The 57,671-nt window shown below is 46.6% G+C and carries 44 protein-coding genes (1 of these 44 only partly in view); 29 read left to right on the top strand and 15 right to left on the bottom strand.

All coding sequences use genetic code 11. From position 1 onward, the window contains the following. The first annotated feature begins 115 nt into the window (after positions 1-115). Positions 116-316, top strand: coding sequence for a helix-turn-helix transcriptional regulator (locus tag SPD80_RS04965; RefSeq protein WP_320606237.1), 201 nt, complete (start codon positions 116-118; stop codon positions 314-316). 119 nt (positions 317-435) lie between these two features. Beyond that, positions 436-717 carry a hypothetical protein gene (locus SPD80_RS04960; protein ID WP_320828761.1) on the top strand — a complete coding sequence of 94 codons (282 nt, stop codon included), beginning with the start codon at positions 436-438 and terminating at the stop codon, positions 715-717. 131 nt (positions 718-848) lie between these two features. Here the strand turns inward: SPD80_RS04960 and SPD80_RS04955 are convergent, their stop codons facing one another. From SPD80_RS04955 to SPD80_RS04940, 4 genes are all read right to left on the bottom strand, one after another. Beyond that, positions 849-1,286 (bottom strand): FxLYD domain-containing protein, encoded by a 438-nt coding sequence (locus SPD80_RS04955; protein WP_320606239.1) that lies wholly within the window; start codon positions 1,284-1,286, stop codon positions 849-851. A 196-nt stretch (positions 1,287-1,482) separates the two neighbouring features. Continuing rightward, entirely contained in the window at positions 1,483-3,234 is a 1,752-nt protein-coding gene (locus SPD80_RS04950; protein ID WP_320828760.1) for an FAD-dependent oxidoreductase, read from the bottom strand. A gap of 167 nt (positions 3,235-3,401) precedes the next feature. Beyond that, the gene (gene ahpC, locus SPD80_RS04945; protein ID WP_320606241.1) at positions 3,402-3,965 is read right to left on the bottom strand and encodes an alkyl hydroperoxide reductase subunit C; all 564 of its coding nucleotides are present in this window, start codon (positions 3,963-3,965) and stop codon (positions 3,402-3,404) included. A gap of 141 nt (positions 3,966-4,106) precedes the next feature. Further along, positions 4,107-5,153, bottom strand: a complete 1,047-nt coding sequence (locus tag SPD80_RS04940) for an FAD-dependent oxidoreductase (protein WP_320828758.1) — start codon at positions 5,151-5,153, stop codon at positions 4,107-4,109. 392 nt (positions 5,154-5,545) lie between these two features. Between SPD80_RS04940 and SPD80_RS04935 the strand changes: the two genes are divergently transcribed. The 5 genes from SPD80_RS04935 (at position 5,546) to SPD80_RS04920 (ending at position 10,918) form a co-directional block, all read left to right on the top strand. After that, positions 5,546-6,337 carry an Ltp family lipoprotein gene (locus SPD80_RS04935; RefSeq protein ID WP_320828756.1) on the top strand — a complete coding sequence of 264 codons (792 nt, stop codon included), beginning with the start codon at positions 5,546-5,548 and terminating at the stop codon, positions 6,335-6,337. Positions 6,338-6,650: 313 nt separating this feature from the next. Next, positions 6,651-9,569 carry a CRISPR-associated helicase Cas3' gene (gene cas3 / locus SPD80_RS07430; RefSeq protein WP_414429696.1) on the top strand — a complete coding sequence of 973 codons (2,919 nt, stop codon included), beginning with the start codon at positions 6,651-6,653 and terminating at the stop codon, positions 9,567-9,569. A 254-nt stretch (positions 9,570-9,823) separates the two neighbouring features. Beyond that, positions 9,824-10,264 (top strand): type II toxin-antitoxin system HicB family antitoxin, encoded by a 441-nt coding sequence (locus tag SPD80_RS04930; RefSeq protein WP_320828754.1) that lies wholly within the window; start codon positions 9,824-9,826, stop codon positions 10,262-10,264. A gap of 1 nt (position 10,265) precedes the next feature. Further along, positions 10,266-10,700 carry a hypothetical protein gene (locus SPD80_RS04925; RefSeq protein ID WP_320828753.1) on the top strand — a complete coding sequence of 145 codons (435 nt, stop codon included), beginning with the start codon at positions 10,266-10,268 and terminating at the stop codon, positions 10,698-10,700. Between the two features lie 2 nt (positions 10,701-10,702). Further along, on the top strand, positions 10,703-10,918 hold the full coding sequence (locus SPD80_RS04920; protein WP_320828752.1) for a hypothetical protein: 216 nt from the start codon (positions 10,703-10,705) through the stop codon (positions 10,916-10,918). Between the two features lie 397 nt (positions 10,919-11,315). Here SPD80_RS04920 and SPD80_RS04915 read toward each other — a convergent pair whose 3' ends face one another. After that, complete coding sequence (locus SPD80_RS04915; RefSeq protein ID WP_320828751.1) at positions 11,316-11,993, bottom strand: hypothetical protein; 678 nt, start codon at positions 11,991-11,993, stop codon at positions 11,316-11,318. A 206-nt stretch (positions 11,994-12,199) separates the two neighbouring features. Here SPD80_RS04915 and SPD80_RS04910 point away from each other — a divergent pair, with 206 nt between their 5' ends. Then, positions 12,200-13,309, top strand: a complete 1,110-nt coding sequence (locus tag SPD80_RS04910; protein WP_320828750.1) for a Fic family protein — start codon at positions 12,200-12,202, stop codon at positions 13,307-13,309. Positions 13,310-14,601: 1,292 nt separating this feature from the next. Here SPD80_RS04910 and SPD80_RS04905 read toward each other — a convergent pair. Then, entirely contained in the window at positions 14,602-14,871 is a 270-nt protein-coding gene (locus SPD80_RS04905; RefSeq protein ID WP_320828749.1) for a hypothetical protein, read from the bottom strand. Positions 14,872-15,241: 370 nt separating this feature from the next. Between SPD80_RS04905 and SPD80_RS04900 the strand changes: the two genes are divergently transcribed. From SPD80_RS04900 to SPD80_RS04880, 5 genes are all read left to right on the top strand, one after another. Further along, positions 15,242-15,424 (top strand): hypothetical protein, encoded by a 183-nt coding sequence (locus tag SPD80_RS04900; RefSeq protein ID WP_320828747.1) that lies wholly within the window; start codon positions 15,242-15,244, stop codon positions 15,422-15,424. Positions 15,425-15,438: 14 nt separating this feature from the next. Further along, entirely contained in the window at positions 15,439-16,107 is a 669-nt protein-coding gene (locus tag SPD80_RS04895; protein ID WP_320828745.1) for a hypothetical protein, read from the top strand. Positions 16,108-16,289: 182 nt separating this feature from the next. Beyond that, positions 16,290-17,045 (top strand): SDR family NAD(P)-dependent oxidoreductase, encoded by a 756-nt coding sequence (locus SPD80_RS04890; protein ID WP_320606250.1) that lies wholly within the window; start codon positions 16,290-16,292, stop codon positions 17,043-17,045. A 10-nt stretch (positions 17,046-17,055) separates the two neighbouring features. Then, positions 17,056-18,042, top strand: coding sequence for a 2-keto-3-deoxygluconate permease (locus SPD80_RS04885; protein ID WP_320828744.1), 987 nt, complete (start codon positions 17,056-17,058; stop codon positions 18,040-18,042). A 184-nt stretch (positions 18,043-18,226) separates the two neighbouring features. After that, a complete protein-coding gene (locus tag SPD80_RS04880; RefSeq protein ID WP_320828743.1) occupies positions 18,227-18,481 on the top strand; it encodes a DUF3955 domain-containing protein in 255 nt (84 codons plus the stop codon). Here SPD80_RS04880 and SPD80_RS04875 read toward each other — a convergent pair. Next, positions 18,465-20,948, bottom strand: coding sequence for a DUF2339 domain-containing protein (locus tag SPD80_RS04875; RefSeq protein ID WP_320828741.1), 2,484 nt, complete (start codon positions 20,946-20,948; stop codon positions 18,465-18,467). The genes SPD80_RS04880 and SPD80_RS04875 overlap by 17 nt on opposite strands. Positions 20,949-21,371: 423 nt before the next feature. Here SPD80_RS04875 and SPD80_RS04870 point away from each other — a divergent pair, with 423 nt between their 5' ends. Next, on the top strand, positions 21,372-21,842 hold the full coding sequence (locus SPD80_RS04870; RefSeq protein ID WP_320604290.1) for a hypothetical protein: 471 nt from the start codon (positions 21,372-21,374) through the stop codon (positions 21,840-21,842). Positions 21,843-21,920: 78 nt separating this feature from the next. On the opposite strand, the gene SPD80_RS04865 is transcribed toward SPD80_RS04870, so the two are convergent. Then, positions 21,921-23,543 (bottom strand): flotillin family protein, encoded by a 1,623-nt coding sequence (locus SPD80_RS04865; RefSeq protein WP_320604292.1) that lies wholly within the window; start codon positions 23,541-23,543, stop codon positions 21,921-21,923. Positions 23,544-23,852: 309 nt separating this feature from the next. On the opposite strand from SPD80_RS04865, the gene SPD80_RS04860 reads away from it, so the two are divergent. Further along, positions 23,853-28,625, top strand: a complete 4,773-nt coding sequence (locus SPD80_RS04860; RefSeq protein WP_320828740.1) for a S8 family serine peptidase — start codon at positions 23,853-23,855, stop codon at positions 28,623-28,625. 190 nt (positions 28,626-28,815) lie between these two features. On the opposite strand, the gene SPD80_RS04855 is transcribed toward SPD80_RS04860, so the two are convergent. The 4 genes from SPD80_RS04855 to SPD80_RS04840 form a co-directional block, all read right to left on the bottom strand. After that, positions 28,816-31,794 (bottom strand): ABC transporter permease, encoded by a 2,979-nt coding sequence (locus tag SPD80_RS04855; RefSeq protein WP_320828738.1) that lies wholly within the window; start codon positions 31,792-31,794, stop codon positions 28,816-28,818. 12 nt (positions 31,795-31,806) lie between these two features. Beyond that, positions 31,807-32,502, bottom strand: a complete 696-nt coding sequence (locus SPD80_RS04850; RefSeq protein ID WP_320828736.1) for an ABC transporter ATP-binding protein — start codon at positions 32,500-32,502, stop codon at positions 31,807-31,809. A 204-nt stretch (positions 32,503-32,706) separates the two neighbouring features. Continuing rightward, positions 32,707-33,756: a HAMP domain-containing sensor histidine kinase gene (locus tag SPD80_RS04845; protein ID WP_320828735.1), complete on the bottom strand. Its 1,050-nt coding sequence runs from the start codon at positions 33,754-33,756 to the stop codon at positions 32,707-32,709. Then, positions 33,747-34,475, bottom strand: coding sequence for a response regulator transcription factor (locus SPD80_RS04840; RefSeq protein ID WP_320604935.1), 729 nt, complete (start codon positions 34,473-34,475; stop codon positions 33,747-33,749). The genes SPD80_RS04845 and SPD80_RS04840 overlap by 10 nt, the downstream gene beginning before the upstream one ends. A 316-nt stretch (positions 34,476-34,791) precedes the next feature. On the opposite strand from SPD80_RS04840, the gene nifJ reads away from it, so the two are divergent. The 4 genes from nifJ (at position 34,792) to SPD80_RS04820 (ending at position 41,660) form a co-directional block, all read left to right on the top strand. After that, complete coding sequence (gene nifJ / locus SPD80_RS04835; protein ID WP_320604937.1) at positions 34,792-38,331, top strand: pyruvate:ferredoxin (flavodoxin) oxidoreductase; 3,540 nt, start codon at positions 34,792-34,794, stop codon at positions 38,329-38,331. Between the two features lie 181 nt (positions 38,332-38,512). Next, the gene (locus SPD80_RS04830) at positions 38,513-38,953 is read left to right on the top strand and encodes a hypothetical protein (RefSeq protein WP_320604939.1); all 441 of its coding nucleotides are present in this window, start codon (positions 38,513-38,515) and stop codon (positions 38,951-38,953) included. Between the two features lie 191 nt (positions 38,954-39,144). Next, complete coding sequence (locus SPD80_RS04825) at positions 39,145-40,200, top strand: ABC transporter substrate-binding protein (RefSeq protein ID WP_320828732.1); 1,056 nt, start codon at positions 39,145-39,147, stop codon at positions 40,198-40,200. A gap of 11 nt (positions 40,201-40,211) precedes the next feature. Continuing rightward, the gene (locus SPD80_RS04820; RefSeq protein WP_320828731.1) at positions 40,212-41,660 is read left to right on the top strand and encodes an ATP-binding cassette domain-containing protein; all 1,449 of its coding nucleotides are present in this window, start codon (positions 40,212-40,214) and stop codon (positions 41,658-41,660) included. Here the strand turns inward: SPD80_RS04820 and SPD80_RS04815 are convergent. From SPD80_RS04815 to SPD80_RS04805, 3 genes are read right to left on the bottom strand one after another with little or no spacing between them, the layout of a single operon-like run. Next, positions 41,653-43,821, bottom strand: coding sequence for a HelD family protein (locus SPD80_RS04815; protein WP_320828730.1), 2,169 nt, complete (start codon positions 43,819-43,821; stop codon positions 41,653-41,655). The genes SPD80_RS04820 and SPD80_RS04815 overlap by 8 nt on opposite strands. Positions 43,822-43,854: 33 nt before the next feature. Further along, complete coding sequence (yihA, locus tag SPD80_RS04810) at positions 43,855-44,445, bottom strand: ribosome biogenesis GTP-binding protein YihA/YsxC (RefSeq protein ID WP_320828729.1); 591 nt, start codon at positions 44,443-44,445, stop codon at positions 43,855-43,857. A 54-nt stretch (positions 44,446-44,499) separates the two neighbouring features. Next, positions 44,500-47,649, bottom strand: coding sequence for a glucose PTS transporter subunit IIA (locus tag SPD80_RS04805; RefSeq protein ID WP_320828728.1), 3,150 nt, complete (start codon positions 47,647-47,649; stop codon positions 44,500-44,502). Positions 47,650-47,777: 128 nt separating this feature from the next. Between SPD80_RS04805 and SPD80_RS04800 the strand changes: the two genes are divergently transcribed. The 10 genes from SPD80_RS04800 to SPD80_RS04755 form a co-directional block, all read left to right on the top strand. Beyond that, entirely contained in the window at positions 47,778-48,263 is a 486-nt protein-coding gene (locus SPD80_RS04800) for an S-ribosylhomocysteine lyase (RefSeq protein ID WP_320605986.1), read from the top strand. Positions 48,264-48,382: 119 nt separating this feature from the next. Next, positions 48,383-48,625, top strand: a complete 243-nt coding sequence (locus tag SPD80_RS04795) for a glutaredoxin family protein (RefSeq protein ID WP_320605987.1) — start codon at positions 48,383-48,385, stop codon at positions 48,623-48,625. Positions 48,626-48,707: 82 nt separating this feature from the next. Then, a complete protein-coding gene (locus SPD80_RS04790) occupies positions 48,708-49,892 on the top strand; it encodes a hypothetical protein (protein WP_320828726.1) in 1,185 nt (394 codons plus the stop codon). Positions 49,893-49,979: 87 nt separating this feature from the next. After that, complete coding sequence (locus SPD80_RS04785; RefSeq protein WP_320828724.1) at positions 49,980-51,563, top strand: VWA-like domain-containing protein; 1,584 nt, start codon at positions 49,980-49,982, stop codon at positions 51,561-51,563. A gap of 20 nt (positions 51,564-51,583) precedes the next feature. Next, positions 51,584-53,146, top strand: a complete 1,563-nt coding sequence (locus SPD80_RS04780; protein WP_320828723.1) for a MoxR family ATPase — start codon at positions 51,584-51,586, stop codon at positions 53,144-53,146. A gap of 45 nt (positions 53,147-53,191) precedes the next feature. After that, positions 53,192-54,745 (top strand): C69 family dipeptidase, encoded by a 1,554-nt coding sequence (locus SPD80_RS04775; RefSeq protein WP_320828722.1) that lies wholly within the window; start codon positions 53,192-53,194, stop codon positions 54,743-54,745. Between the two features lie 43 nt (positions 54,746-54,788). Continuing rightward, positions 54,789-55,841 carry a S66 peptidase family protein gene (locus SPD80_RS04770; protein ID WP_320828721.1) on the top strand — a complete coding sequence of 351 codons (1,053 nt, stop codon included), beginning with the start codon at positions 54,789-54,791 and terminating at the stop codon, positions 55,839-55,841. Between the two features lie 21 nt (positions 55,842-55,862). Then, entirely contained in the window at positions 55,863-56,927 is a 1,065-nt protein-coding gene (gene mnmA, locus SPD80_RS04765) for a tRNA 2-thiouridine(34) synthase MnmA (protein WP_320828720.1), read from the top strand. Continuing rightward, positions 56,914-57,336: a 6-carboxytetrahydropterin synthase gene (locus SPD80_RS04760; protein WP_320828719.1), complete on the top strand. Its 423-nt coding sequence runs from the start codon at positions 56,914-56,916 to the stop codon at positions 57,334-57,336. Before mnmA ends, SPD80_RS04760 begins: the two co-directional genes overlap by 14 nt. A 58-nt stretch (positions 57,337-57,394) precedes the next feature. Then, a protein-coding gene (locus SPD80_RS04755; protein ID WP_320828718.1) for a glycoside hydrolase family 5 protein crosses the window boundary here: on the top strand, positions 57,395-57,671 show its 5' portion. The gene runs 767 nt beyond the window's last position; only the first 277 of its 1,044 coding nucleotides appear in the window; the start codon lies at positions 57,395-57,397; its stop codon lies beyond the right edge, outside the window.

Raw genomic sequence — 57,671 nt, 5'->3', positions numbered from 1 at the left:
AAATACAACAAAAAGTGTAAAGGACGCTTTACGCTTAGCGATGTCGCATAGTGTCAAAAAGTTATAGAGGTGTGTTTGCGGCACTTCTCGATAGATGTATAACCAGGGAGGCGTAGTGGAAAACAGAATCGTTTCTCTAAGACAAAAACATGGACTGACGCAGCAGAGTTTGGCTCAAAAAGTTCAAGTAACCAGGCAGACAATTATTTCGCTGGAAAAAGGCAAATATGACCCGTCCATTGGGCTCGCACACAAGATTGCACAAGTGTTTGGGCTGCATATTGAAGATGTGTTCATCTTTAGGGAGGACAACTAATAAATATTGAAAAGAAGGTTTTTGCTGTTGTCTTTTTACTTATTGCAGGCGTGGTGTTGGTAAGTGTTTCCAGTTTTGTGGTTCACGATAGCGCGCTCTTTGGCGCAGGCGTTGCATTCATGGCTATTGGATGTATCCGCGTGTATCAGTTGTTTCGGTACAAAACAGATGCTGATTATGCTGCCGAGCAAGACATCACCAATCACGATGAGCGCAATTTGGCCTTATTGGAACGTGCTCAATCTAAGACATTTGTCATTATGACAGTAGGGTTAGCCGTAAGTATTATCCCCATGAATTTGCTAGGGCAGGTACTTATTTCACAGGTTATCTCAGTCATTGTCTTGCTGCTACTTGCCACCTATATAGTGGTCTATTGGGTTATTTATAAGAACAATTAGTGAGAAGTTCACGAAGTACATAACGTGCAAGCAGTAACTATATAAGTGATAGCTATATATTCGGTAACTTGGTTCATAAAAACAGCTGCTCCAATGAGAGGAGCAGCTGTTAAAAGGTATTTACAAGAAAACTAGAAGCCGGTTACTTCACCAAGTTCATAGTGGTCAACTTGGCTAGGCTCAACGCCAAGTCCGGTTGCTTCATACTTCCAGGTGCCACCCGCCTTAAGGTTATTTGTATTGGCAAATGCAGTTCCAAGTTGATTGCCGTCCTTATCATACAGAACATAGCTAATTTGGATATACCCTACTTGTGCATCAGTATTATTAGTGAGGATGCCGCTAATTTTATATGAGTAGTTATCAGATGTAACTGACTCATCGCTAATGCTGTATTTTTCTTTCTTTTCTGTTTGTGCTTGCGTAGTAGCTGCGGGTTCGGAAGAAGCACTTCCAGAATCGGAAGATTTCTTACCTTGTCCACCAGCAATTGCGCCAATGGCGATTACGACTACTACGGCAATGATAATAAACTTAAGCTTGCCGCCCTTTTTCTTTTCATCTGCCATGATTTTCCCTTTCACATAAAGATGAATAACGCCTGTAACCACGTTAAAAAATATAGGGGGGGGGTATTCAAGGGAAAATACTTAAAAATCGGTCAGCGGATTAACAATTGCATAAAGAAAAGTTTCAGTCAGTTTCGGCCAGTGCAAAAGATTGATGGCTCGTGTTGTTATAGGTAACGAGCCATCAATTAAGCAGTTATTTAATGAGGGCAAGCATCTCGTCAATGGTTTTTCGACCAAACTCGACCTTCTCACCATCGTTAATGATGATGCACGGCACGCTCATGACGTTATAGCGATTCTTGAGCTCAGGGAAATGCCCCGCGTCATATACATGTGCCGTCACGTTGGGATTAAGCGACGCAATGCGTTGAGCTGCGGTAACGGTATCTGGGCACATGGTGCAGGTGAGCGATGTGAGCACCTGGATTTTTGTAGATGCCGCCAGCTCTTGGATTGCTAAACGCGTAGCATCGGGTAAGGGTTGGCCAGGGCCACTTACGTTATAGATTCCCAGCACAAATGGGGTAAACTCATGCCCGCCTGGCACGCCATGAAAGGCAAGGCCAGAATCTGTGCCTTCGGCGGTGCAAATACGAACGCAGGGTGTATCGGTGTCATGATGAGTAGAATCAGTATGGGTGCTTGGGCTCGTGTGGGGGCTTGTTGTGCCTTGAGTGGACATGCGCTCTACACTGATTTTATCGCTCAAAGATGCGAGCTCAGAGCAGTAAGCCTCAAGCTCCGCAGAGATTGGCCTATCATCAAGTTCAAGTTTGAGCACTACGGGATTTTCCATGCGTGCAAATACAGCATTGAGCTGGGCTATCATATCTGCCGAGAAAAGCGTGGAGCTTGTGTTGGATGCCGTGGGAGCTGTGGCTACATGGGGTTTCTCGGTAGCTGAAGTCTGCGGCTGATTGGCAGCCTGGGCGGGATGTTGGGGAATAATACCCGTCTTGTGTTGCATGGCAGCCAAGTGGTGCTCCATGTGGGTAGCGGCACTTGCTGCTTCACCAACGGCAGTGGTTATCTGGCGCAGGTCTTTTACGCATACGTCGCCAGCGGCAAAAATACCTGGTGCAGAAGTCTGGCATTGCTTGTTAGTGATGATGTTGCCCTGTTGGTCAAGCTCCACAATGTCTTTAATAAGGCCAGTTGCAGGGGTATAGCCAGCTAAAACAAACACTCCAAAGGTATCACCTTCTGGAGCATGATAGTGCGTGAGTTCACCTGTTTTCATATTACGATAGGTAAGCGCGCGTGGCATGGAATTACCGGTAAGCTCTACGACTTCTGTATTGGTATGAATGGTAATGTTTTTGTTGGCGCGCGCTGCCTGAGTTGAGGCTTCTGCGCAGGTAAAGTCATCGGTAATCATGAGGATGTGGACATGCTTGGCATATTTGGTTAAGAAAACGCTTTCCTCGGCTGCGGCAAATCCACCACCTATGACAAAGACATCCTTGCCGGTAAAGAATTCGCCATCGCAGGTGGCGCAATAGGCAACGCCATGCCCCTTAAACTGAGATTCACCAGGAAAGCCAATTTCACGTGGCTTGCTTCCAAGGGCCAGCAGGATGCCAAAGCAAGAAAAATCACCAGCGGTGGTGTGAACAACCTTAATATCATCGTCTACGGTAAAGCCAGTTGCCTGAGCTAGCTTGAGTTCTGCACCAAAGGCCTCTGCTTGTTCACGCATGGTTTTAGTGAGTGCACGCCCTGAGGTGCGGGCAATGCCTGGGTAGTTTACCACCTCTTCTGTGATGTTAATCTGGCCGCCAAACTCGTCTTTCTCTATAACTAATACTCGGTAGCGAGCTCGCGCCAGATAGATAGCTGCGGTAAGACCAGCAACGCCTCCGCCTACAATAATGGCGTCATACATGTTGTGTTTGTCCAAAGTGGCGTCTGTGGCAGCTGCCGCGGACGCAGGGGATTGTGTCATGGAGCCTCCTCTATGAAGACAAGTAACGACGAGAAGAACTGCTCGGAAAGCTAGCTTAGAAGAACTAAGAAAAACCCGGCGCTATAAGCACCGGGCCAAGAGCAATCCTCCCGGATGGGGGAAGTAAACAAAGTAATAGAGCGTTGCGCCCAAGCGAGCGCTTCAGCTTATAGCATACCTACGAGGTCGAGGCTGGGCTTGAGGGTTTTATCGCCAGGCTGCCACTTAGCGGGGCATACTTGGTCACCATGCTCGGCGACAAACTTTGCAGCCTGAACAAGGCGCAGCAGCTCTTTGGCGTTACGACCAATACCGCCAGCGGTTACCTCATATACCTGGATGCGGCCCTCAGGGTCTACGATAAAGGCACCGCGCTCTGCCAGGCCGTCATTCTCGATAAGAACCTCAAAGTCCTGGGCTAATACGTGAGCAGGATCGGCCAACATGGGGTAGGTGACCTTGGCAATGCGCTCGGACTCTTCATGCCAAGCCTTGTGTACAAAGTGAGTGTCACAAGACACGGAGTAGACCTCGCAGCCTTCTGCCTTAAAATCAGCGTAGATTTCTGCTAAGTCTTCCAGCTCGGTGGGGCAAACAAAGGTGAAGTCAGCAGGGTAGAAGAAGAACAAAGACCATTTGCCCAAAACATCAGCCTTGGTTACCGTTTTAAAATCATTGTTTACGAATGCCTGAACAGAGAAGTCACTAATTTCTTTACCGATAAGAGACATACATACCTCCTTGGATGCGCTGCACACGTATGTGCGATGCGCTTGGGACAGTAGATATATTTAAGTTACCCCATTCTTACTCTTATTGATACAAAGAAAGTAACATTTTTAGTTAAACTCCACTAACTATTTAAAAGTGGGTTAGGCGTAGCGCTCCCGCAATGCTTTGAGGTGGTGTTCCATATCTGTTGCAGCGTGAGCAGCTTCACCTACCGCAGTGGCAACTTGGCGAAGCTCTTTAATACACACGTCACCTGCTGCGTAGACACCCTCAACAGAAGTGCGACAGTTATGGTCCGTTATAATGGATCCGCGTTCATTGAGCTCTACAACGCCTTTAACCAAATTGGTATCTGGGGTATAGCCTGCCAAAATAAACACGCCAAAAGTATCACCAGTTGGGGCAAGGTACTCTTTGCGCTCGCCTGTTTTAGTATTGCGCGTAAGCAGACGACGTGGCACTGAATCACCTGTTACTTCGAGCACTTCCGTGTTGGGATGGATAGAAATCTTTTTGTGTGCACGGGTTTTCTCGGTAGCTGCTGCCGCGCAGGTGAAGTCATCGGTAATCATGAGGATGTGAACATGCTTGGCAAATTGAGCCAAATAGACGCTTTCCTCGGCCGCGGCAAATCCGCCACCAATTACAAAGATATCCTTGTCTTTAAATGATGCTCCATCGCAGGTAGCGCAGTATGTTACGCCGCAGCCTTTATACTTGACCGCACCAGGAAAGCCAATGGAGCGGGGTGCGCATCCAATAGTAAGAAGGACTCCATAGCAGGTAAAGGTGCCCGCGGTAGTGTGGACGGTTTTGATGTCTTTGCTTACCTCAATGCTGGTGGCTTCTGCAATGAGTAGTGTGGCACCAAAGGATTCTGCTTGTTTTTGCATGGCGCGGGTGAGTTCTCGGCCGCTTGTGCGCTCGATGCCGGGGTAGTTAATAACCTCTTCTGTGATGTTAATCTGGCCGCCAAACTCGTTTTTCTCGACAAGGAGCACGCGATAACGCGAGCGAGCAAGATAAATAGCAGCGGTAAGTCCGGCAGGGCCTCCGCCAATGATGATTGCATCAAAAAAGCTATCGTCGTTCTTGTTGTTGGTGTTTGCGGGGGTATTGGTGCTTGCGGGAGTGTTTGTGCAGGCGGTAGTACAGTCTGTAGCGCAGGCGGCAGTACGAGTGGACATAAAAAGCTCCTTTGTAAAGCTACGCAATGGTGTGTACATAGGATGCGATAACAAGGTGTGATAACAACTTGGTAGTGCCATCGTTCTATGTATTTTTGTAAACAACCTTTTTGCTGTCTTTTAAGCAGGAGCGTAAGTCAATACTTGGAACTTCAAATAATCTTTATAGTATTTGCGCTGTGCGGTAGAAATCTGCGGGTGAACGCACAATATATGCGACTAAATTGGGCTTTTAGATAACTGTCCCAATATATGGACATCTGGCGCAGCAATAAGTCATATGCTTTCCTCACGATGTAAAACATATCGTATAACGCAAGGTCATTTCAGTTGTAAAGGCAGTAGCTAAGTAGGTAATACAGCTGGCTCTACATTGAAGTAAGGAGAAAAACATGTCAGAAGACAAGAACGTGGTTACCAATGCGCCTCAGGCACCAGAGAAAACAACCGTTGTTGCCAGTATTGGAGGTACAGGAATGCCCAGCAAGAATCCTTTTTGGAAGAAAAAATGGTTTAAGATTACTGCGATTGTGTTTGTGCTGCTTTGCATAATTGGTAGCTGTAGCGGCAATAAAAAGCAATCAGATTCCTCACACGCTTCATCTACAACTGCATCCGCGCCGGCGGTTACGCAAGAAGAAAAAGATAAGACAGCTACAAGTGAAGAGATTTCTAAACTGCAGGCAAATTATGACCAATACATCAATGCAGATCAAAATTGGCTTGCTAGCTATACGCCAGAAAGTGTTGCAAAGCTTACTGCCGCGCTGGACAATGCAAAGAAGGTTTTGGATAACACCTCTGCTACAAGTAAAGAGGTTAACAAAGCTTCAGATGATATTCTCAATGCCGTAAAGAACCTCAAGGAACCTGAGGCGCCCGCGGAGCATAAGGCTGCTCTTAAGAAAGCACAAACCTATAGCGACCGTATGTATATGTCCAAGCAGGGCATTTATGAGCAGCTAACGTCTGAGTACGGCGAGGGTTTTGAGCCAGAAGCAGCTCAATATGCTATCGACCACGTTAAGGCGGACTGGAATAATAACGCACTCCAAAAAGCCAAGACGTATCGTGACCGTATGTCCATGTCTAAGAACAACATTTATGAGCAATTAACCTCGCAATATGGCGAGAAGTTCACGGCAGATGAAGCTCAGTATGCAATAGACCATTTGGATGACTAGTTTTATGTGGAGTAAGGCATGCAGCGTTTAGATTTTCTCGATAGATTTTCTCGACCGAAGTATGAACCTGCTGCCTTACTCGTTTGATAAGTACCTAGCTCTGGCTATCTTTTTGTCTACCAAAATATTGGTATTTTTTAACTCAATGCATCAAAAAGGTGCATTTATAGAATAAGACAAACCGCTGGTCGATTTGAAAGGTAGCATAAATAGGGCTAATAACTACCCTAAAGCAAAGGGGACCCGAAGGCCCCTTATCATGTTACCTATTACAAGGTATCAAAAAAGGTAGATATGATTAAGGTGTGAGTATATGAGGGCAACCAGAATATCGTTATCACCAGAAGCTCGTATTTTATGGGCAAAAACTGACATGAGCAATGATGAGCAGCGTGGTTATTGGTTGCCACTCTATGTCCATATGGTAGATTCCGCCAATACCGCGCAGTATCTTTGGCGTGATTGGTTACCTACTTCAGAAAAACGCGTTATAGCTAGCGCTGTAGGTGGAGATGAAGCTATAGCTGAAGCTCTTTTAGTATGGCTTGCTGGAATTCATGACATTGGAAAAGCTACACCTAATTTTCAGTGTAAAGTGCCTGAGCGTGCAGAAAGCGTTTTGACTGCTGGTCTAGTTCTTCCATCTCCCTATAGGATGGGTAGTAAAAATGAATCTCATGCCTTTATGGGTGAAGCGGTTTTGGATATATGGCTAAAAAACCGTGGCTGGAACTTTCCAAGTACATATTCTTGCATTGTAGGTGGCCATCATGGTATGCCTCCTTCATCTGATGATGCCATTGATGAGTTGAGTAATGCTTCTATTCCGAGTGAAGTTCTTGGAAATGATAGTTGGAAATTTGCGCAAACAGAGCTTCTTAATTGGATGTTTGATTTTTCTGGCTTATCTCGATATGAAGACAATCTGAAAGAGAATGGATTATTACAGCCAGCTGAAGTATTGCTTACGGCATTAGTTATTATGGCAGACTGGATTGCTTCGAATATAGATTTTTTTCCACTTACCAATGGTTATGAAAGCGCAGATAATTTGAAGCTGCGTGCAGATGAAGCATGGGAAAAACTTAGATTGCCCAAAGCTTGGAATGGCTTGTGTTCCCTATGTAATAGTCCTGACGCGTTTAACCAATTCTTTCATGAACGTTTTATGGGCTTTCCAAAGCATGCTTATCTGAGACCGGCACAGATGGCGGCACTTGAAGCAGCGGAGCAGATGGAGGAACCGAGCCTTCTTATTATTGAAGCACCTATGGGTAACGGAAAAACGGAAGCATCTTTACTTTGTGCGGAGGTGCTTGCAGGTAAGTTTGGTAGTGGAGGCGTTGCATATTTATTGCCAACTATGGCGACGTCAAATGCTATGTTTGCTCGAGTTAAGGACTGGTTGGATACTGTTATTGCAACATTTGATGCTCCTACTCAATCAATGCAGCTACTGCACAGTAAAGCTGCATTGAACTTAGATTTTTCACAACTTAAAACTTGGCATTCAAGTTCAATGGGAGATGTCTATGAACATATTATTTTAGATGGAGAAGGAGTGATTGCTCATCAATGGTTTGGCGGTCGTAAACGAGGTCTGCTTGCTTCTTTTGTGGTGGGTACTGTGGACCAGCTCCTTATGGCTGCACTTAAAACTAAACACGTTCAACTTAGACATCTTGGTCTTGCGGGTAAAGTTGTTATCATTGATGAGGTGCATGCATACGACACCTATATGAGCACCTATCTTAATCGCGTGCTTTCTTGGTTGGGTGCCTATGGTGTCCCCGTTATTTTACTTTCTGCAACACTGCCACCTGCAAGACGCAAAGCTCTTATGAAGGCATACTGTGGGCGTGATAACAACAGGACACGGCGCTCTCATCAGCTTGAGATTCCAGGTGCTCCACGATTGTCAAACGGTAAACCAGCTTATCCAGTCATATCTGCTCTGTCCCGGAACTCAAGCGTAAGTCCTCTCTTTAAACCTTGCACTATTAAAGAAGATGGAATGAATGTTGCTGTTGAATTTGTCTCAGACAGTGATAGCGCACTTGTTGCAAAGTTATCTAGCTTACTTGTAAATGGTGGCTGTGCCTGCATATTGCGCGATACTGTAAAACGTGCACAGACAACGTATCGTATGTTACAAGAACATCTTGATGATACCTTGCATGGCACGGAATTAAAGCTTGTTCATTCTCGTTTTGTGGCTGCTGATCGTCTGAAAAATGATGCAGAGTTATTGGATTTGTTAGGGAAAGACAGAACAAAACGTCCAGAAAAGCTTATTGTCGTGGGCACACAAGTCATGGAGCAATCGCTGGATATTGATTTCGACGTAATGTTTAGTGATATTGCTCCTATTGACTTACTGCTACAACGTATGGGTCGTTTGCATCGTCATGAACATGGAGAAAAATCAAAAGATCGGCCAGCTCAACTGCGTACAGCACGCTGTTTCATTACTGGCGTTAATGATTGGAAGGATAGTCCTCTTACCTTTGCTAAGGGAGTTGATTCGGTGTATCCGCAAGCATTGCTTATGCGAACAATCATTGCATTGCGTGGTATGGAAGATGCAAAGTCTAGAATAAATGTTAATTTGCCCCATGATATTGCAAGTCTTGTTGAGTGTGTCTATGCGATTGAATCTGATTCTTCAGAAGAACTTAATATTCCATCTGAGTGGATGTCACAATATTATGATGAAGAGGTAAAGCTTAAGAAGAAGCAAGATAAATCCGCCGCACGTGCTCATACGTGGCTTATTGACAATCCAAAAATAAAACGACCAATGAACCTCATAGGGTGGCTCAATGAATCGCTGTCCATCACTGATGAAGCAGTTGGCCGCGCAACAGTACGTGATTCACAAGAATCAATGGAAGTCATTATGGTGCAGGAGCAAAAAGGTAAGTATTATGTGCTACCTTGGATTGATAGTACAGTCTATTCAGATAGGGAATCTCAGTCACTCGGAGATGGAGAAGAGATTCCTGATGATGAAGTCGCTAGGCTTGCAGCAACATGCACAGTGAGTTTACCTCCTCAGCTAACTTATCCAAACATAGTAAAAGATGTAATGTATGCTCTTGAAAAAACTTGGCCTGTTCGGGGCTGGCAGCAATCTCGCTGGCTCAATGTTCCCCGCACACGCGGGGATGATCCCAACCAGGCTAAAAACATCGCCCAGAATGGACCAGGTTCCCCGCCCACGCGGGGATGATCCCGGCATCTGTAGTACGCTCCAGCTTTTTAGTTTATGTTCCCCGCACACGCGGGGATGATCCCAGTCAGCTGCCATTCCTTACGCATAATACTCCATGTTCCCCGCACACGCGGGGATGATCCCTGTTACAGTCCCCGGCAGTCTCGGGAAGCATTTAGCCCGAGGGACATATGCAAGTATATGTAAATCAGTTGGTTGGTAGGCAAGGCGGGGGATAAGCCCCCGCCACCTCTATGTGGATTGGAGAGCGTATGACATATGTTTATGAGGCTATTCTTGAGCGTGTAGATGGTAGCTGGGTTGGCTGCGTGCCTGTATTTCCGTCTAATTGTGGTGTATCTAGCGGCGGAGACAATATCAAGGAAGCTGTTGAGAATATTGCGGCTGCGCTGCGGTTTGTTATTGCAGATTATATAGAGCAAGGCAAGAAGTTACCGCGAGCAGTGTTTAGTAATCCTCCTCAGGTAGTGCTGTGTGTTGAAGTTGATAACTTATTCGTTGAGAGCACCAAGTGCCTAACTGTTACACAAGCAGCAGAAGAGTTGGGCGTATCACGAGGACGTATTAGCCAGCTTATCGACAGCGGCGCACTTGATGGCACTATTGTTGGTGGTAAGCGCATGATTACCATTGCAAGCGTAAATGAGCGTAAGAAGAACCCCCCTGCAGCTCATAGACCACGAAAGGCATAGCATGGACGATATTTATAATGAGAAGCGCGTCGAGGTAGGCATTACTGCAATGCTCGATGCTGCACAAACTAAGGGGCTTAATCTGCTCGAGCTAAAGCAGGCAGCAGAGTCTATCGCTAAAGTAATGTTCCCCGCACACGCGGGGATAATCCTGACTTACGATGTTTCAGTAATATGGACTGACAGCCCCACTGCTATGGGCGGCATATCAGACATTATCAATGGTGCAACAAATGGGACTTGCTGTGAAGATAAGTACGGTTTTCCTGTTCATAGAAAGAGCTACTGGAAACGTTCTGGTGAAGCTAAACTTTCAACAGAAACATTTGCACACTTCTATGAAACAACAATGAGCAATCCCGAAGTACTAGAGACCTTGAAAAGGTATCTACCTAAATCGTATGATGTGTTTAAGGAAATCTTAAAGGAGGTGTAATCATGGAGTGCATAGATTGGAGGGGTCTTTCGCGTGGTGAGAATGCAGAGGTGAGCAGTAAATTTTGGGAAATGTTCCCTGATTGTGACTGGGGGACAGAAGGTTGCGGGATTACACCGAAAGAAGCTATTGAGCTAATGAAAAAGAGCATAGTAGCTGGACATGACTATCTCAGCGAATCATTTCCCGATTATCCTCCTGATGTTTTCTATGATTAGCCTATGAAATGTTCCCCGCACACGTGGGGATGATTCCTATCATTTACTATCATGAGCTATCATTTACTAATGTTCCCCGCACACGCGGGGATGATTCCTCGCTGCGCACTTGCTCTTTTGCTCGCTCTAGTCGCTCTTTCAAAATCTCATCAAGGCGCTCTTGGGTCGTGATTGGTTCCTTCAGATCCATAACTATTCCTTTCGGTAGATTTCCGCCCGCTCGGGCGTTAACGAGTGGCATTGCCCTTGCCACGAGGTGTGTGCCACATTTCCGCTGTGGCTTGCGTACATGAAAAAAGCCGCAGGCATGCGGCTTAAATCAACAACATATGTGGTATACTGTCATTAAAGAGTGGGAAGCCGGCGTACAACTGCGCACATTGCACCCGCTCTTTATTTATGTAATATTTAGCAACTTACCCGTCTTGGTAAGACACGCAATTTTGTAATTTACTCCCAGCTCTTCTGATACACTCCTTATTGCCTTAATAAGGTCATCATCTGAAAAGTTAGATTCTGTGTTGTCTATTATCATTCTTTTAACCTCTATTTTTCTTTCATTCGTTTTCCCTACGTAATTTTTTACTGCTCCGTATGCGTTATTGGAGTCTCTGGGTGTTTTAATTTCAATTCCATTGCTAAAATCGGGCAGACCAACCCTGCGCGCAACTCCATCCGTTTTAACCGTCTTGTAGTCAACTTGAAAATCTGGTTTGATACCAACTTTAGCTAGCCTATGCGCAGTCCTACCCTCCCATGGATTGTTTACCGTTACCGAATGTTTAATGCTCTCACTTGCGTAGGTCGCTTCTGGCACTCTACCACTGTTAAGCCAGCGAAAATCTCTTGTTTCAACCTCTGTAATAATCTTGTTGAGATTCTCATGTGTTGACTGCAACCCTAAAGTCTCTGTGCACATACACCAGCGCTTATACATCGCATCAGGATCGTAGCCTTCGATAACGGTTTTTTCAGTCCCTGAAACGATAATGCAATCACACCCGATATGAAACTTATGTCCATCACCGCCAGCAGATTTTTTGGTATGGTAGACAAATCCACTAGTTGATAGCATGAAGCAAAAGCCGATGTTCCCCGCACACGCGGGGATTTTTATGCAATTTTGTCCTATAACCCTAAACTTACACCGAGTATTTTTATAAAGGGAAGAATCTCGTAAATTTTGTAAGATAAAAACAGCTGACCATGTCTTACAGAACTGTAACTACTGTAAAATGAAGAAAAATTGTATATGAATATCCAGCAGGAAGAATAACAAAAATGAGCGTCCATTACCATTATGGTGAATTCCCGCCTCGTAATTTGGATTGGGAAGTACTAACAACACCATTAGCATGCGCATCAGATGCCCTTGCCCGATATGACAGCTTTCTAAGCATTATTCCCAACTCCGAGGTGCTTGTTTCTCCTCTTATGGTTCAAGAAGCTGTTTCCTCATCAAAAATTGAAGGAACTAGAGCTACCGCAAACGATGTATTGATGTATGAAGCTGGAGACGAAAATTTTAATCCTGCTATGCATGATGATATCCGCGAGGTGGTTAATTATCGCATTGCCGTAAACGCTGCAAAAAAATTAATGGATGAAATTCCATTAAGTGGTCGCGTTATTAAATTTGCTCATAGTTTACTCTTAAAAAATGTAAGAGTACGTTTTAAATCTCCTGGGATGTATCGTAAAGAACCAAATTGGATTGGTACAAGGGAAAGTAAGATTGAAAATGCGCGTTTTGTACCAATTCATCCTGATAAATTAGAAGACGCAATGGCGACTTGGGAAGAATTCGTTAATGAGAGTACAATTCATCCACTTTTAAAAATTTCAATTGCCCATGCTGAATTTGAATCCATTCATCCATTCTTAGATGGAAATGGTCGTATTGGTCGTATGATTATTCCGCTAATGCTTTGTTCGAATGGAATCCTTACGTATCCGAGCTTCTATCTAAGCGAATTCTTTGAACATAGGGATGAAGAATATCAAGACAGGCTTCTGGCTGTTTCTAGAGATAATGATTGGACTGGTTGGTGTAATTTCTTTTTAAGTGCAATTGAAACTCAGGCAAGGAAGAATACACGCAAAGCTAACCAAATATTTCAATTACGGGAACAAGTAATAAGCGATTTGTTTAATAAAACAAAATCTGCAAACGTTAGCGTTGTTGTAAATGCTTTATTTGAAAAACCAATTTTTTCTTCATCTGATATTACCCATACAGAGGGTATTAACCCCAAAACAGCTCGTAGGCTCCTTGACGTGCTTAAAGGTCTTGGATATATCATTGAGATTAAGCGGCCAAGTGGAAGACGGGCTGCCATCTACTATTTTCCGAAGCTTTTTGAGATTACCGAAGGGCAATATACTTTGTAGTCCATTTGTGTCCTACAAAGTATATTGTGGGACACAATTACAATTTTTGTCTCACAAATTTTATTGTGGGACAAAAATGGGAGACAAAATAAAATCAATGCTCACATGACAGCCGTTTAGGTAGGTATAATTATAAGAAATTATCGGAATAGCTCATCACGTGATTCAGTACGCTGAAAGACGATACTGGCTTTATTTGAACGTTATGCTAACAGCCAGTCCTCAATATTGACAATATGACACTCACAACTACCAGGCTAGTTACCCTTAAGGGTATGCATGGTATGTCTGTGCCTAAGCTTTCTTAAAGTTCATGTTACTGTTTGCCAATGTAGACACAACATTCCGGATGCTTTGTAAGCTTTCCTCATTGGGATTACCATAGAAGAGATGGAGCGGTAACGGTTTTCTTGGACAATTTGGCGATAAAAAGTTCTCGTTACTGACGAAAGGTCAAACCTGAAATTCTCAATAATTTCAAGCAACTTCTTTTTGTTGTCTCATTAACTCTTATATTAATTGATGTTACGTTATCACTTCTACTTTGTAAGCCATTTATATACTGCTGTCTTATAAATAGACTGTCAATTTGGCGTAGCTATAATTAGAAGCTCTATTGTAATTTTGCTAATTCTTCTAGTTGCTTTTGCAGCTTCTTCTCTTCATGTTTAGCAATAAAATGATGAATAATCAGAGCTAAAATAGTTAGAAGGATTAACGGCCAAAAAAGGTAAATAGTTATGCAAAGCAGTATAAGCAAAGTCGACATTGTTGCATCTCCTGAAACCGTCTTATTACATAACTCTTTTGTAAGTATCACGGTCATAGTGACGTGTTAATTAGCCAGTATACGAGCTTAATGTAACTGTGGATTCAGTACTGTAGTTGCATGACTGCATGTCTTATCTTGATGAATAGTGCACGAATTTCACTGGTTATAAAGAAGTTATTAACTATGTGCAAATCAAAAACAAACAAACCCCAGTTCCAATAGTTGGATTATAGGCTCGTCTGTTTAAAATCCTTTATAACGTTACATTAATCATATGTCAAAAGCATTTGATAACTAAAATGTATTACTCTCCACGCTTCTTAGCTAAGAAAAGAGAGCCGGCTCTAATCCCAATACTGTGATAAAAGGCAGCTCTCTGTAAGAGCAATATAACACAAAATCAGATGTTGTATGTCAGAGACATAAGTTCCCGGGATTGGGCATAGCGACTGTATTGCCCTCGCACCTCTTGTCTAAAAGACACTCCCAGCTCAATATACATTGCCAAACGTACCACCTGTTAGCTAAAAAGGTGTACCAATCCATCTAAGGTGAAGAGGGCAATAAAAACCATCCCTATAATTTCAGCGATAATTTCGGCTTTTGTGAGTGTTTTTCTTTCCTTTTTAAACTGCACTACATTAACAATGACTGCCAGCGTTCCTGCCAAAATTTGGAATATGGGCACATTGACGTTAAAATAAAACGCCGAGGCTGCGTATCCAATAATGCAAGCAGCAAAAAGAATATCCAGAGCTAGAGTGGCAACTTTGTTAGTAGAGGAATTCATAAGTAAACACCTATCCTTATGACTTACATGAAGTAAGTCTTTTCTTACTTTATAGCGCAATTATATAATCAACTTTTTAAAACAACGTCATAAACTAAGACAAATGGCTAATTTTATGCGGCAAAAGGAATATAGCAAAAGAGCGCCTGACACAGGGCTCACATCTTACATGGCAAGTGTATTCAAACTAGTTTGGCCAAGCTTCTCGTACAAGCGCTTGAATAAACCTTGATACAATGCTAAAAAATATTTTTAGCTAGTTGATTTTCGCTTGAGCATTGATATCCAAGTACTTGGGTATGGTATCTATACAAAGATGACCTTAAAGTATAAATACACCTTAACGGTTTTGTAGATACGAGGTGCTGATATGTATAAGTTTTTGGCAGTCGTTGGCCTTATTTTGGGAGCCTGGCAAGGCTTTGTTAACCCTCAGCTTGGCGTTGTAGCGGGAGCATTTGCTGGTCTTATTCTCGCGCCCGTCGGCTGGTTCCTTATAAAGGTTGTTTTAATTAGCTGCGTCATCGACTTTTTTCTCTCACTATTTGATTGAGAAGGGACTCTAGCATGTCTCGTTGTACAGAAAGGCCCGTATCGGTGAGCGCATATAAAAAGACTGCTCCCATAAGCCTTGCTTTGCTCATTATCTTTGGCATTATTGTTGGGCTCTATATTGCCAACAAGCCTCAAAAGCAGTCTCGCACAGCTACTGCCACAGCTCCTGCCGTCCTTCAAACTGACGAGAAAAACCCTCAAGCCATAAGCATACCCATCAAAGTTACAGCTCAAAATTGGAATGAGAAGTCTACCCCTGTTATCTTGCACCTCAAGGGCACAGATGGAAATGCCAAGGGCAGTGATGTTTACCATGCCGCCACGTATGAAGAGGTTGCTTCTGGTAAAGCCGCAGTACTGCTTGTAGATGGTAGCTATGACATTAGCGTTATTTCTCCCATTAATGCAGATGGTTCTTTGTATGATACAGCCCTTTTAACGGCTAAAATAATGCTCAAACGCACCCAGAATCCTCAGGATACTAAAGCGTATACCACCATCAATCTAGGTGAACTTCCTAAAATTGAGGCAAATAACGTAACCAAGGAGCAGCTGCAGCGCATCGTGGCTGATGTTACAACTGCTGTTGCCAATGGCGATGACTCTCTTAAAGGCAAAGCTGGCGAGAAGATCTTGTCAGATGTCCAAACTAACGCAGCAGCCAACTCAAGTGGCCGCTAGCACAAGCTATCACAGCCGTTAATCCGAGTCATCAAACAGCTTATTTTTATAAATCTAACTATTTTCTTATATAAATGCATAAATAACGTGAAAAATACAATTAAAAACACGATTATTTTATGTGAGCGCTATCATACAACCGTTTATTTTTGTTAGCTCTCGATATTTTGGAGGAGAAGAGCATGGCATTCGATTTTACAGACAAACTGGTACTTGTCACCGGTGGTAATTCTGGCATTGGTGCAGAGATTTCCAAGGGCGTTGTTGCTGGCGGCGGGCATGTTGTAGTGTGCTCGTTTGACAAAGAGGAAGTGGGTCAGAAATTTGTCAATGATCTTGGCGAGGGCAACTACTTCTACTTTATGGACATTTCTGATGCTGATGCCGTAAAGAAGACCGTTGCGCGCATCCTAGAGGAGTGCGGCGACGTTAACGTCCTTATCAACTGCGCCGGTCGTGTAAGCACCGTTCCTTTTGCAGAGGTAGATGACGAGGAGTGGGCAAAGACCATCAACACCAATCTTACGGGTACTTACAACCTCACCCACGCTTTGTGGCAGCACTTCATTGACCGTGGTGGCGCACGTATTGTAAACGTTTCCTCTGTTGCAGGTAAAATTGGTGGCGGCCTGCTTGGTACGGTTGCGTATGCTGCTTCCAAGGCTGGCGTTAACGGCTTTACCAAGGCCATTGCCAAGGAGGGCGGCAAGTATGGTATTTCTTGTAATGCCGTATGCCCCTCTTTTACCATTACGGGTATGACCACCGCACTCTCTAATGATCCCGAGAAGTACAACAAGGTTATTAGCATCATTCCTTTGGGTCGTCCTGCTCAGCCATCTGAGCCTGCTCAGATGATTTTGTTCTTTGCATCCGACGCTGCAAGCTTCGTCAATGGTGAAATTGGCGATTGCGACGGCGGCATTGTAATGGACTAGGTGGAGCTTCATGGCAGAAAAAGAACCACTTTCCATCCAGCATCCCTTTAAAGCTCTGGGTCACATTCCAGGCGCAAATATCCTCGTACCCTTACTGCTTGGCGTTACGATGAATACATTTTTCCCAGATGTATTCCCTACACTGGGTAGTTTTACCTTGGCTATGACCAATAAGGGTACCGCCGCGCTTGTGGGTGCTTTTATGCTTTGCGTGGGTGCAACTATTTCATTTAAAAGTGCTCCTAAGGCAGCTCTTCGTGGTGCCATCATTATTATCTCCAAGGTAATTTTCTGCGTTGCATTAGGCCTTGCCGTACTGTTTTTGCTTCATGACAACTTCTTTGGCCTGTCTGCAATGGTTATTCTTGCAGCGTGTTCTGGCGCAAATAATGCCATGTACTCCGGTCTTATGGCAGATTACGGCAATGAGTATGAGCAGGGTGCTGTTGCCATTACTACGCTGGTAGTTGGTCCTCCAGTAACCATGATTACCCTTGGTGCAGCTGGTCAGGCTCCTTTGGGCTGGTCATTACTGGGGGCTGTTTTACCAATTATTATTGGTATTGTGCTGGGCAACTTCTTCCCAAGCATGAAAAAAATGCTTACCACAGCGCTTCCTGCAATCATTGTTATGACCTTCTTTGCAATGGGCTGCGGCATGAAGTTTGATGCCCTTATCGCTGCTGGTCCATCTGGTATTTTGCTGGGTGTTATTTGCTCGTGCCTTGGCGGTCTTATTAACTTCTTTGTTGATCGAGCAACAGGCGGTACAGGTGTTGCAGGTGTTGGTATTTCCAGCTGTGCTGGGGCAAATGCTCTTACACCTGCTGCTATGGCTGAAGTGAGCCCTGCTGTATATGGTGGTGCAGTTCTTGCAACCGCAAATGCACAGGTTGCTGCCTGTGTTATTGTGACGGCAATTCTTACGCCGCTCATTACCGGGTATGTTGCCGAGCATGTTGCCAAGAAACAAGAGGCTATGCCTACAACTGTGTAACTACTCAGGGCACAAATGCGATGTATGACCTGTGCATCACATGATAGGTAGCACATAAGTGAACCAACGACGCTGTGTTCAACGGCGCCCGTTGGTTCGCTTTTTGTTAAGCTTGTTTCACGCATGCGGTATTTGTAAGCGTGCCGCCGAACCTAACTAGTCCTAGTGTAACGAGGATGTCTCTATGAACCCCACAACAAAGCAGCCAATTCAAACCAATAAGAAAGCAAGAAACGCAACACGTACCACGCCCATCTTCATAATAGGTGTTGGTTTGGTATGCATAGGCATGCTGCTTTTAGTCATTAAAGGCATGTCCGTTGAGTATATTGATGCACATGGAATCTTGCACGAGAACTTCTTTTTAATACCCATTGGATTTGCGTGCATATTTTTTGGCTTGCTTACTCTTATATACAACTTTATGACTCGACGTTGACGTTTTTATCGACATCGGTATTCTCGGCTGTGGGGGTATTCTTAATCTGAGGGATAGGAGCAAGCTTCTTTGCGGCATAGTTGTACAAGAAACTTATCGCAAAGCATAAAATACCACCAATGATAAATGCAACAACGCGTGAGATGGTAGAGCCATCGCCAAAGTCAAAAAGCACCATCTTGAGTACGCAAAGCATCATTACAATCAAGCCATAAAGGCGCATTGGTCGGAAGTTCAATTTAAAGCCTATGACTATGCAAATAAACGCGCAGGTCATATAAACCAAACTTGCCGCATAACCAAGTTCCCCCAGAATGCCCAAGCGGTTTAAAATTGCTGGGCACAAAAGTGTAAATAAAATTGCCCATACAACCTGGACCGGTGCGGAGGCATAGGTGGGATGCTGTGCATATTCCCATACGCGAGCCACAATGAGAGCAAGTATCAGCGCAGCATATACAAGGCATAGGGTAGTGACAAATACATTTCTTGCAGGGATAGGCACATCAGTAGTTCCCGAGATGTGGTTTATAAAGTTCAAGAGAAGTACAACCTCATTAACTTGTGCTGCCACAATCCAACCACGGGAACAAATGGACTTCTCTTGCGCCTGCAAGAAAGACATGCCCGTACATGCTGTGCGAGGAAGACCTGGGAAGAACACAAATAGCCCCATGAGTTGGGCTAATCTAAAAAGTGCCACGTGTTCAGCGGGAAGATCCGCAGCAAAAGGAATGACTGCCATAGACAGTTCAAAGAACACTAGTATGCTCAGCAACACGGGGACTCGTTGTGCTTCAGCATTAACACCGTAGCCATAACGGCTCCACCATATAAGCGGAGCACTTGTGGCCACCAAAAGAGCAAGAGCCCCAGCTACGCCATATGATGAAATAGGCTGCAGGTAGCCCCAGCACAGCAAATAGAGTGCCTCAATACCTAAAATTATGTGGCCAGCAACGGCGTAGGCCTTATCATGTTGCACATGCGAAAGGGCATACAGTGCAAGAGTTACAAATAGCAAGCCAGAAATTTGAGGAACGTAGGGTACCCAGATAAAGTGGGGAGCGTTTATGAGCAAGAAAATTGCTGCAACATATGATGCGGCGATAACCGATATTTTGCCTAAAGCTGCATCAAAACGCTGTTTTCTAACGGAATAGACAATAATTCCTGCATGAAGTATCAGTATAAGAATACATACACCAATGGTGGCATCTGCTCCCCAGTGAAGAGTTTCTCGTATAACGTGATTGAAAAGAGAATTATCTGATGTTCTAAAGTTTGGATGCGTCAAATAAAGGAAAAGGTTTGGAAGAACCTTATACACATTAATAAACAGTGCATAGAGCCATAAAAACTCTCCTACTACATGAGCTGCCATACTCATAGTGTGTTGAGAAGACCTTTGATCTTGCATCAACGCTTTTCTGAGCAGGAAAAGAATGAACGACGCAGTAGCAAATTGGATAAAGAATATCAGAGTAATGTACATGTTAGAAAGTTTTGAGTAAAACCCCGTAGCATAATCGGGAATAACAAGCCAGAGTAGGCTCGAGGAGTAGAGGTTATCCGCAGTAAAATGCTGCCACAGATAATGGCTTGCTACCAAGGTTAGAAAGAGTGATACAAGCAATCCTGCGCTGTATGCTTTTCTCATGCTCATGAGGCTTCCGCCTACAACAATAAGACAAGCAAGCAGCTGATACACCATAACAATAAAGATGCTGGTGTCATTAAAACCAAAGGTATAAGCAAAACATACCGAGATAACCATGCCTACGTGAGCTACAACTGCCAGCACTATGGAATCAAAACGTTTTACTAAATACATGCATGAGGCAGCCCATAGCAAAAGCAGCGCTAGAACGCCAAGGTCATCAAGGTATCCAAAATAAAGGCGTGTTATAAGGAATGAAATAAAGAATCCGCCTGCCCCTGTTCCCAACAGAATTGATGAGAGCATGGGTCTTACGGTTGGCAGGGTAATCCATTCTGTCTCAAAAGGAATTGTATCAGCGGATAGTTGGCGTTTTGCAACGATAAAGCCAACAGTCAAAAATGCGGCACTCAAAAGGTACATAAGGGCACAACGGATGATGTCGCCCAAATAGGGAGCAACAAGTATGCCAAGGAGTATCAGGCCGATAAAAACTAGCCCAGCAGCAACAAAACCAAAGATATTCTGGCCTACCAATTTCTCAAGGGATGAGGAATCCGTGTTAAGAGAAGGCTCAAAGTCAGAGGGCACCTCCGATGTAGACGCTGATACAGACGTGGGCACAGGTACTGGCATCTGAGCAGTTGGCCTTGCAGGTGCCGCAGGTGTTGTAGGCAGAGCGCTGTCTTGGCTGGAGGTGTAAGCTGCTGCTCCAGTGGGCATGGGAGGTGCACCCATTGGGCGGGGTGGCGCAGCAGGTGCTTGCGTGGGTGCAGTAAGCGTTTGCGATGGTTTAATTGGGGGCATAACCACAGCCTTGGCATCAGATGAAGGCAACGGTTGTTCTTCTGGTATATACCTGTGCAGTTTGGAATCAAGCTGCTGTACTCTTTTTTTCAGCTTAGAGATAGAAACAGCGCTGTAGATTATAAATCCTATGAGCAACAGCTCAAAAAAAGAAGGAAACAGACCAAACAACATTGCTATGCCACCTTTACAAGTAGGCCTTAAGACGTCTGCGGCTAACAATACGTGCTAGAACACGTATTGTTACGACACTATATTTTACTGTATTTTGATGAGCTCTCCCATGTGCTTGCTAGGTGCGTCGTAACGCCTTACAACTGTGTTTAATCTGAAAGTAAGCAAAATATAACGGGAGTTGCCAGTGATGCATTGTTGTAACAGAATTATATATAAGCACAATACAAACGATTTAAAGGTTGGCTCATGAAGCTTGAACAGATAAAAAAGAGTTTCATCTATCGCTATGTGGTGTATCGCATGCACCAGCATGAAAAGAAAAGCGTTTCTTTGCGAGCTGTATCAAATCAAGAAAAAGAAGAGCTCTATGAACGCGTAAGCAGGCAGGTAATACGAGCAGTATTGCTGTTTGCTCCACTGTATTTTGTTGGCATCTTTCTTTTTTCTCATTACATGTGGTTAATTTCAGACAGCAATAATTTTGCAGCATGGTTTTGTAACACAGTCTTTTTTGCTAATGTCATTATTCAGGGAAGTTGGGGTTATACTTGGGCAGATAAACGCGGGATTGTCCTACAAGTTGTTTGGCAGTTACTGCCAGTAATTGTTATGCTCGGTATACCCTTGGTTGTATTTCTCGTTTGTGTTGCTGAGCTGCTTATGAGGCGTGCCCTTAAGGAGCATAAGAAGAACAGCAAAGATAATGAGACAGACTAAACTATTACAAGGGTCTAGCTTTTGGCTAGACCCTTGCTGTGTTTGATTCTTATGATGTGGCACGCACTGCCGTTTGAGTTATGAGTTCTTATCGGTAGGAGTGCCGCTTGCGTTGCCTTGTGCGCTAGAGGTATGGGATGCAGAGGTGTCTGTATCTACTTGTGCGTTATCTACCTGTGTGTCCACCTTTGACGTGTTGCTTTCACCAACGATTTTCTCGACAGCATTGGCAAGGGTCTTTTGGCTGGCAGCATCTGCGTTGATGGTAAAGTGCTTGTTGACTTTGGCATCGTAGGTCTCGGCGCGCATAACGTCACTCAAATCCACGCCTGTTACGCTTTTGACCATGTCAAACGCTGCTTTAATGGACTGTGGTGCAATTGCCGAGATACTCGATGTAGGAGCACCTGCCCCGTCAGAGCTATCAGCGCCGGTACCAGCTGTGCCACCAGTTGCAGAGTAGATATTGATGGAGTCGATGCCCTCAATGGGTTTAGCGGCAGCGGCAATGATATCGGGCAGGACGTTAATAATCTGCTGGGCAAGTGCTGCCTGGCCATATTTCTTAAGAGCCTCGGCTTTCTTGTCCATAGCTTCTGCTTCTGCAATGCCCTTGGCGCGCGCTGCCTCTGCCTCTGCTTCACCGCGAGCCTTAATGCCTTCAGCTTGTTTACGAGCAGCGTACAACTCTGCTTCGGACTGCTTTTGCTTGGTTACTAAATCTGCTTGGGCTTTTTGCTCCGCTGCATAGCGTTCAGCATCTGCTTGTTTACGGATGGATGCAGCAAGCTCTTGCTCCTTAACTGCAACTTCCTTCATCTTGAGCTCTGCTTCGCGATCTGCCTTGGCAATTTCGGCGTTTACTTGTTCGGTATTGATGGCCTTTTGCTGGCGTTGAGCCTCAATAGACATGGCGGCGTCTGCTTTGGCGGTTTCCGTGTCTGCTTCTGCCTTGAGTGCAGCTTGTTTAAGCGCAAGCGCATTGTTTTGTTCGGCAATGGCAGTCTCGGACACAATGCGTGCATCATTGGCAACCTTATTGGCATTTGCCTGTGCAACAGCAATTTCCTTCTCGGCATTAGCACGAGAGATTTCTGCCTCTTTACGGATGCTTACCGTGTTAGCAATACCAAGGTTTTCAATAACACCAAGGCCATCGTCATCGATATTCTGAATGTTAAACGAGACAATTTCCAATCCCATGTTGCTCATATCGGTGGAGGCGTTGTCTTGCACCAGTGCAGCAAAGGCTTTGCGATCATTCATAATCTCGGTGAGCTTCATGCCACCAATAATCTCACGCAGGTTGCCTTCCAGCACGCTACTTACCATGACATTAATGTATTCAGAATCGCGATTCAGGAAGTTCTCGGCAGCCTTTGCCAATCCGTCATCTGTGTTGGAAATCTTAATGACTGCCACCGAGTCTACCATTATATTGATGTAGTCCTTGGTGGGAATGGTCTTGGTGGTATTTACGTCCACCGACAGCATTTTGAGCGATAGCTTGTCCAAACGCTCAAAAAAGGGAATGCGGATGCCAGCCTTACCAATTAAATAGCGAGGCTTCTTACTACTGCCAGAAATAATATATACCTGGTCAGGCGGCGCTTTTATATATCCTTGAGAGAGAATTACAATGAGAATAATAATTGCCGCAACAACGGGGAGAGCGGGCCCCCAAAACATAAGGTCTGCCATTACCAACTCACCTTTTCTTTAAGCAAACCAATAACGACATTACAAATTATATTCTAGGTATATCTTGGGGGATATGAGTTAGTGTTCACCACGATTCTGTCATAGATGACTGTTCAAGAAAGACAAAGTTACCATCGTCTAACTTTGATACTATACATATGTTAACTACGGCTAACTTTATGTAACTCACAGGTTATACGTGATGCACAGGTCATACGTGATGTATATGCGTGCAAATCTCCTGCTCCACCTTGCACCACACATGAAGTAGCCGTATCCATAGGTTCATTGTTAGACGATTGGAGAAACATGCTGCCAAGTTCGCTTGGAAGCTCAAAGCATCGCATGCGCATGATGTGCGCAGCTGTGGCGAGCTTTTTGTTTGCCCTAACACTATGCATGATGCCCTCAACGAGGGCATATGCTGCTATACCAAGTACGGTTGTTCAAAACCAAAACGCGCAACAAGCAACGGTGCCAGAGGGAATGGCAACGTATGTTGTAACGCTTAAGCAAGCGGCGCCAGGTGTTGCTAGTGGTCAAACGCCCGATCAATACATTGCATCCCTGCAACAGCATGCACAGCGCACGCAGGCTGACCTCAAGGCATTTCTTGATAGTAAACAAACAGCGGGAGCGGTGCACTCCTATACGTCGTTTTATATTATCAACAGCATAAGCGTGGTAACCACATCCGACGTAGCGAATCAGTTGCGCGCTCGCCCAGATGTTGCTCAGGTTATTGTGAGCGGAGAAGTGCATACGCAAAAGCCTGTAGATGGCAAGACTACTAAGCCGAGTTTGCGCTCTCACTTCTCTTTGTTTGATATGTTTAACGCTCAGGCCTATGTACCTTGGAATCTTAAAACCATCATGGCAGATAGAGCTCAGCAAGAAGGTATGGATGGTGCTGGTGTTGTAGTTGGAATTATTGACTCTGGTGTAGATGCAACACATCCTGCCATTAAGCACGCATGGCGTGGTAATACGCCGGGCATGGAGGCTACCAGCTGGTTTGATGCAACTAATCCCTCTGACCGCAGCTCACTTCCAACGGATGCAACGGGTCATGGTACGCACGTGGCGGGCACCATTTTGGGAACCGACCCTCAAAATAAATCGTTGCTGGGTGTAGCTCCTAAGGCTCAGTGGATTGCGGCTAAAGTCTTTGATGCAGATGGTGAAACGACGCTTGATAGACTTATTGCAGCAGGTGAATGGATGATGGCGCCCACGGATGAAAAGGGCACCACCCATCCTGAACTTCGTCCTCAGATTATTAACAGCTCATGGGGCGGTAAGTCAGAAAATGAGTTTTACCGCGACATCCTTAAGAAATGGCGTGCGGTTGGCATTTTGCCGGTTTTCTCGGCAGGCAATACGAGCAGCTCAAATGCTGGTGGCGAGGGTTCCATTGGAACGCCGGCAAGCTATCCCGAGGCATTTGCAGTTGGTGCGCTTCGCAAAGATAACAAGGTTGCTCAGTTCTCTTTACGGGGACCTTCTGCCTATGAAGGGGATATCAAGCCTGATGTAAGCGCGCCTGGCGTTAATATTTTGTCTTCGATTCCCAACAACTTGTATGCCTTGCGTTCTGGCACTTCTATGGCAAGCCCGCATGTTGCTGGTGTTGCTGCTTTGGTATACCAGGCAAATCCTCAGCTTACGCCAGACCAAGTAGAGCAAATTATTACCTCAACGGCAACGCCGCTCAATGATGCAGAAAATGTAACCAAGCCCAATCATGCGTACGGTCATGGCAAGGTTAATGCCTACAATGCTATAAAAGCAGCTCAAAAAGCTAAAAACAATCCCTCAGCAGATGTAACAAAAAATGGGTTTGCCACGCTCAATGGCAAGATCTTGGCTCCTGGTCAAGATGAATCTGCACCTACTATTAAGCACTCTACGCTCAAGAGCATGTTTAACTCTGCCAACTTTGACGTGCAGGCTCAGGTGTCTGACGATAATGGCGTCCAGAGTGTAACGCTGTACCTTGCTAAGCAGGGTTCAAACCAGTATACCGAGCACGTTATGAAGCTCATAAAGGGAACCAAGAAAGAGGGCGTATATTCGGTAACGCTTAAGCCATCTGATCTTGCTGCTACAGGCAGTACTATGGACTACTATATTGCTGCTGTAGATGTAACCAATAAATCTAGTAAAACAACTGCTGCTTCTTGCGTTGTTAAAGATGGCATTGGTATTGGCTATAAGAATAACTTTGAGGAAGAAGTAGATGGTTTTGAGTTTGGTGGCAAGACGCCTTTGTGGGAGTGGGGTATACCTCAATCTGGCCCCAAGTCTGCGGCTTCTGGCTCTAAACTGGTAGCAACTAAGCTTGATGGTACGTATAAAGGCCTTAAAGATGCCCTGCTCATTACTCCAGTTATTGACTTGAGTAAGGAATCGCGTTCTGCCGTGTTGAACTTTAAACACTGGTATGACCTTGGTGTTGGTGATTACGCGTTTAACGATACTGCTGAGGTATGGGTAGGCGAGCTCCAAAACGAAGGGACGGATGCCGAGAAGTACAACTATAAGAATGTGCAGTTATATAAGTATTCTTCTCATAACAAGTGGAAAGATGAGTATATTGATCTTTCTGCCTACAAAGGCAAGAAGATAGTTGTGATGTTTGCTTTGCGCCATGGTGGCGGGTTTAGCGAGCGGACGGAAGCTGGCTGGTACATTGATGATTTGGCCATTGAAGCAGCATCCAATGAGTTGCCTGCAACGCCTGCGAGCAATGTGGACATCAAGGTAAGGAATAACTATCGCGTATCTTATGAGTTTGATCCTTTAGACAATCCTAAAATTACGCAGTACAACTTGTATCGTTCTTCTTCTCCAACAGGGGATTTTGTAAAGGTTAGCTCTATTGATAAGCGCACAGCCGGTACCTATACGGCTCGGCTTTTTGATGAACCTGTGCCACAAGAGGGTACCTACTATTACTGTGCAACTGCACAGATTGGCGAGCGTGAAAGCGCAAAGTCCGAGGTTAAGTCGGTAACGTTTACTAAGGGTACTAGGGTTTTGAGCTATACCTTCGAGAAAGGCAATGAAGGGTGGACATCTCCAGCGGATGCAAAAGGCGCTGCTTGGACACATGGTACGCCAGATAGCCCCAACCCCTTCCCTGATTCTAAGGTAGGCTCCATGCCTTCACCTGACCAGGCAAAAGGCAAGAATCCTAACAGCCCCCATGTATGGGCTACCGAGCTTAATACCTTCCGCAAAGCCAATGCAACCTACATGCTTGTCTCGCCAACTATGGATTTGTCCAAGCTCACAAGCGCTCGTGTGTATATGCAAATGTGGTACAACACAACGGGTCGTAAGGGTGTTGATGAGTGGAGCGTCTACGATGATGACCGCGGCAAGATTTTAATCAGTGCAGATAATGGGAATAGCTGGGAAGACCTCTTTAGCCTTGATAATACAACGGTTGAAGGAAAGAACATCAACGGGCGTAATCGCCTCAAGAGTTTTTGGTTCCTTGATGGCTTTGATATTCCTCAAAAGTATTTGACTAGCACGTTTAAGATGAAGTTTGAGCTTTCTACAGGCTCTGAACTTGATGGTCCTACTGCAGGTGGCTGGTACATTGATGATGTGTCTATCTTTGATACTGCTGCCAAAAATAAGATTACTCCTCATGCAACAGCTGCAACACAAGATGCTGGCGATGACGTGTCTTCTGCACCAGCAGTTCCCGAAGCCGCACATGAGACGCATACCGCTTTGGCGCTTACTTCTACCTCAGGGACGTTTGCTCCTACGCAAAAGCCTCTTGTTCCAGTGGAGGGCACGGTTACGCTCAAAGAACTGGGTATAAAGGTAGCCAGTGAGCCTGGTAGTGGTTGGTATAGCTTGCGCGCTCCTGCGGGGACCTATACGGCAGTGGTAGAAGCAAACGGATATAGCACCAAGGAAGTTCCCGTTACGCTTACGGAAGACACGACCACGGTACGAGATGTTGTGCTGTCTGATGTGAAGCTTGCCTCCGTTTCTCTTACGGTAACCGATAGTTCCAACAAGCCTATCCCTACTGCGCAGGTCAAGCTGTATCGTGACCATGTTGGTGATGCGTCATATGCAGCAACTGTTGCGCAATCCACCACAATAGAGAAGGTCTATCCTGGCAGCTATAGCGTGGTGGTTTCTGCTCGGGGGTATCAGACTGCTACGCAAACCATTACGGTAGCAGAAGGTCAAAAGTTGCAACTTGAGCCTATTAAACTGGCTTTGCTCGATACGTCTGGAGATAACGCTCAAACACGGACCCTATCATACGATGACGGTACTGCTGAGTCGTACCTTACGGATGTAAAGGATGGTAAGAGTCTTGGCGTGCTTGTTTCTAACAACCAGCCGCTCGAGATTAAGTCCGTTCGTATGTACCTTGCGCCTCAGGATACTGCTGCTCCAAATACTCAAAAGTTTAAGGTCAGCATTTACGATAAAAACCAGCCCGATGGATATCCTGGCAAGGTATTGTTTGGCCCTTACGAGGTAACGGCACAGCCAACACAGGGTTGGAATGAAGTTGTATTGCCAGAATCCGTACAGGTAAGCGGTGACTTTGTCATTGCGTACACCCAAGTAGGGGATGAGAAGCACGGCCCTCGCATGTGCGTTGATGAAACCACGCCTGGTCTTGGCCATTCCTACCGTATGTCCAATGGCGCTTGGTACGATCCGGACGAGAAGGGCTCGTATATGATGCGTGCGGTGGTTGCGCCCGTAGTAGCTTTGCCTGTGCCAGACAACAAGCCTGCGCCCGATACGCCGCCTGCACCTGACAATCCCTCTACACCCGATACGCCTCTAAATCCAGATGCGCAACAGCCTTCTGGTACCGGCAATGGTGGTGCTGTCGAGAAACCCAATGGAACGGTGGGTGGCAACCAGACAGCTCAGTCTGGCGTTACCGGTTTACATAAAAAGGCTTCAACGGCATTGCCAAATACGGCAGATAGCCATTCCAGGCAAGCCATGCTTGGAGTAGCACTCGTGGCAGCACTAGCGCTTGGAAGCGCCTTTGTAGCGCGCAAAGGCCCATACAAGCAAAAGTAACGCCAACAAAGACCAACAAAGCTCTCGAGAAGTTTGCGCTTCTCGAGAGCTTTTTGTTATCTATGCGTTGCGTCGTGTCATTATTAATTTTAATAATGACACGACGGATTAGAGACTTATGAGCCTAAGCCTGTGATGCGCACACAGCGTGCATCATACTGAACCACCCTTCAAAAGGGTGGTTCATGATTTAGATAACTTCGTTGCGCAAAACTTCCACTACATTGGTAGAACGTGTCTTGCGTAGTGCATATATCACACTCAGAATCAAGACCACAACCACGCAAATAGATGCGTCAAGCAAAGAGGAAAGCGGCAGCTTAAATGTTGTAAAACTGGTGCCCATGGAGGAAAGGTCGGCTGTTGTGAGAACAAACTTCCAAAAGAGCCAAAACGCACCAATAGAAATTACGGCTCCTACAGCAAGTCCACGCAACGCATAACTCAGACATTCGCAAAATACCATGCGATTAAATTGCTTCTCGTCCATACCAATAGAACGTAGGACTGCAAATTCACGCGTGCGTAGCATCATGGAGTTGCAGAGTGTGTTAAATACGTTTGCAATGGCAATAAGAACCATAATGCCGGTAAAGAGCAGTAAAAAGAGCAGCATAGTTTGGGTAACCAGTTGGTTATTGCGACGGTACGTACTAAAATCAAAAATCTCATAGCTGCCCTCATAGACGTCGTTATTTAGCCCCGCTGCATTCAATGCGTCAGTGAGCGCTTCTGTTGCTTTGGCAGAGTTTTGTGCCGTGTAATACACATATATTATGGGGTTTTTGAACTCATTGCTCGAGGCCATGATCTTTTGAGCAAGCTCTGGCGCCATGTACATAACAAGATTGCTGCTGGACTCCTGAGCTAGGTAGGGAGCCTCAGATTTGAGATTCTTAACGTGGGCGATGCTGGTTATCGAATGCTTGGTAATCTTGTCTCCCAAAGAGTCAAGTGGTACATAGTTGGGTTCAGCGGTGGCATGAGCGTCGGCAGAGCTGGGTTCAGTGGCAGTAGAGTTTGTTGCTTGCGCTTGGTCTGTTCCATCTTTGCCAGCAGAGGGCTGCTCATCAGGGTAGAGAGGTACAACAATTTGGCCGGCAGCATTAAGCAATAGATAGAGGCTATTGTCGCTAGACCACGTGTACAGATGCATGTTGTTCAATGCGTTAAACGGTTCAAGTAGTTGTCTTTTCTCGTCAATTGTCGTAACAAGGCTATTAAGAACCAGTGCACCCTGTGCCTTGTCTACGGTGTATTTTTGAGCGAGCTTATCCCAGGTAGCTTGGCTGGGAACATGTACAGAAAGAGCACTTACAAACGTGTTGCTGTCTTTGTTGTAATAGCTGTAGTCAGAAGGCGGGATATCGGTATACGAAGTGCTGGTTAGGTATGCGCGCATGGCGTCTGTGAGTGAGCTTGCGTCCATAGAAGCGGGCACTTGGAAAGTGAGGTCGCTTTCTTGGCGCGTAAGGCCAGCGATGGTGCTATCAATACGTTCAAGAGTTTTGGCAGACTCTAAGGCACTTTGTTTCTTGTTGGAATAGAGATTAATTACAAGGTCTGCGTCAGAATAGCTATTTTGCGCTTCAATAAGCGGCAACAGCGTGCGTATAAAACTACCAGTAATAACAATAAGAGTTACGCTTATGGCAAGAGAGACCACAATAGTAGTTCCACGTGAGCTGGAACGTGAGAGATTGCGGGAGCTGAGCGTGCCGGCAACACCAGCAAAGCGCGCATAAAGAGAGCGTGTCTTGGATGTGATTTTGCGGGTCAGACGCCTATTCATCTTAATGTCGGCTGTTTGACGAATGGCGCTCATAGGAGACTGCATACCTGCTCGCAGTGCTGGGACAGCAGCGCCAATCAAAAGTACCGCCAATTCAAAGACAACGGTAAGTGCTAAAGCAAAACCACTTACACTCAACGTTACGGTCTCGCTGCCACTGGAATTAAGCAGTACAGCAAAACCCTGTTTTGCCACTTGTAAGGTGACTGCAACACCGCAAATACCAGCTGCAATGCCCAGTGGGATGCCAATGATGCCAATAAGCAAAGACTCTACGTACACACAGCGGCGCATTTGCTTTTTGGAGGCGCCCAATGAAGACAACAAGCCAAACTGACGCGTGCGTTCTGCAACAGAAATGGCAAATGAGTTATAAATCAACACGATTGATGCCACACTAATAATGCCTGCTAGGAAGAGGCCAAAGTTCCAGAGTGCATCCCAGTTTACCGAGCGCCCGCGCAAGGCCTGATACCTCATCAAATTAGTGTGAAAAATCGTGCGTGTTATGTCGGCAGTGTCTGTATGCGCATCATGGCTTGTACCATCAGCGGCATCGTCAGCGGAGTCGGTATTGGTGGTGCCCAGCGTGCTTTCTACAAAGCTAGTCAGTTCATCTTGTGTTGAGAAACCCGTCAGCTCAAACCATGCCATACCACGACCTTTTGTGGTGTAATTGGCAGAATTAGAGGAAGCAAGGGCTACGAGCTGGTTATCTGAAGCAATCAGTGAGTTACCGTAAAAAGGAATTGCCGTCTCATAAAAGCCGCTTACGGTGTAGCTGTGGATTTGTGTGTTGGTGGCTGTATCGCCAGCTGTATTATCAGCGTTGGACGTGCTATCTGAGAGGTTTACATGAATGGTGCTGCCTACGGTGATTTTCTCGTCAGACCAAAGATTGGCATCGGTAAAGTGGACGTCGCGATAGCGCTCGGGGAGTGCCAGCTCGTTGGTTTGGGTGGGGTAGGCTCCTGTTTTGATGGCCGGTGTAATGGTGAGGCTGTTTGCGGCATCTGCTGTGCCTTTGAGTTGCTGCGGAAGGGTGCGGATCTGGAATGTCCCATTATCGGAGCGGGTGTAGGCATCACCAGAAAGTTGTGTTGTTCCTAACACCGTAGAGGTTGCTGCAGCCTTGGTGTGCTCATTTGCTACGAGCGTGTCAACCTTTTTGGGGTCCACATGTTGTGCCATAGCACTCCATGAGCCCTCGGTGGCAATAGTGCGCTTGAGCATGGCTGCGTGAATGCTGGTTACTGTGGTAAATACTGCACAAATGAGTGCCGTTGACAGCAACACACCAATGATGGAAACTGCCGTACGGGTTTTATTGGCGCTCAGCGAGCGCTTGGTAAAATTAAGCAAAATAGAGTTCTTCATGGGTATCACCACCTACAAAGAACGAGGGGCATTGCGGCGCTCGTCAGAAACAATGCGTCCGTCTTCAATGGCGATCACGCGTGAGGCCATAAGAGCTACATCCTCATCATGCGTAATAACAATGAGCGTCTGCTTAAGATTTTTATTGCTTGCTCGAAGAAGCTGCATAATCTCGGCAGAGTTTTTGCTATCTAAGTTACCGGTGGGTTCGTCTGCCAACACAATAGCTGGTTCATTCATAAGGGCGCGACCAATGGCAACACGTTGTTGCTGGCCACCAGAGAGTTGATTGGGCAGATGGTTTTCATACCCGTTCAGGTTAAGGGCATAGAGGAGGGTTTTAAGCCGCTCGTCATTTACGGTGCGACCATCCAAACGTACCGGCAAGGTCATGTTTTCTTGTGCGGTTAGTACGGGAATCAGATTGTAAAACTGATACACCAAGCCTACTTCACGACGACGGAAGATGGCCAACTGCTCGTCATTACGGGCATAAATATTCTCGCCATTAAGGCGTACCGTACCTGAAGTGGGGCGATCAACACCGCCTAGCAAATGCATTAACGTTGATTTGCCCGAACCTGAGCTGCCAATAATGGCAACAAACTCGCCGCGCTCAACCTCAAAACTGACGTCATTGAGTGCGGTGGTTTGAGCTTGGCCAGTTCCATATACCTTGCTTAAATGCTCAACCATAAGAAAGCTCATTATGCCTCCCTCGACAGGTGGATTGTCACGTTCTATCCTGCCAAACCAGCCTGTCAATTCTGTGACAGTTAGATGACAGTTTTGTCATTGTGCTGTGCTTGCTGGAGCTTAGCTTGTTGGAGCTCGGCAGTTTGAGCGTTCAGTCTGCTGTTTAAGGAAGCGCGCACGCAAAGCACGCATGTGCTCCATAGCCCAAGGAGCTAACTAGACTGTGGCTTTGTAAAAGGCAATCTCAAAGCAGGCGCCGATAACCTGGCCGTTTGCGTCCTTTTTGTTGAGCGCGCGAATGCGGCCACCCTGAGCATAAATCAGAGCCTGCGCCAAAGAAAGCCCAATGCCAACTCCTGTGGGATTAACAGGTGAACTTGCTGTATCCACCAAAGAGGTTCCGCGATAAAAGCGTTCAAAAATGTGGGGGAGCTCTTGCTCATTAAAACCACTGCCTGTATCGGTAATAACAATGCGGCAGGCTAAGGTATCTTCGCTGGCATGTACGGTAATGGTGCCACCAGCAGGCGTGTGTTCAAGGCAATTCTTAAGTACATTTTGCAAGGCTTCACAAGACCAAGCTGAGTCACCTTTAAAACTGATGTGCGCATCAATCTGTTGGTCTACCGTAATATCCGCCAAATCAAGCGTAACTTCTAGCGGTCGCAGTGCATCACATATAAGCCCCGCTACCTGCACCTCTTTTTGTTCTAGATGAATGGTTCCAGCATCAATGCGCGCCAAGCGAAGCAAGGTTTCTATGAGCCAGCACATGCGGTCGATGAGGCGCTCGCCATGGCGTAAGCGGCGCACTACCTCGGGGTCTGTTGTGTGTTTACGAATAAGTTCCAGTTCTAAACCCAAGCTTGTCATGGGTGTACGCAGCTGATGGCTAATGTCTGCAAGGGAGTCTGCCAAAGACCGCTGCTCGGCCTTGAGCTGGGTATTTAAGCTTACAAGCTTGCCAAAGGTCTTATCAATTTGGTTGGCGAGAAGTGCTAACTCACCTTCATGCATGTCTGCAAAGGAAAGAGGAGTATCTGCATGTAATGCATCATCTATGCGCTGAGTAAGTTTGGCAATCTGTTTGGTGCGCCAGAGTATACATCCCATATGCACGCAAATAAGCACCAGTGCCATAACGCCTACAATAACTGCGCTTTTCTCGTTAGCTACAGTGGTGGTAATACCCGTGCAAAGCAATCCAACAAGCAATAAACATGCCAGCTCTACACGTACATGCTTGTTATACAGTATTAGTTCCATGCTTCAGCTGCCTTATATCCGCGTCCGCGCACCGTTACAATAATGCGAGGTTCTACGGGGTCATCTTCCAATTTTTGACGCAGTCGCTTGATATATACAGAAATCGTATTGTCGCCCACGTATGCACCTGCATCATCCCAAAGCGCCTCACGCAATGCGTCGCGTGTTATTAATGTTCCTGGATGTGCTGCTAGCACCAAGAGCAGGCGATACTCAATGGCAGAAAGATCAATTTCTACACCCGCTTTGGTGACGCGTGCACGTATGACATCAATAACTATGTCACCCGTTTTAAGCAGTGACTCTGCCGCAGGGCGTTGCCTGCGCAAAATTGCAGCGATGCGCGCCATGAGCTCGCGTGGCCTAAACGGCTTTGCAATGTAGTCATCGGCTCCCATTGAGAAACCCGTCACAGTGTTAAATTCATCACCTGATGCAGTCAAAAACACGACCGGCAGGTTGGGTTGGGCAGCCTTAATGGCGGAGCAGGCGGCAAATCCATTGCCTTGTGCCAGGCTGATGTCCATGAGCACAATGTCAAATGGTGCAGCCTCATTGGGTTTGTCGGTGGTGTTGTGTGCGTGTGAAGCGGTAGCGTATGCAATTGCTGCATCTTGTGTGTCGCAGCACACCACGGCTGCACCTTCGCTTGCTAACAGCTCAGAAAGCGAGCGCACAATGTCCGTATCATCTTCTACTAATAAAATCCGCGCTTTCATAGCATGCCCTTCTCGATATCTCCTATGCATACTTTATCCGAACTTGTGAATAAGCTTGTGAATGAGTCGGTGTACGTATGGGTATAGGGACAGCGTTATCCAAAGTATTAAGTAAATCCCACTTAACTTTGGGAAATTATCGAAAAAATAAGTCAGTCTATGCAGAAGTTTCTTTTTTGGAACTCGCGCGCATGGAGTATTATGGGAAGAACATGACTGTGCCCTCCTAGGAGGAAAGGTCGGCCATCGTTCATTGTATGGTGCTTTATTCATGCCGCTTGTACGAGAGCGGTTCGCTGTGTTCGAAGGAGAGGAAATGGCGAGAAAATTTAAATCCATGGACGGCAATGAGGCCGCTGCATGGGTGTCGTACGCCTTTACGGAAGTTGCAGGTATTTATCCTATTACGCCCTCAAGTCCTATGGCAGATCATGTAGATCAATGGGCAGCTCGCGGGCTTAAGAATGTCTTTGGTACGCCTGTTAAGGTTGTAGAAATGGAGTCTGAGGGCGGCGCGTCTGGTACCGTTCACGGCTCTTTGGGCGCAGGTGCTCTTACCACCACCTATACCGCCTCTCAGGGCTTGCTCCTTATGATTCCTAATATGTATAAGATTGCTGCAGAGGGTCTTCCTGCTGTATTTCATGTAAGTGCTCGTACCGTAGCTACGCATGCACTTAACATTTTTGGCGATCATTCCGATGTTATGGCTGCTCGTCAAACTGGTTTTGCCATGCTTGCAGAGGGTAATGTGCAGGAAGTAATGGATCTTTCTCCTGTTGCACACCTGTCCGCTATTTCTGGCAAGGTGCCTTTTGTAAACTTCTTTGACGGTTTCCGTACATCTCATGAGATTCAGAAGGTTGCTACCTGGGACTTTGATGATTTAGCAACCATGCTTGACCGCGATGCAGTTCAGGCCTTCCGTGACCATGCTCTTAATCCAGAGCATCCTGCGGCTCGCGGCTCCCATGAAAACGGTGACATCTTCTTCCAGCACCGTGAGGCCTGCAACACCACCTATAACGAGCTTCCCGCTATTGTTCAGGGTTATATGGACAAGGTTAACCAAAAGCTTGGCACTAACTACCACCTGTTTGATTACTACGGCGCTGCAGATGCAGATCGTGTAGTAGTTTGCATGGGTTCTTTCTGCGACACGTTGGAAGAGGTTATTGACTACCTCAACGCTTCTGGCGAGAAGGTCGGTCTAGTAAAGGTACGTCTCTATCGTCCGTGGTCAGTAAAGGACTTTATTGCAGCGCTCCCTGCCACTGTTAAGAAGATTGCAGTTTTGGACCGTACCAAGGAGCCTGGCTCTATTGGTGAACCTCTGTATCAGGATGTTGTGTCTGCTCTGTATGAGGCCGGCAAGTCTGAGCTTACCGTTGTGGGCGGCCGTTATGGTCTGGGCTCTAAGGATGAGCCACCTGCAGCGGCCTTCTCTGTATACGAGGAGCTCAAGAAGGATGCACCTATGCGCGAGTTTACGCTCGGCATTGTGGATGACGTTACTAATCTGTCCTTGCCCATGGATCCTGATGCACCCAACACGGCAGCTCAGGGCACTATTGAGTGCAAGTTCTGGGGTCTTGGTGGTGACGGCACGGTTGGTGCAAACAAGAACTCCATTAAGATTATTGGTGACCACACGGACAAATACGTTCAGGCCTACTTCCAGTATGACTCCAAGAAGACGGGTGGCGTAACCATTTCTCACCTGCGTTTTGGTGACGCTCCTATTCGTTCTCCTTATTATGTAACTAAGGCAGACTTTGTTGCTTGCCATAACCCCAGCTACGTCATAAAGGGCTTCAAGATGGTTCGTGACGTCAAGCCTGGTGGTGCTTTCCTCCTTAATTGCCAGTGGAGCGATGAGGAGTTTAACAAGCATTTCCCTGCAAACGCTAAGCGCTATGTTGCCAAGAACAACATTTCCATCTACCTCATTGATGCAATTGACCTTGCCGAGAAGGTAGGTATGGGTAAGCGCACCAATACGGTATTGCAGTCTGCTTTCTTTGCTCTGGCAAACGTTTTGCCTGCATCTGAGGCTTTGCAGTACATGAAGGATGCTGCCGAGAAGAGCTATGCCAAGAAAGGCCAAGCTATTGTAGAGGCTAACTGGAAAGCTATTGATGCTGGCGCCACTGCATTCCGTAAGTTTGAGGTTCCTGCAGATTGGGCAGATGCAACGGATGAGCCAAGCTACCTCACCCTTGAGGGCCGCGAGGCCATTGTTAAGCAGGTAAAGGAACTGTTGACCCCCATCAATCTTATGGATGGCGACTCCTTGCCTGTATCCGCCTTTGCTCATAATGCAGATGGCCAGTGGGAGCTTGGTGCTTCCCAGTACGAGAAGCGCGGCATTGCCGTATCTGTTCCTCATTGGGACGAGAGTAAGTGCATCCAATGTAATCAGTGTGCCTATGTATGCCCCCATGCAACCATTCGTCCCTTTGCTATGACTGCAGAAGAGGCAGCTGCCGCTCCTGAGGCTACCCGCATGCTCGACCTCAAGATGCCTAAGGATACGGGCTACAAGTTTGGTATTACCGTGAGCCCTCTGGATTGTATGGGCTGCCACAACTGCGCAAACATCTGCCCTGCAAGTGCCTTAACCATGGTTCCTCAGGAGGACGAGCTCGATCAACAGCCCGTTTGGGATTACGTCTATAGCAAGGTAACGCAAAAGGACGAGCTGTTCTCTTCCAAGAACGTCAAGTCTTCTCAGTTCCACAAGCCTTTGCTTGAGTTCTCTGGCTCTTGCGCAGGTTGTGCAGAGACCAGCTATGCTCGTTTGGTAACGCAGCTGTTTGGTGACCGTATGTATATTTCCAATGCTACCGGCTGCTCTTCTATTTGGGGCAATCCTGCAGCTACCTCACCCTTTACTGTTACGGCATGCGGTCACGGTCCTGCATGGAACAACTCTTTGTTTGAGGACAACGCAGAGCATGGCATGGGCTTTGAGGTAGGTTACGAGTCTCAGCAAAACCGTTTGGTTGCTGCAACTCAGGCGTTGCTTGAGTCTGGTAACGTGTCTGACGAGTTTGTAGAAGCTGCTACTGCCTGGTTGGAGAACCGTAACGATAATGGTCGTTCACAGGATGTATCTGCAGCGTATATTGCTGCTCTTGAGGCTGATGGCTCCGATGCTGCTCAGGCAATCTTGGCAGATAAATCCTTCCTTTCTAAGAAATCCTTCTGGATCTTTGGCGGCGACGGTTGGGCTTATGATATTGGCTTTGGTGGCTTAGACCACGTATTGGCATCTGGCCGTAACATCAACGTGTTTGTCTTTGATACCGAGGTGTACTCCAATACCGGTGGCCAGGCCTCTAAGGCATCTAACTTTGGTCAAGTTGCACAGTTTGCAGCTGCTGGTAAGGATGTAAAGAAGAAGTCTTTGGCAGAGATTGCCATGAGTTATGGCTATGTATACGTAGCTCAGGTAGCAATGGGTGCCAACCAGTCTCAGACCCTCAAGGCAATTGCCGAGGCAGAGGCCTATGATGGACCTTCTCTGATTATTGGCTACAGCCCCTGTGAGATGCACTCCATCAAGAAGGGTGGTATGCAGCACGCACAGGAAGAGATGAAGAAGGCTGTTGAATGCGGCTATTGGAATCTTTTCCGCTTTAACCCTGAGGCCGAGAAGGGCAAGAAGTTTAGTTTGGACTCCAAGGCACCTAAGGATGGCTATCGCGACTTCCTTATGAATGAGGCACGTTATGCTCGTCTTACCACTGAGTTCCCCGAGCGCGCAGAAGAGCTCTTTGCTCGCAATGAGCAGGCAGCTATGGAGCGCTACGAGCACCTGCTCAAACTTAAGGACTTGTACGCTGAGCTGTAAGGTGTAACTTACACAGAAAAGTGCTTGCTAAGAGCCAAAAGACCTGGTCTTTTGGCTCTTTTTAATGAATAAACACGCTACTAGATTTTTAAATAAAATAGTGATACATTTTTGCTAAGTTCTATCATAAGTTCAGTTTTACAGATAGAGTGTGACTCTTAACAAATGAAGGGTCGGTAACATGAAGACACGAATCTTGAAGATATCTGTTGCTGTGCTCGGTGTACTTGTTTTAGTGGGAACTATCTTTTTATGGGGAGCCTCACGAGAAGTAAACTTCTTAAAAGAGGGATCTGTCAAAGGGTTTAATCTCACTGGTGTATATAGAGATCATAAGAGCAGCCTGAGTAGTCTTTCCTTTCATGCAGAAAACAACAACCGTTGGCAGGTAGTTGAAACTGAAGGAACCATTATTAATGGGACGTTCAAAACAACAGACGATCCGAATATGTTTTCTCTCATCGATAAGGATGGAAATGAGTATGGTGTTGTGCGTTTAGCATATGTCTCATCTAAAGAAGATGACGGACGTTTATATCTCACAAATAAGTCCGGCACAATACTGTTCGATAAAATAACTAATCTTCCAGGGTTTGTAGTAGATGCAACAACAACGTCATAAGGTATGCGAGCAAAAAAGACCCTGTTACAGTAGCGTATCCCCTTAACAGTTCAAGCCATAACCATCCACAGTGTGGGTGGTTATGGCTTATCTAGTGCCTTTTACCGGATTTGTTGTTGTGTTTGGCATGCAGCTAATAGAATGAGAGAGGTAAACACATCGCTCATATATTCTTATTAAAGGGGAATGGTATGAAAAAGCTGGTTACTCGCCGTGAAGCATTGGGTCTTTTGGGAGCAGGTTCCCTTCTTACACTGGCTGCATGCTCTTTTGCACCAAAAAAAGATGAGCCTACTCCTACCACGCAACAAACTTCAAGTGCGGTAACAGTGCGCGTTGCTGCCCTTAAAGGCCCCACTGCTATTGGGCTTCTGCCCATGATGAAGGATACCTCTGGTATTCCTACTGCAGATGCTGCCACTACACCACAAAAAGCTGATGGCATTACCTATTCGTATACCATTTCTGGTGCGCCTGATCAGGTGCTTCCCCTTGTTATTAAAGGGGATACAGACATTGCACTGGTACCTTCTAATGCTGCAGCAGTGCTTTATAACAAAACAAAGGCTGCTGTACAGGTCATAGACATCAACACGCTGGGCGTGCTGTCCATTGTTACAGCAGATACATCTGTTGCGCAGTTTGCAGACCTCAAAGGACGTACCGTATACATGGCTGGCCAAGGCGCAAGTCCTGAGTACACCTTCCGTTACTTGCTAAAGCAAGCTGGACTTACAGATAAGGTTACTTTGGAGTTTAAGAGTGAGCACGCCGAATGTGTGGCGCTTCTTTCATCTAATCCCCAGGCTGTGGCAATTCTTCCTCAACCTTTTACCACTGCTGCTATGGCCAAGAATACCAACCTTAAAGCTCCCGTTGCGCTGGTTGATGTTTGGAATGAGTATGCAAAGGGCTCTGGTAGCCAATTTGTTACTGGTGTGACCGTTGTTCGCAAAGAGTTTGCTCGGCAATATCCCGATGCTATCGTAGATTTTCTAAGCCGTCATGAGCGCTCGGTTCGTGCTGTTAATGAGAATCCTACTTCTGCTGCTCAGCTTGTTGTTGAGGCAGATATTGTCCCTAACGAGAAAATCGCTGAGGCTGCAATTCCTCAGTGTAATATTGTAAGTCTGACAGGTGATGCCATGAAGAAGGCACTTTCTGGCTATTTGAGTGTGCTTAACGAGTTTGACCCAGCTTCTGTGGGTGGCAAACTTCCCGATGATGATTTTTACTACCGTGTTTAGCTAGCAACGTCATGAGGAGTTTTAAACAATTCATTGCATCTCATCGTGCCTTAGGCAAGGTGGCAGTACGCATTGGTGCTGTTAGTGTGTGGCTTGTAGTCTGGTTACTCATTGCCCGGGTAATTAATAATGAACTTATTTTGGTAAGTCCCTTTGTTGCGCTTGAGCGCTTGAGCCAGATTGTTTGCTCTGCCGTATTTATACAGGCAGTGGGTTTCTCGTTTGCGCGTATTGCATTTGGTTTTAGTGCGGGATTTGTTGCTGCATTTGTAGTGGGCATTGCAGCTGCGAGCTCAGGTGTATGTAAAACCATACTTGAGCCTGCTGTTTCTGCACTTAAAAGCACGCCCATTGTGTGCATTATTGTGCTGCTGCTTATGTGGGTAGGGTCAAAGAGTGTTTCTGTCCTTGCCGTATTCCTTGTTGTGTTTCCGGCTATTTATCTTGCAGTGCTACAGGGTGTAGAAAGCTCTTCAGATAGCTTACGTCGTCTGCTTACCGTGTTTGGGGTTACTCCCACTCGTCAGTTTTTGGCCGATGGGTATCAGCAAGTATTGCCGTATATGCTTGCTGCAAGTAAACATGCGTGCGGCATGGCTTGGAAAGCCGGTGTTGCAGCAGAGCTTATTGGAACGCCCGCAGGTTCTATGGGTTCTTTTATCTACCAAGCAAAATTACTGTTTGAGGTAAGCGATGTATGTGCGTGGACTATTGCCGTGGTAGCGCTGTCTTGGTTGAGCGAGAAGTGCTTTGTATGGCTGCTTACACAGTCTGGTTTGTGGGCACTAAAACGTTCCTTCCCGCGCTCTGTTATATCGAGCGTGGGCGCGCATACGAGTGTTCAACCATCTGTATCTACTAATATAAGAGAGCTTGTACGTTTTTGTGATGCAACGTTGGGGCATGACTTACAGTACACAGCTACCGCTTTCAATTTTGTTTTAAACAGAGGGGAGCGTGTAGTTATTTGTGATGGCTCAGGCGCAGGCAAGACTACGCTTATCAATACAATTGCGGGTCTTATCCCACTCATAAAAGGTCAGCGCTCCATTGCTCCTCAAACAACGTTTTCGCTCATGGGCCAACAAACCGTGTTGGTGGAAGCACTGTCTGCTGTGCAGAACATTCAGCTGGTATGTGGTGCTTACAGATCAGAATCAGAGATTCGTGCAGCGTTGCGTGAACTACTGATACAAGATGAACCTGAAGCTATAGTGGATGTGCCTGTTTGCCAGTTGTCAGGTGGTCAGCGTCGCCGTGTGGAGTTGGCGCGTGCCCTCTTGCATGATTCACAGGTGGTGCTGCTAGATGAGCCGTTCTCGTCATTGGATGCAAAAACTCACAAACGTGCAGCACAATTTGTCCTAGAGCACCTAAACGGCCGTGCTTTACTGGTGGCTTCTCATGACACCAAAGAGGCGCAGTTGTTGGATGCAACTGCGCACAAACTGTTTACGTAAGCACTTCCTTGAGCGCGGGGCTGAGTGCGGGACTGAGTGTGCCTTGGGATAAAATTGTTACTTGGTGCATGGCGCGGCTAATAGCGGTGTATAAACGACGACGCGATAGTTCCGAGTTGTCATACTCCGCTTCTTGAGCATCGGGGATAATGACCTCATCAAACTCCAGGCCCTTTGCTAGAGTTAAGTCAATAAGAATAACGCCCTTATGAGGAAGCGGCTTACCGTCATGTACGCACACAACGTTATCAGGTAATTGTTTAGCAAGCCAAGAAGCTCGATCTTTATGAGCACAAATGATTGCTGTTAAGCCTTCGTGCTCATGAGCTTGGGTTACGGTTTGATGCAGCTGGGCAAGGTAGGCATCGGTATCCTCAAAAGCCATGATTTGAGGTGTAACACCAGGGCGGTGTATGGAACTCAAGGTGCGTCGCTCGCTTGGGTCAAGTAAACTGGCAAAAAGCTGCGTAATTTCTGGAGAAGAACGATAGCTTGTGGTGAGCTGAATGACCTCAATGGAGCCATGGCTTTGCACAAATATGTCTTGTACCTCGTCAAAGCTAGCTGTTCCCTCAAAGATTGCTTGGTGCTTATCGCCTAAGAGCATAAAATGTGCACGCTTAAAGTAGTGTGAAAGCACCGTGAGCTGTGTGGCAGTGTAATCTTGTACTTCATCAATAAGAACAAAGCGAGCATCACGGGCATATGTTCCAGTAATAAGCATCTTGAGGTAGAGCCATTCCGCCGCAGTAAGGTGGTCTGTTTTGAGCATACGCATGCCAATGCGGTCAAAACGCAACCAGGTAGCCTTCTCTATCTCTTCGTGAGCTGCCGAGAAGAGCAGGTCAACGTAGCGTTTGGCATACGCTAGGGTTTCCTCATCATTGACGGGGTTAAGAGATTCTCCAAAAAGCTCCACTTGCTCTTCAAGGGTAAGGGAGAGCATTTCTTCCTGAAGGTCCTCATGTTTTGCTAACTGGCCCATGCGACGGTTAAGGCGCTCATGCAACTCATCCTTAGTAAGGGCAATAAGCTTAGGGCCAGGGGGAAATTGAGAAAACTTTGCAAGTGCTGAGGCAATTTGTTGGGGCTTAAGCAACGCTGTGTCGTGCATGCGAAGTTCTTTGAAGTCTTCTCGTTGGAGCTTAAGATGAGGCAGTGCTGCTTCTAGAGCGTTGAGGCTATCCAAAGAATCGGTAGCGCCAGAATTGCGCTCGGAAAGACCAAGCTCAGACATGAAACTCTTCCAGGTAAAAACCTGCGGATTTGACTCGCCAAGAGAGGGGAGCACCTGGTCAATATAGGATTCAAAGACACTGTTAGGCGTGAAGAGATAGACCTGATCAGGGCGAAGAATTTCTCGTTCTTGGTAGAACAGGTATGCAATGCGCTGCAGCAAAACAGAGGTCTTGCCAGAGCCAGCAATTCCATCAACGAGCAGCGCAGGCACATCTTCATGCCGAACAATCTGATTTTGTTCTCGTTGGATGGTGGCCGTGATTGCCTGGAGTTTCTTGGAGTGATGCTTCTTAAGCGTGTTAAGCAGCATGGAATCTTGGATGGCAATCGTAGTATCAAAATAGTTATGGAGCACATTGCGAGAGATGTCATATTGGCGGCGCAGCTCAAGAGTAACCTTGCGCTCTTTACCATCCACAAGATAAGAGGTCTCGCCCATTTGCTGATTGTAGTAGGTCTCTGCAACAGGGGAGCGCCAGTCCACAATAAGAGGACGCCGTGCGTCATCCGTAACTCCTGCGGCACCAATGTAGATGTCACGGGCAGGACGGTTGGGGCGCATCTGCAGGCGAACCATAGCAAAATAGGGGCGCTGTAGTGCAAGAAGAATGCGACGCAACTTATCTACCGAGAAATCATGGTATTGGTTATAGGCATCAATAACGGCGTTGAGTGTCTCGATGGCTGCGAGGGTTTCCATGGTTTCATCTGCGCCGCCAAAGTCCACGCGAATCTCATCCGAGAGATCTTTGAGGTCTTTAGCTGCACCTTCATGAGCAGCTTCGAGCTCCGCATTGAGGGCATCGCGCAACTCAATCAGTTTGTTATAGGTCTGCGTGAGATGGGCTTGCTCTGCAACAAATATGGGGTCCTGATGCGTAGTTTGATCAGGGGTATTTGTATCAAATAGGTCTTGAGACATACAACCTTTTTCTTTGTGTAGGGGTAGCGGGTACTAATCTATTTCTACGGCCTGAGCAATAAAGCGCTTAAGCTCATCTATGCCTTGTCCAGTTTCCGAAGAGGTAATGACTAACGCCATACGGTCAATGCCAAACTGTTTGGCAAGTGCATTGGCTTGGGAGTTTTGCTTAGCCTTGCTGAGCTTATCTGCCTTGGTAAGGGCAACAATGAAGGGAATCTGGTTTGACGTAAGAAATTGCAACATCTGTATATCCAGCTTTTGAGCATCATGGCGAATGTCTACCAGCGCAATTACCAGATTAAAGCTGCGGTCATCACTAAAGTAGCCATCAATAAGATCTGCCCATCGCTGTCTCTCACCCTTATTGACCTTGGCAAATCCATAGCCAGGGAGGTCTACAAAGCGAATGCCATCTGCCAAAAAGAAGTTTATATTTGCTGTTTTACCAGGTTGAGAAGAGACACGAGCAAGTGCCTTACGGCCAAATAACTTATTAAGCAGCGAGGACTTGCCTACATTGGAGCGTCCAGCAAAAGCAATCTCTGGAGTTGTGGATTTGGGGAGCTGCTGGGTTGTGCCAAATGAGGCTTCGTAGCGTGCAGTTTGGTAGTTAAGAGCCATGAGATCCTCTCAAAAGCAAATACAACATCGGATAGATAATTCTACCAGCGAATATTAGTTACGGTGTACATCCTCAAAAAAGCCCACACGATAGTTAGTAAAGACAGGCGAACCTTCTTCCTGAGTGGCATCCAAATCTACATCTGCCCAGATGCCAAAAGCGTGGTCAGCTTCTGGGTCACTAAAGATTTGGTGAACATGCCATACATGCATGCTTTTCTCGTCAGACTCATCAATTTGAACAAAGGCGGCAGAGCGAGCATCTGCGTCAAGAAGGATGTCTGCGTACACTTCAAAGTAGGCATCAAGTGCATGTTGCCATACTGCTTCGCGCCAGCCCCAATCCGCATCAAGTTCCCCGAGCTTATCGGTACGACCAAAGGCAGCAAGACGCACGCGCGCAAACAGGGCATTGCGTACAAGCAGCGTAGTGCCACGACGATCAGCAACCACTGCGTCTGTTGTACCGGGCGCAGCAAGATTTGTGCCCTGGTCTGATGATGCGTCATGGGACCATTCATCCAGCAAGCTGGAGTCTGTGGTGCGTACTACAAGAGACAGCCAGCTTATAATGTCATCCAAGCGTTTTGATATGAAGTGCTTTGGAATGGTGTGGGCGAGAGTGCGGTAGGCATCGGATAGGTAGCGCAACAACGTTCCTTCGGAGCGCGAGAGCTTGTAATAGCTAATGTACGTCTTGAAATCAGACGCGGATTCTACCATCTCACGCAACACGCTTTTGGGAGCAAGGGCATAGTCTGCTGCCCAGGGGACTTGCTCACAGTAGCTGGCAAAAGCTTGATTTAGAAGGTCTTCCAGGGGCTTAGGGTACGTTACTTCCTGAGCACGCTCCAGGCGTTCATCATAGTCTATGCCCTCTGCTTTCATAGCGGCAAGTGCTTTGCTGCGTGCTTCTTTTTCTTGCGCATATAGAATCTGGCTTGGATTATCCAGCGTTGCTTCCACCATAGAAATGAGGTCTAAATCGTAATGGGGGTCCTCTGGATTGAGCAGCTCAAGTGCTGCCAGCATAAAGGGCGAGAGGGGTTGAGTAAGTAAGAAATTATCTGGTAAATCTGCTTCGAGGGTATAGTTTGCAGGGCCAAGAGCCGTGTTTGCAGGAACATCTCGAGAGATGACTTGCGCATCGAGCAATGTTGCAAGCACTTCATCTATGTGCCTAGAAAGCTCTGCTTTTTGTCCATCTGATTGTGCGGACTCGGTTACGAGTGTATGCAAACGCGTCCAGGCATCTCCACCTTGCTCTACCTGTGCAAGCACCATGGAATTAGTGATTTTAAGACGAGGTTGGAGAGGCTCTGGTGTTGCTGCAATGAGGTGGTCAAAGGTTTGATTGTTCCAGCTTACAAAGTCTTGAGGTGCTGTTTTGGTCTTGATTTTGCGTATCTTTTTGGGGTCGCCTGCTGCCTTAAGCAAGGCACGTGCACGCTCAATGTCATACTCGTTTGCCTGTGCAATAACGCGCCCTTCTGTATCAAAGCCAGAGCGACCTGCACGGCCAGCAATCTGATGGAACTCACGCGCATTAAGGCGGCGCATACGCCGACCGTCATATTTAGTAAGTTGGGTGAGAAGCACCGTATGAATGGGCACGTTAATACCTACGCCTAAGGTATCCGTGCCACAAATAACGGGGAGCAGGCCTTGCTGCGCCAAGCGCTCTACAAGCAGGCGATAGCGCGGGAGCATGCCGGCATGGTGCACGCCAACACCGGTAGGGAGCAAACGCTTAAGCGTCTTGCCAAAAGCAGTGGTAAACCGTGCTCCCTTGAGGGCATCCTTAAGCTGTTCTCGCTGTTCTTTGGTAGATACGCCATAACTTGCAAGTGCTTGAGCACTTTTAACAGCGGCTTCTTGCGAGAAGTGCACAATGTATATTGGAGCATCACCATCGCGCAGCGCGAGTTCTACCGTAGCCTCCAAGGGTGTCTCGACAAACTCGTACGATAAAGGAACGGGACGTGGCGCATCCAGTATTGCTTCAACGGTACGGCCTGTATGCTTTGTGAGGGATTGTGCAAGAGCAGAAACATCACCCAAGGTGGCACTCATGAGCAAAAATTGCGTGTGAGGTAGCGTAAGCAAGGGTACCTGCCAGGCCCAACCACGGTCAGGGTCACCGTAGTAGTGGAACTCATCCATAACCACGCAGCCTATGTCTGCGGTTTTGCCAAAGCGCAGGGCGTCTTGTGCCAAGATTTCCGCAGTACAACAAATGATTGGCGCCTCTGCGTTAATAACAACATCGCCAGTAATCATGCCTACATTGTCTTTGCCAAGAACATCGCAGAGTGCAAAGAACTTCTCGGAAACCAATGCCTTAATGGGAGCGGTGTAATAGGCGCGACGGTCTGTACAGACGGCAATAAAGCACATGCCAAGTGCTACTAAGGATTTTCCTGAACCAGTAGGCGTGCCTAAAATCACATGATTGCCCGCGGCAATATTGAGCAGGGATTCTAGCTGATGATTCCAAGGCTCAATGTTTTGCTCGGCAATCCAATCAAGATACAGGTCAAGAGCTTGATCTGCGGGAATATTTGCATAGCTCTCATCATCAGGCCAAGGGATGCGGTCTTCAAGCGTTACGTGTGTGGTAAGCGAGGATGGGGAACTAATGCCATGAGAGTTTTGCTCGGCAGATTGCGTGTGTTCTTGTGGCGTTGGAGTACTCAATGCATCGATGTTAACGTTGAGGAAAGAATCACCCTGTTTGATGGTGTGGCGGGGTCCTAACTGGACTTCATCTTGAGCAGCTGGTATACCTGCACCGCTTGGTATGGTTACCATAACCGTTGATTTGCGCCCAGAACGTGTAATGGCCTCAATATCTGCATGGAGTAAAACATCCCCTTGGTGGACACTATCTCCTACTTGTACCGATACAAGAAAAGGCTTGCCATCAAGCTCTACGGTATCTATGCCTACGTGTATGAGTACCTCTAGGCCACTCATACTGCGGATACTGACGGCATGGCCCTGAGCGGCAACAGCGGTAATGCTACCAGAAAGGGGGGCAACAACAGACATAACCCCATGAGCTTGCGCGGCGTTTACGGGCTCAATTGCAGCTCCTGGTCCTAGCATGCCCTGGGCAAAAGCCATATCTGCAACTTCTTCCAGATGCATAGTTTTACCTGCAACAGGAGAAACAAGTATCTCTAGCTTAGACGATGCAGTCATGGTAAGCCTTTCTTGGCGATGGTTGTCTTTGTAATCCTACCGCACCATTCAGACATAAAGGGCGCCAAGTGCCTATACTTATCTAGATGAGGTGCTCGCCTTGCTGTATCTGCGTCAAAGGAGTGCGTATGGATAAAATTGCCAGTTTTACCGTTAATCATTTGGTATTAGAGCCAGGTGTGTATGTATCGCGCAAGGATCAAGATTCTGTAACGGGGGCGGTAGTAACCACCTTTGACTTGCGTATGACTGCACCTAATCGTGAGCCTGTTATGAACACAGCAGAGCTTCATACCATTGAGCATTTGGGTGCTACGTTTTTGCGTAATGATGAGCAATGGTCAAGCCGTGTGGTGTACTTTGGACCTATGGGCTGCCGTACCGGGTGTTACCTTGTGGTATTTGGCGATTATAGTTCAGGTGATGTGCTTGATTTGGTAATACGCATGTTTGAGTTTATTCAGAACTTTGCAGGAGATATTCCTGGTGCAGCACCTGAAGAGTGTGGCAACTATCTTGATCAAAACCTTGGTATGGCTCGTTGGTTAGCAAAGCGTTATCTCAACACGACCTTGTATGCTATTGATGAGAAACACCTCATCTACCAGCCATAACACGAACCATATCTTGTGGTAGGTATTCTCATGCAGTTTGCTTGTGTACTTAGGGTCTATACATTTTTTAATTTTGCGGTATGGTAATGCGGTTTATGTAACCAACTATGAGGATTTGTATGGTCATTCCAGATTTACAACTGTATTATCGCCCCACCTGCCCGTTTTGCGTTAAGGTTCTACGTTTTATGGAGCGCCATAACATTACGATTGGCCTGCACGATATAAGCAAGAACCCCGATGACCTTGCGTTTCTTGTAAGCGAGGGCGGAAAGCAACAAGTTCCTTGCCTGTTTGTAGATGGGGTAGCGCTGTACGAGTCTGATGACATTATTGAGTATCTAGACCGTGCGTTTGCATAAAAGCTGTGTTTGGAAAGCGGCCTTCGGGTCGCTTTTTTTATGGCAATTGGTATAGTCTGACTAGCAATGAAAGGTGTACAACGTGAGCAATCAGCCAATTGACCGTTCAGAACAGTTAGTTTCTCAAGAACTTGCGGCATGTGAAGTGCACAAGACAAACGGAGCAAATGGGATAAACAACCAGCTCTTACAGGCAGTTCAAAAAGCCCTTGTTTCTGGTGAAGCCGTGCATGAAGCGCTGGATATGTTGCAAGCAAATGCAGCATTACTCGATGCAGTAAGCTGCGTTGACCTGCTTGAACGTGCGGCTTGCTTGGGAAATCTAGTGGTGTTGCAACGGGTGTGGAGCATGTTGGCACCGTTTGCTTATTCTTCTTGGGCGCTTGCGTTGGCGCTGCGCTGCGGGCATGAGAGTTGTGCGCGCTGGTTGCTTATGCAAGGTGTGGACCTGTTGGGAGATCCTCGTCCACAGGTGCGGCGTGATATTGCCATGTCTGTGCATGACGGCGTATACACACGTTTTGATTTAGTGCGTTCCAGTCCCACCTTGTTTTTAAATCTTATGGACCAGACCATTTCGACTGAGATTTTTGAAGACTTTACCGGTACTGAAGAGTTGCTTGGTGCTGCATATGTGTTTCCTACCAATCTGCAAACTACCTGCGATGTAGTGTATAGCCTTGCCTCTGATGGCCTTTTTGAGACAACCGTTTTTGATGATGTGTTTCGTGCGTGCGTGGTACGTGCGTGGCACAGCATTAGGCATGCATCAGAGCGTGATGATGCTACGGCAGATACGTGCTTTGCCTTAGCCACAAAGTTGCTTGAGCTACACCATAACCGTCATATGGGGTCGTCTGTTATAGAGCAGGTAATGGGCTCATTAGTCGTTCCACGTGCGGATTTGCGCGTCGTACGTTTTGTATGTCAGCAGATGCCGTCTGTCTTTTTAGGACGCCTAGCTGCACTTACCTGGTTGCAGGCAGACATAGAGTTAGTAACAGAGATGGTTTTGTACGTACGCCCCAGCACATGTATTGCACACAATGCAGTGCTTCTGTGTGTGCTTGCAAAACATGGCAAGATTGCTCAGCTTAAGCAGGTGGGTACCTGGCCGCATGCTTTTGACGAGAAAAGCTTTGATGATGCTATTTTGGCTGCTTCACAAGCGGGGTATGCCGAAGCAGCTACTTGGCTTCTTGGTCGCAAGCAGGAGCTTTTCTCGCCAGATGCACCAGATGATTTTCTTGCTGATTTCTTGCTCTAGCGCAACTGTCCTAGCACTGCAGTAGTATGGCAAAAAGGTATATGAGGCAGGTTGTTGTGTGAGCTACGATTCATAAAGGAGGTGGACGTGGACGTGCAAAAACAGAGCCTTGCGATGCGTATTATGCAGCTTACGCAAGGGACACTTGTGGCAAATAATCACTTTTTGGCGGGCTCTATTGGCTTGTTGCAGCTTGAGGTATGTGAGCAAGCGCAGAGTTTTTCTACTAATGGGACAACGCTTTTTGTAGATGCCAATCATTTGATTTCTACGTATCTGAATAAGCAACAGCCTCCCGTGCATGATTATGTTCACGTTCTTGCTCACTGTTTGTTCTTGCATCCCTTTGTGGGGACGCATGTGCATGGCGCTGCATGGAGTCTGGCATGTGACATTATTGCAGAGATGATTGTGGCAGATATTGTAGGTCTTCGTGCAGGTGAGCGTGGCAATAAAATCGAGGCCATTTTAGAGTCTTTGTATGATGATTTTGCAGGTAAACTGACTGCAGAACGCCTGTATCACAGTTTTAGTACTGGTGGATATGCCAATATGCTGCCCATTTGGCAGCCACTGTTTTTTGTGGATGATCATGCATTGTGGTTTGCCTCCAAGCCTCAGACAACACCCCAACAACCTGGTGGAGCAAGTAAATCTGAAGGGGCAAGCGGATCTGAAGGGTTAGGCAAAGCAGAAGGCGCAAGCACGGCAGAAGGTGCAAACGGCGCACAAGAAGCCTATGACAAGCAAGACGCTGCTGCCCATGGCGCCAGCCAGCCAGATTCAGATGGTACCGTACCGCAAGATCAAATGCCTGAGCAGGCTGAATCTCCGTCATCTGAGTTTGGCAGCCAGCCACAACCCAGCAGTCATGCTGCTGCAAAAGAAGCAAACATATCGCTTACGCCAGAACAGATGAAGCGCGCGGAAGAGCGTTGGTCTAAGGCTGCGCGGTCCATGCGTGTGGATCTAGAGACGCTCTCGCGTGAGCGTGGCTCCAAGCTACGGGGACTTATGCATCAACTTATGGTAAGCCAGCATGAAGAAGTGGATTATCGTGAGTTTTTACGTCAGTTTGCAACCTATCAAGAGGATATGCGCTTATCGGACGATGAGTTTGATTACATCTTTTATACGTATGGATTGTCTTTGTATGAGGATATGCCGCTCATAGAACCGCTGGAATACAGCAATAAAAATCGTATCCGTGACTTTGTCATTGTGATTGATACTTCCAGCTCGGTTACGGGCAAAATTGTGCAGCAGTTTGTAGACACCACCTACGACGTGCTTTGCAGCACAGAGTCATTTTTTGAGAAGATTAATGTTCATATCATCCAGTGTGATTTGCAAGTACGTAGTGATACCAAGATTACCAGTGTAGGGGAAATGAATCAGTGGCGGCAAAAAATTGAACTACGTGGGTTGAGCGGCACTGACTTTAGGCCAGCGTTTCGCTACATTCAGGAACTACGCCAAAAAGGCGAGTTTGATGATTTAGCGGGGGTTATTTACTTTACCGATGGCTGGGGTATCTATCCAGAAGCTATGCCACCATTCAAGACAGCCTTTGTCTTTTATGATGAAGATCATCGCCCTGATTTGGTGCCTGCATGGGCCATTCAACTTACTATTAATGCTGGTCAGTTTGAATCTCTGTCCGTTTATTAAGCTCATCTAAGGAGCCGTACATGAACATCAGTGAAGCAACATCGCAGGTAGAGGGTGCAATTAAAGCTTACTTATCCAAAGATGAGCTTGGTGCTTACCGCATTCCCTTTATGATGCAGCGCCCCCTTATCCTTATGGGACCTCCCGGTATTGGCAAAACTGCCGTTGTTGCCCAAATTGCTCAGCGTATGCACATCAATTTTGTGAGCTATTCCATTACGCACCATACACGCCAATCTGCTTTGGGCTTGCCTTACATTGATAGCTCCGAGTTTCATGGTCAGCAATATCGCGTTTCTCGCTATACCATGAGTGAAATTATTGCAGCAGTTCATGACGCTATAAAGAAAACCGGTGTACCTGAGGGTGTGCTCTTTTTAGACGAGATTAACTGTGCGAGTGAGACTCTTATGCCTGCTATGCTGCAATTTTTGCAGCATAAAACCTTTGGCCAACATCAACTGCCGGCAGGCTGGGTAATTGTATGTGCTGGAAACCCACCTGAGTACAATCGTGCGGCACGGGAGTTTGATCCTGCGATGATGGATCGCATGAAGCGTATAGATATAGAAGCAAACCTGGATGTTTGGCAAAACTATGCAGTTGCTTATGGCGTTCACCCTGCTATTACTACTTTCTTATCCAATAAACCTGAGGCTTTTTACAAGGTTCGTGCTGCGGCAACGGGCGCACGTATTGTTACGGCACGTGGCTGGGAAGATCTTTCACGCATGATTTACGCATATGATGCGGAAGGCATTGCCGTAGATCTGAACCTTATTTCTCAGTACATTCAGGATGCGCGCATTGCCGAGGATTTTTCTTTATACCTAGATTTGTTCCATAAGTATGAAGATGACTATAAAGTATCTGATATCTTAGACGGCTCAGTGGATGCTGCTATACGTTCTCGTGCAAGTGCGGCTCCCTTTGATGAGCGCATTGCCGTAGTTAATTTGCTTATTACGGTTATACTGCATGAAGTTCATGCGCAACAAAGGTACGAGAAGTCCTGTCGAGCAATCAAGCATCAGCTTCTGGCGTTAGCGTCTGCAACTGATGGCTCTGAGGCGGCAGATGTGCTCGCTCAGATTGACAAATGTGTTGCGCAGGCTACCACTCAGTTGGTTGAGGTGCAAAATGCGGGCAAGGCGTCTTCCGAGCAGCTCGCTGAATTAACCAGCACTGTTTCTATTTGGGAGCAAATTCGTACACAGGCACACCGTGCAGCAATGGAATCCTCTGCGCAAAACACTTCAGGACAAGATGCGGGCTCCATGGTTTTCTCGGCAACTAAGGAGGCATTCAACAACGCTTGCCGCACAATGGTAGATGATGTTCGTGCTATTACGACGCATGTGGATAATGGTTTAGCATTTTTAGAGAGCGCTTTTGGCAGCGGGCAAGAGATGCTTGTGATGGTAAGTCGTCTTTCTTGTGACCAGACGTTCATGTCATTTGTTTCTGCACATCCTCTGGCATCGTTTGTGCAGCAAAGTAAAAACCTCATGTTTTATGAACGTGGTCTTGACCTGCTAGAAGAAGCTCAGACTCTTGTTAAAGACCAAGAGATTACCTTATAGGTGTATGTTACTTTGTGTAAAAACCTTTGTAGAAAGGACAAGATAATGGCTTGTACAACTATTTTGGTAGGCAAGAAGGCCTCACTCGATGGCTCTACCATCATTGCGCGCAACGAGGACTCAGGTTCTACTGAGTTTAATCCCAAAAAGTTTAAGGTGGTTCAACCTGCTGATCAGCCTCGTACGTACACAAGTGTATTGAGTCATGTATCCATACCCTTGCCAAAGAATCCTATGCGCTACACCTCGGTACCAGAAGCCGTAGATGGCCACGGTATTTGGGCTGCTGCTGGTGTTAATGAGAAGAACATTGGCATGACAGCAACAGAGACCATCACCTCTAATGAGCGTGTTTTAGGCGCCGACCCCTTGGTTGAATATCGTCCTGCTCAGGGCAAGCCTGGCGATAAGGACTATCAGCCTGAAGTTGTGGGCGGTATTGGTGAGGAAGACATGGTTACCCTGGTGCTCCCTTATATCACTTCTGCTCGCGATGGTGTTAAGCGTTTGGGTGCGCTTCTTGAGCAGTATGGCACCTATGAAATGAACGGCATTGCATTTTCTGATACGGAGGAGATTTGGTGGCTTGAAACCATTGGTGGCCATCACTGGATTGCACGACGTGTCCCTGATGAGATGTATGTAACCATGCCTAACCAGCTGGGCATTGATGCATTTGATTTGGATGATGCAGAGGGCGAGCAGCGCATTTGTATGGCAAGTGCAGATTTGCGTGAGTTTATTAAGAAGTATCGCCTTGACAAGCTGGATGGCACAAACGAGTTGAGCTTAGGCTGGATTGATGTAGACCCAGAAGCTGGTCATACCATTTTTAATCCGCGCCTTGCGTTTGGTAGCAAGTCTGATGCAGACCATGTATACAACACGCCACGTTCTTGGAATATGCATCGCGTGCTTAATCCTCATATGGAATGGGATCAAAAAGGTGCTGGCTGGCTGCCCGAGGATGATGACATCCCCTGGTGTCTTGAGCCCGAGAACCCCATCAGCATCGAAGATGTAAAGTATGTCCTTTCCCTGCACTATCAGGGAACTCCCTACGATCCCTATGGTCACTATGGGGATGCTTCTTTGCGTGGTAAGTATCGTCCTATTGGCATTAACCGCAACGGCGAGCTCCTTGTTATTCAGCTGCGACCTTACATGCCCCAGGCAATTCAGGCTGTTGAGTGGCTTGCCTACGGCTCCAACGTATTTAACGTTATGGTGCCTCTGTACGCCAACACTAACGAGAACCCCGAGTATCTTTCTAACACAACGGCTCGTGTAACGAGTGAGAGCTTCTATTGGGCCAATCGTTTGATAGCTGCTTTGGCAGATGCTCACTATCGTGAGTGCTCTTCACATATTGAGCGTTACCAAGAAGCCTTTGGTGCTGCTGCGCGTGCCCTGCTTAATCGCTGTGATGATGCCATTATCGAGAAGAACCTCTCGTATGAAGAGGCTGCTTCTGAGCTGGCTCTTACCAATCAAAAATTGGTGGAGGAACTCAAGGTGCAAACGGACGATGTGCTCGATAAGGTCTTGTTTGATGCAAGCCTTGGCATGCACAACGGTTTTTCTCGCTCTGATGCGTAAGGGTAGCTTGGACGTACCAAAGACAGCGTAGATAAGGAATAGCGTGCAGTATCCTCACCGGCTTGCTCCCTCTCAAACAATTGGCGTAGTAGCTCCTTCCTTTGGAGCTACTATTGAGCCGTATATTTCTGCGACGGCCTCTGCATACAAGGAGTTTATGAGGCGTGGCTATGCGGTGCATGAATGGAGTTGTGTTCGTGCCAATGATGGCATAGGTATTTCTTCTACGCCGCAGCGCTGTGCGCAAGAACTTATGGATGCCTATGGTGGCTCTGAAGATGACGTTCTTATTTCTGCAGGCGGCGGCGAGCTCATGAATGAGGTTATGTCTCATCTTGATTTTAAGAGGCTTGCCGCAGCTCAGCCCAAGTGGTTTATGGGATATTCCGACAATACCAATTTTGGGTTTTTACTTACAACAATGTGTGATGTTGCTTTTTTGTATGCTCCCTGTGTCTCGAGCTTTGGTATGCAGCCATGGCATCCAGCGCTCAAAGATGCTTGGCAGCTGTTAACAACTGCTCAAGCAGGTCAAACCTTATCGGTGCATTCATATGACAGCTGGGAGTTGTGCTCACGTAAGGACGAGCAGCATCCGCTTGTGCCGTACAACACAACAGAGCCGTCAGATATAGCTGGCTTTGTGAGTGGTGCGCCTGCGCGTACGCTGCGCGCTCAAGGTCGTTTGCTTGGTGGCTGCCTTGATGTTCTTATCAATCTGTGTGGAACGCGCTTTGATCATGTGGCTCAGTTTAATGAACGGTATGCTTCTGATGGCGTTATTTGGTTTTTAGAGGCTTGTGATTTAGGTCCCATACAAGTGCGCAGAGCGCTTTGGCAACTGGCAGAGGCTGGTTGGTTTTCTCAGGCTCAAGCATTTGTTTTTGGTCGTCCTTTTCGCAAGCATGATCAAGCATTTGGTCTTACGCAAGAGCAGGCGGTTTTATCGGCATGTGCAGAAATAAACAACACGGTTCCCGTTATTCTTAATGCAGATATTGGGCATCTTCCTCCTATGATGCCTTTGGTTTGTGGCAGTTTGGGCACAGTGGAGTTTAAAGAGGATGCGTTGTGCGTCTCAATGACGATGGTATAGGCAGGTTGCGAGGTTTGAGGTATGAGTAAGGTTCTTGTAGCAATGAGCGGCGGGGTAGATTCTTCGGTTGCTGCTCAGTTATTGCTTGAACAAGGACATGAGTGCATAGGCGCCACCATGATGCTTGCGCGTAATAGCACCTGCTGTCGTTTGGAAGATGCTATCGATGCAAAGTCGGTTTGCATTAAGCTGGGCATTCCTCATCTGACGTTTGATCTTACGCGTGAATTTGATCAAGAGGTCATCAAACGTTTTGTAGAGGGCTATGCTGCAGGTGCTACGCCCAATCCCTGCATTCAGTGCAATCGATGGCTCAAGTTTGGTCTGTTATGGAAGCGTGCTCAGGCTTTAGGCTGTGAGTATATTGCAACGGGTCATTACGCGCGCACGCAGCAAGATGAGAACGGCATTATGCAGCTATATGCAGCTGCAGATGTTCTTAAAGATCAAAGCTATGTGCTCTATCCAGCAGTGCCAGAAGTGCTTGAACACTTGCTTCTTCCTTTGGGTGACATTGCCTCTAAAGATGAGGTTCGCGCTATTGCAGAGCGCTGTGGTTTTGATAACGCTCACAAGCATGATAGCCAAGACATCTGCTTTGTTCCTGACGGAGATTATGCAGCCTTCCTTGAGCGCCAAGAGGGTTTTAATTCTTGTGCGGGTGATATTGTAGATATGGATGGCAACGTATTAGGTAGGCATAAAGGCATTGCTCATTACACGATTGGTCAACGTAAGGGCCTACATATTTCTCTTGGTAAGCGCATGTATGTGGTAGATATTGACCCCGTATCAAATACGGTAGTGATGGGGGATACAGAGGCGTTGCTTAGCCAGGATTTTGATGCCGTTCAGGCACTCTGGCCTTCGGGTGTTTCGGAAGATGTTATTCATGCGGATGCTGTGGTGTCCTATCATGGGTATCGCCATCCAGCAACCATTACCAAGACGGGGCAGGAAAGTTTTCACGTACACACAGATGAGCCAATCCGCGCCATTGCGCCTGGTCAGTCTGTTGTTATTTACGATGGCAATCGCGTGGTATGCGGCGGCATCATTATAAAGGGGAATCATGTACGCACTTAAAACTGAGGCTGCTTTTGATTCAGCGCATTTTTTAACAGACTACTACGGTAAGTGTGAGAATCTGCATGGTCATCGCTGGCGTGTAGTTGTGTACCTTGCACAAGAGCACTTACAGCAAATGGGCACCATGAAGGATATGGTTGTGGACTTTGGTGTTTTTAAAAAAGAGGTTCGTGCGCTGGCAGAAAGCCTTGACCACACCTTCTTAATTGAAGAAGGCTCACTTAAGCAACAGACGCTTGACTGTCTTGTAGACGAGGGCTTCTCGCTTACCATCTTGCCTTTCCGCACTACGGCAGAAAACCTAGCTTATTACTTTGCTCAGCAGCTTAAGCAAAAAGGCTTGCCCGTCTCGCAAGTGGACATGTATGAAACGCCTTTAAATTGTGCAAGCTATGTCTGTGCATAACGATATCTTTATTAAACTGTAGTAAGGTAGTGCTAGTACGTATGCAAAGGAGGCACCAATGACGCAAAAAGCACTGCAAGGCGTAAACCTTGATGGCTGGCTCATGCTTGAGTCATGGGTAACCCCCGAGCTCTTTGCAAAAACCTCAACGCTTGATCCCATTGCCTTGGCAAACAAGCTGGGTAGTGAAGCATATGCTGAGCTTATGCATACGCATGTAGAAAGCTTTATTACAGAGTTTGATTTTAAACAAATGGCCGCCCGTGGCTATAATGCCGTGCGCTTACCGGTGCCTTGGTATGTGTTTGGCGAAGACGGGCCATTGCCTGGTTTTC

It is taken from the genome of Atopobium sp. (assembly GCF_034113385.1).
Classification (GTDB): domain Bacteria; phylum Actinomycetota; class Coriobacteriia; order Coriobacteriales; family Atopobiaceae; genus Atopobium.
This window is presented reverse-complemented; position numbering and strand designations above follow the sequence as displayed.

Bases quoted from the DNA above. Each gene is read 5' to 3' on its own strand.
- SPD80_RS04960 (WP_320828761.1), top strand. From the start codon at position 436: ATGGCTATTGGATGTATCCGCGTGTATCAGTTGTTTCGGTACAAAACA.
- SPD80_RS04955 (WP_320606239.1), bottom strand. From the start codon at position 1,286: ATGGCAGATGAAAAGAAAAAGGGCGGCAAGCTTAAGTTTATTATCATT.
- SPD80_RS04950 (WP_320828760.1), bottom strand. From the start codon at position 3,234: ATGACACAATCCCCTGCGTCCGCGGCAGCTGCCACAGACGCCACTTTG.
- ahpC (WP_320606241.1), bottom strand. From the start codon at position 3,965: ATGTCTCTTATCGGTAAAGAAATTAGTGACTTCTCTGTTCAGGCATTC.
- SPD80_RS04940 (WP_320828758.1), bottom strand. From the start codon at position 5,153: ATGTCCACTCGTACTGCCGCCTGCGCTACAGACTGTACTACCGCCTGC.
- SPD80_RS04935 (WP_320828756.1), top strand. From the start codon at position 5,546: ATGTCAGAAGACAAGAACGTGGTTACCAATGCGCCTCAGGCACCAGAG.
- cas3 (WP_414429696.1), top strand. From the start codon at position 6,651: ATGAGGGCAACCAGAATATCGTTATCACCAGAAGCTCGTATTTTATGG.
- SPD80_RS04930 (WP_320828754.1), top strand. From the start codon at position 9,824: ATGACATATGTTTATGAGGCTATTCTTGAGCGTGTAGATGGTAGCTGG.
- SPD80_RS04925 (WP_320828753.1), top strand. From the start codon at position 10,266: ATGGACGATATTTATAATGAGAAGCGCGTCGAGGTAGGCATTACTGCA.
- SPD80_RS04920 (WP_320828752.1), top strand. From the start codon at position 10,703: ATGGAGTGCATAGATTGGAGGGGTCTTTCGCGTGGTGAGAATGCAGAG.
- SPD80_RS04915 (WP_320828751.1), bottom strand. From the start codon at position 11,993: ATGCTATCAACTAGTGGATTTGTCTACCATACCAAAAAATCTGCTGGC.
- SPD80_RS04910 (WP_320828750.1), top strand. From the start codon at position 12,200: ATGAGCGTCCATTACCATTATGGTGAATTCCCGCCTCGTAATTTGGAT.
- SPD80_RS04905 (WP_320828749.1), bottom strand. From the start codon at position 14,871: ATGAATTCCTCTACTAACAAAGTTGCCACTCTAGCTCTGGATATTCTT.
- SPD80_RS04900 (WP_320828747.1), top strand. From the start codon at position 15,242: ATGTATAAGTTTTTGGCAGTCGTTGGCCTTATTTTGGGAGCCTGGCAA.
- SPD80_RS04895 (WP_320828745.1), top strand. From the start codon at position 15,439: ATGTCTCGTTGTACAGAAAGGCCCGTATCGGTGAGCGCATATAAAAAG.
- SPD80_RS04890 (WP_320606250.1), top strand. From the start codon at position 16,290: ATGGCATTCGATTTTACAGACAAACTGGTACTTGTCACCGGTGGTAAT.
- SPD80_RS04885 (WP_320828744.1), top strand. From the start codon at position 17,056: ATGGCAGAAAAAGAACCACTTTCCATCCAGCATCCCTTTAAAGCTCTG.
- SPD80_RS04880 (WP_320828743.1), top strand. From the start codon at position 18,227: ATGAACCCCACAACAAAGCAGCCAATTCAAACCAATAAGAAAGCAAGA.
- SPD80_RS04875 (WP_320828741.1), bottom strand. From the start codon at position 20,948: ATGCCCCCAATTAAACCATCGCAAACGCTTACTGCACCCACGCAAGCA.
- SPD80_RS04870 (WP_320604290.1), top strand. From the start codon at position 21,372: ATGAAGCTTGAACAGATAAAAAAGAGTTTCATCTATCGCTATGTGGTG.
- SPD80_RS04865 (WP_320604292.1), bottom strand. From the start codon at position 23,543: ATGGCAGACCTTATGTTTTGGGGGCCCGCTCTCCCCGTTGTTGCGGCA.
- SPD80_RS04860 (WP_320828740.1), top strand. From the start codon at position 23,853: ATGCTGCCAAGTTCGCTTGGAAGCTCAAAGCATCGCATGCGCATGATG.
- SPD80_RS04855 (WP_320828738.1), bottom strand. From the start codon at position 31,794: ATGAAGAACTCTATTTTGCTTAATTTTACCAAGCGCTCGCTGAGCGCC.
- SPD80_RS04850 (WP_320828736.1), bottom strand. From the start codon at position 32,502: ATGAGCTTTCTTATGGTTGAGCATTTAAGCAAGGTATATGGAACTGGC.
- SPD80_RS04845 (WP_320828735.1), bottom strand. From the start codon at position 33,756: ATGGAACTAATACTGTATAACAAGCATGTACGTGTAGAGCTGGCATGT.
- SPD80_RS04840 (WP_320604935.1), bottom strand. From the start codon at position 34,475: ATGAAAGCGCGGATTTTATTAGTAGAAGATGATACGGACATTGTGCGC.
- nifJ (WP_320604937.1), top strand. From the start codon at position 34,792: ATGGCGAGAAAATTTAAATCCATGGACGGCAATGAGGCCGCTGCATGG.
- SPD80_RS04830 (WP_320604939.1), top strand. From the start codon at position 38,513: ATGAAGACACGAATCTTGAAGATATCTGTTGCTGTGCTCGGTGTACTT.
- SPD80_RS04825 (WP_320828732.1), top strand. From the start codon at position 39,145: ATGAAAAAGCTGGTTACTCGCCGTGAAGCATTGGGTCTTTTGGGAGCA.
- SPD80_RS04820 (WP_320828731.1), top strand. From the start codon at position 40,212: ATGAGGAGTTTTAAACAATTCATTGCATCTCATCGTGCCTTAGGCAAG.
- SPD80_RS04815 (WP_320828730.1), bottom strand. From the start codon at position 43,821: ATGTCTCAAGACCTATTTGATACAAATACCCCTGATCAAACTACGCAT.
- yihA (WP_320828729.1), bottom strand. From the start codon at position 44,445: ATGGCTCTTAACTACCAAACTGCACGCTACGAAGCCTCATTTGGCACA.
- SPD80_RS04805 (WP_320828728.1), bottom strand. From the start codon at position 47,649: ATGACTGCATCGTCTAAGCTAGAGATACTTGTTTCTCCTGTTGCAGGT.
- SPD80_RS04800 (WP_320605986.1), top strand. From the start codon at position 47,778: ATGGATAAAATTGCCAGTTTTACCGTTAATCATTTGGTATTAGAGCCA.
- SPD80_RS04795 (WP_320605987.1), top strand. From the start codon at position 48,383: ATGGTCATTCCAGATTTACAACTGTATTATCGCCCCACCTGCCCGTTT.
- SPD80_RS04780 (WP_320828723.1), top strand. From the start codon at position 51,584: ATGAACATCAGTGAAGCAACATCGCAGGTAGAGGGTGCAATTAAAGCT.
- SPD80_RS04775 (WP_320828722.1), top strand. From the start codon at position 53,192: ATGGCTTGTACAACTATTTTGGTAGGCAAGAAGGCCTCACTCGATGGC.
- mnmA (WP_320828720.1), top strand. From the start codon at position 55,863: ATGAGTAAGGTTCTTGTAGCAATGAGCGGCGGGGTAGATTCTTCGGTT.
- SPD80_RS04760 (WP_320828719.1), top strand. From the start codon at position 56,914: ATGTACGCACTTAAAACTGAGGCTGCTTTTGATTCAGCGCATTTTTTA.